The 56,404-nt window shown below is 42.4% G+C and carries 61 protein-coding genes (1 of these 61 cut by a window edge); 46 read left to right on the top strand and 15 right to left on the bottom strand.

What is annotated here, in order from left to right:
• From rpsN to rplQ, 15 genes are all read left to right on the top strand, one after another.
• Window positions 1-199: the 3' portion of a 30S ribosomal protein S14 gene (rpsN, locus tag ACP7AA_RS10700; protein WP_011279798.1), read on the top strand. 107 nt of this gene lie to the left of the window's left edge; only the last 199 of its 306 coding nucleotides appear in the window; its start codon lies beyond the left edge, outside the window; the stop codon is at window positions 197-199.
• Between the two features lie 11 nt (window positions 200-210).
• Window positions 211-609, top strand: coding sequence for a 30S ribosomal protein S8 (rpsH, locus tag ACP7AA_RS10695; protein WP_201562649.1), 399 nt, complete (start codon window positions 211-213; stop codon window positions 607-609).
• Between the two features lie 224 nt (window positions 610-833).
• The gene (gene rplF, locus ACP7AA_RS10690; RefSeq protein WP_183621140.1) at window positions 834-1,367 is read left to right on the top strand and encodes a 50S ribosomal protein L6; all 534 of its coding nucleotides are present in this window, start codon (window positions 834-836) and stop codon (window positions 1,365-1,367) included.
• Between the two features lie 11 nt (window positions 1,368-1,378).
• Window positions 1,379-1,729 carry a 50S ribosomal protein L18 gene (gene rplR, locus ACP7AA_RS10685; RefSeq protein ID WP_149490924.1) on the top strand — a complete coding sequence of 117 codons (351 nt, stop codon included), beginning with the start codon at window positions 1,379-1,381 and terminating at the stop codon, window positions 1,727-1,729.
• 2 nt (window positions 1,730-1,731) lie between these two features.
• A complete protein-coding gene (gene rpsE, locus ACP7AA_RS10680) occupies window positions 1,732-2,247 on the top strand; it encodes a 30S ribosomal protein S5 (protein WP_010196711.1) in 516 nt (171 codons plus the stop codon).
• 20 nt (window positions 2,248-2,267) lie between these two features.
• Window positions 2,268-2,447 (top strand): 50S ribosomal protein L30, encoded by a 180-nt coding sequence (rpmD, locus tag ACP7AA_RS10675; RefSeq protein WP_068408453.1) that lies wholly within the window; start codon window positions 2,268-2,270, stop codon window positions 2,445-2,447.
• Window positions 2,447-2,887: a 50S ribosomal protein L15 gene (gene rplO, locus ACP7AA_RS10670; RefSeq protein WP_068034621.1), complete on the top strand. Its 441-nt coding sequence runs from the start codon at window positions 2,447-2,449 to the stop codon at window positions 2,885-2,887. The genes rpmD and rplO overlap by 1 nt, the downstream gene beginning before the upstream one ends.
• 19 nt (window positions 2,888-2,906) lie before the next feature.
• Window positions 2,907-4,238, top strand: a complete 1,332-nt coding sequence (gene secY / locus ACP7AA_RS10665; protein WP_183621185.1) for a preprotein translocase subunit SecY — start codon at window positions 2,907-2,909, stop codon at window positions 4,236-4,238.
• A gap of 32 nt (window positions 4,239-4,270) precedes the next feature.
• The gene (gene rpmJ / locus ACP7AA_RS10660; protein WP_010196721.1) at window positions 4,271-4,387 is read left to right on the top strand and encodes a 50S ribosomal protein L36; all 117 of its coding nucleotides are present in this window, start codon (window positions 4,271-4,273) and stop codon (window positions 4,385-4,387) included.
• 66 nt (window positions 4,388-4,453) lie between these two features.
• Window positions 4,454-4,663: a hypothetical protein gene (locus ACP7AA_RS10655; protein WP_201624038.1), complete on the top strand. Its 210-nt coding sequence runs from the start codon at window positions 4,454-4,456 to the stop codon at window positions 4,661-4,663.
• Window positions 4,642-4,998, top strand: a complete 357-nt coding sequence (gene rpsM / locus ACP7AA_RS10650; RefSeq protein ID WP_021813384.1) for a 30S ribosomal protein S13 — start codon at window positions 4,642-4,644, stop codon at window positions 4,996-4,998. The genes ACP7AA_RS10655 and rpsM overlap by 22 nt, the downstream gene beginning before the upstream one ends.
• 20 nt (window positions 4,999-5,018) lie before the next feature.
• On the top strand, window positions 5,019-5,408 hold the full coding sequence (gene rpsK / locus ACP7AA_RS10645; protein WP_010196728.1) for a 30S ribosomal protein S11: 390 nt from the start codon (window positions 5,019-5,021) through the stop codon (window positions 5,406-5,408).
• A gap of 48 nt (window positions 5,409-5,456) precedes the next feature.
• Window positions 5,457-6,098, top strand: coding sequence for a 30S ribosomal protein S4 (gene rpsD / locus ACP7AA_RS10640; protein WP_011279807.1), 642 nt, complete (start codon window positions 5,457-5,459; stop codon window positions 6,096-6,098).
• An 81-nt stretch (window positions 6,099-6,179) separates the two neighbouring features.
• Window positions 6,180-7,187, top strand: coding sequence for a DNA-directed RNA polymerase subunit alpha (locus tag ACP7AA_RS10635; RefSeq protein ID WP_068408445.1), 1,008 nt, complete (start codon window positions 6,180-6,182; stop codon window positions 7,185-7,187).
• A gap of 19 nt (window positions 7,188-7,206) precedes the next feature.
• The gene (gene rplQ, locus ACP7AA_RS10630; RefSeq protein ID WP_183621142.1) at window positions 7,207-7,566 is read left to right on the top strand and encodes a 50S ribosomal protein L17; all 360 of its coding nucleotides are present in this window, start codon (window positions 7,207-7,209) and stop codon (window positions 7,564-7,566) included.
• Between the two features lie 84 nt (window positions 7,567-7,650).
• Here rplQ and ACP7AA_RS10625 read toward each other — a convergent pair whose 3' ends face one another.
• Together ACP7AA_RS10625 and ACP7AA_RS10620 are read right to left on the bottom strand one after the other, a co-directional pair.
• Window positions 7,651-8,271, bottom strand: coding sequence for an L-threonylcarbamoyladenylate synthase (locus ACP7AA_RS10625; RefSeq protein WP_426223555.1), 621 nt, complete (start codon window positions 8,269-8,271; stop codon window positions 7,651-7,653).
• 285 nt (window positions 8,272-8,556) lie between these two features.
• A complete protein-coding gene (locus ACP7AA_RS10620) occupies window positions 8,557-9,300 on the bottom strand; it encodes an elongation factor P hydroxylase (RefSeq protein ID WP_426223554.1) in 744 nt (247 codons plus the stop codon).
• A 251-nt stretch (window positions 9,301-9,551) separates the two neighbouring features.
• Here ACP7AA_RS10620 and ACP7AA_RS10615 point away from each other — a divergent pair, with 251 nt between their 5' ends.
• The 6 genes from ACP7AA_RS10615 to lysM all read left to right on the top strand — a co-directional run bounded on the left by ACP7AA_RS10615 (window position 9,552) and on the right by lysM (window position 14,141).
• Entirely contained in the window at window positions 9,552-10,145 is a 594-nt protein-coding gene (locus ACP7AA_RS10615; RefSeq protein ID WP_271134374.1) for a YceD family protein, read from the top strand.
• Between the two features lie 328 nt (window positions 10,146-10,473).
• Window positions 10,474-10,656 (top strand): 50S ribosomal protein L32, encoded by a 183-nt coding sequence (rpmF, locus tag ACP7AA_RS10610; RefSeq protein ID WP_079691010.1) that lies wholly within the window; start codon window positions 10,474-10,476, stop codon window positions 10,654-10,656.
• Window positions 10,657-11,075: 419 nt separating this feature from the next.
• A complete protein-coding gene (gene fabD / locus ACP7AA_RS10605; protein ID WP_426223553.1) occupies window positions 11,076-12,044 on the top strand; it encodes an ACP S-malonyltransferase in 969 nt (322 codons plus the stop codon).
• A complete protein-coding gene (gene fabG, locus ACP7AA_RS10600; protein WP_265088596.1) occupies window positions 12,035-12,769 on the top strand; it encodes a 3-oxoacyl-ACP reductase FabG in 735 nt (244 codons plus the stop codon). Before fabD ends, fabG begins: the two co-directional genes overlap by 10 nt.
• 283 nt (window positions 12,770-13,052) lie before the next feature.
• Window positions 13,053-13,289 carry an acyl carrier protein gene (gene acpP, locus ACP7AA_RS10595; protein ID WP_025652201.1) on the top strand — a complete coding sequence of 79 codons (237 nt, stop codon included), beginning with the start codon at window positions 13,053-13,055 and terminating at the stop codon, window positions 13,287-13,289.
• A 342-nt stretch (window positions 13,290-13,631) separates the two neighbouring features.
• Window positions 13,632-14,141 carry a peptidoglycan-binding protein LysM gene (gene lysM / locus ACP7AA_RS10590; protein ID WP_201562638.1) on the top strand — a complete coding sequence of 170 codons (510 nt, stop codon included), beginning with the start codon at window positions 13,632-13,634 and terminating at the stop codon, window positions 14,139-14,141.
• Between the two features lie 120 nt (window positions 14,142-14,261).
• On the opposite strand, the gene queG is transcribed toward lysM, so the two are convergent.
• Window positions 14,262-15,503, bottom strand: coding sequence for a tRNA epoxyqueuosine(34) reductase QueG (queG, locus tag ACP7AA_RS10585; RefSeq protein ID WP_426223552.1), 1,242 nt, complete (start codon window positions 15,501-15,503; stop codon window positions 14,262-14,264).
• Window positions 15,504-15,696: 193 nt separating this feature from the next.
• Here queG and ACP7AA_RS10580 point away from each other — a divergent pair, with 193 nt between their 5' ends.
• A complete protein-coding gene (locus ACP7AA_RS10580) occupies window positions 15,697-17,484 on the top strand; it encodes an NAD(P)H-hydrate dehydratase (RefSeq protein WP_426223551.1) in 1,788 nt (595 codons plus the stop codon).
• Window positions 17,485-17,541: 57 nt separating this feature from the next.
• Here ACP7AA_RS10580 and ACP7AA_RS10575 read toward each other — a convergent pair whose 3' ends face one another.
• Entirely contained in the window at window positions 17,542-18,042 is a 501-nt protein-coding gene (locus ACP7AA_RS10575) for a DUF4124 domain-containing protein (RefSeq protein ID WP_201562632.1), read from the bottom strand.
• 845 nt (window positions 18,043-18,887) lie between these two features.
• Here ACP7AA_RS10575 and ACP7AA_RS10570 point away from each other — a divergent pair.
• The 8 genes from ACP7AA_RS10570 (at window position 18,888) to ACP7AA_RS10535 (ending at window position 27,976) form a co-directional block, all read left to right on the top strand.
• Entirely contained in the window at window positions 18,888-20,720 is a 1,833-nt protein-coding gene (locus ACP7AA_RS10570; RefSeq protein ID WP_201562782.1) for an acetolactate synthase 3 large subunit, read from the top strand.
• Window positions 20,720-21,217 (top strand): acetolactate synthase small subunit, encoded by a 498-nt coding sequence (ilvN, locus tag ACP7AA_RS10565; RefSeq protein WP_183621152.1) that lies wholly within the window; start codon window positions 20,720-20,722, stop codon window positions 21,215-21,217. The genes ACP7AA_RS10570 and ilvN overlap by 1 nt, the downstream gene beginning before the upstream one ends.
• A gap of 163 nt (window positions 21,218-21,380) precedes the next feature.
• Window positions 21,381-22,397, top strand: coding sequence for a ketol-acid reductoisomerase (gene ilvC, locus ACP7AA_RS10560; RefSeq protein WP_201562628.1), 1,017 nt, complete (start codon window positions 21,381-21,383; stop codon window positions 22,395-22,397).
• A 266-nt stretch (window positions 22,398-22,663) separates the two neighbouring features.
• On the top strand, window positions 22,664-23,107 hold the full coding sequence (locus ACP7AA_RS10555; protein ID WP_426223550.1) for a hypothetical protein: 444 nt from the start codon (window positions 22,664-22,666) through the stop codon (window positions 23,105-23,107).
• Between the two features lie 368 nt (window positions 23,108-23,475).
• The gene (locus ACP7AA_RS10550) at window positions 23,476-23,688 is read left to right on the top strand and encodes a cold-shock protein (RefSeq protein WP_057758834.1); all 213 of its coding nucleotides are present in this window, start codon (window positions 23,476-23,478) and stop codon (window positions 23,686-23,688) included.
• Window positions 23,689-24,534: 846 nt separating this feature from the next.
• Window positions 24,535-25,284, top strand: a complete 750-nt coding sequence (locus tag ACP7AA_RS10545) for an electron transfer flavoprotein subunit beta/FixA family protein (protein WP_201562624.1) — start codon at window positions 24,535-24,537, stop codon at window positions 25,282-25,284.
• A gap of 219 nt (window positions 25,285-25,503) precedes the next feature.
• Window positions 25,504-26,436 carry an electron transfer flavoprotein subunit alpha/FixB family protein gene (locus tag ACP7AA_RS10540; protein WP_426223549.1) on the top strand — a complete coding sequence of 311 codons (933 nt, stop codon included), beginning with the start codon at window positions 25,504-25,506 and terminating at the stop codon, window positions 26,434-26,436.
• 331 nt (window positions 26,437-26,767) lie between these two features.
• Window positions 26,768-27,976, top strand: a complete 1,209-nt coding sequence (locus ACP7AA_RS10535) for a cupin-like domain-containing protein (protein ID WP_426223548.1) — start codon at window positions 26,768-26,770, stop codon at window positions 27,974-27,976.
• A 112-nt stretch (window positions 27,977-28,088) separates the two neighbouring features.
• Here the strand turns inward: ACP7AA_RS10535 and ACP7AA_RS10530 are convergent, their stop codons facing one another.
• Both ACP7AA_RS10530 and ACP7AA_RS10525 read right to left on the bottom strand, forming a co-directional pair.
• Window positions 28,089-28,883, bottom strand: coding sequence for a TrmH family RNA methyltransferase (locus ACP7AA_RS10530; protein WP_426223547.1), 795 nt, complete (start codon window positions 28,881-28,883; stop codon window positions 28,089-28,091).
• 114 nt (window positions 28,884-28,997) lie between these two features.
• Window positions 28,998-29,981: a class 1 fructose-bisphosphatase gene (locus tag ACP7AA_RS10525; protein ID WP_426223546.1), complete on the bottom strand. Its 984-nt coding sequence runs from the start codon at window positions 29,979-29,981 to the stop codon at window positions 28,998-29,000.
• Between the two features lie 428 nt (window positions 29,982-30,409).
• Here ACP7AA_RS10525 and ACP7AA_RS10520 point away from each other — a divergent pair, with 428 nt between their 5' ends.
• The 3 genes from ACP7AA_RS10520 to ACP7AA_RS10510 are packed head-to-tail and all read left to right on the top strand — an operon-like array spanning window position 30,410 to window position 33,305.
• Window positions 30,410-31,483 (top strand): aspartate carbamoyltransferase catalytic subunit, encoded by a 1,074-nt coding sequence (locus ACP7AA_RS10520; RefSeq protein WP_426223545.1) that lies wholly within the window; start codon window positions 30,410-30,412, stop codon window positions 31,481-31,483.
• Window positions 31,484-31,543: 60 nt separating this feature from the next.
• On the top strand, window positions 31,544-32,755 hold the full coding sequence (locus tag ACP7AA_RS10515) for a dihydroorotase (protein WP_426223544.1): 1,212 nt from the start codon (window positions 31,544-31,546) through the stop codon (window positions 32,753-32,755).
• Complete coding sequence (locus tag ACP7AA_RS10510) at window positions 32,748-33,305, top strand: DUF2127 domain-containing protein (RefSeq protein WP_426223543.1); 558 nt, start codon at window positions 32,748-32,750, stop codon at window positions 33,303-33,305. Before ACP7AA_RS10515 ends, ACP7AA_RS10510 begins: the two co-directional genes overlap by 8 nt.
• Before the next feature lie 118 nt (window positions 33,306-33,423).
• Here the strand turns inward: ACP7AA_RS10510 and ACP7AA_RS10505 are convergent, their stop codons facing one another.
• From ACP7AA_RS10505 to ACP7AA_RS10495, 3 genes are all read right to left on the bottom strand, one after another.
• A complete protein-coding gene (locus ACP7AA_RS10505) occupies window positions 33,424-34,698 on the bottom strand; it encodes a cation:proton antiporter (protein WP_201562608.1) in 1,275 nt (424 codons plus the stop codon).
• Between the two features lie 145 nt (window positions 34,699-34,843).
• On the bottom strand, window positions 34,844-36,466 hold the full coding sequence (locus ACP7AA_RS10500; protein WP_426223542.1) for a DUF2254 domain-containing protein: 1,623 nt from the start codon (window positions 36,464-36,466) through the stop codon (window positions 34,844-34,846).
• Between the two features lie 263 nt (window positions 36,467-36,729).
• Entirely contained in the window at window positions 36,730-38,289 is a 1,560-nt protein-coding gene (locus tag ACP7AA_RS10495; RefSeq protein WP_426223541.1) for a YihY family inner membrane protein, read from the bottom strand.
• Window positions 38,290-38,721: 432 nt separating this feature from the next.
• Between ACP7AA_RS10495 and wrbA the strand changes: the two genes are divergently transcribed.
• Window positions 38,722-39,339, top strand: coding sequence for an NAD(P)H:quinone oxidoreductase (gene wrbA / locus ACP7AA_RS10490; protein ID WP_426223540.1), 618 nt, complete (start codon window positions 38,722-38,724; stop codon window positions 39,337-39,339).
• Window positions 39,340-39,408: 69 nt separating this feature from the next.
• On the top strand, window positions 39,409-39,906 hold the full coding sequence (locus ACP7AA_RS10485) for a hypothetical protein (protein ID WP_426223539.1): 498 nt from the start codon (window positions 39,409-39,411) through the stop codon (window positions 39,904-39,906).
• A gap of 121 nt (window positions 39,907-40,027) precedes the next feature.
• On the opposite strand, the gene ACP7AA_RS10480 is transcribed toward ACP7AA_RS10485, so the two are convergent.
• The gene (locus tag ACP7AA_RS10480; protein WP_296175176.1) at window positions 40,028-40,798 is read right to left on the bottom strand and encodes a DUF3108 domain-containing protein; all 771 of its coding nucleotides are present in this window, start codon (window positions 40,796-40,798) and stop codon (window positions 40,028-40,030) included.
• Window positions 40,799-41,401: 603 nt separating this feature from the next.
• Here ACP7AA_RS10480 and ACP7AA_RS10475 point away from each other — a divergent pair.
• Window positions 41,402-41,692 carry a co-chaperone GroES gene (locus ACP7AA_RS10475; RefSeq protein WP_010196840.1) on the top strand — a complete coding sequence of 97 codons (291 nt, stop codon included), beginning with the start codon at window positions 41,402-41,404 and terminating at the stop codon, window positions 41,690-41,692.
• Between the two features lie 127 nt (window positions 41,693-41,819).
• Window positions 41,820-43,469, top strand: a complete 1,650-nt coding sequence (gene groL, locus ACP7AA_RS10470) for a chaperonin GroEL (protein ID WP_201619970.1) — start codon at window positions 41,820-41,822, stop codon at window positions 43,467-43,469.
• Between the two features lie 126 nt (window positions 43,470-43,595).
• Here groL and yaaA read toward each other — a convergent pair whose 3' ends face one another.
• Window positions 43,596-44,396 carry a peroxide stress protein YaaA gene (yaaA, locus tag ACP7AA_RS10465; RefSeq protein WP_426223538.1) on the bottom strand — a complete coding sequence of 267 codons (801 nt, stop codon included), beginning with the start codon at window positions 44,394-44,396 and terminating at the stop codon, window positions 43,596-43,598.
• A gap of 501 nt (window positions 44,397-44,897) precedes the next feature.
• Between yaaA and ACP7AA_RS10460 the strand changes: the two genes are divergently transcribed.
• From ACP7AA_RS10460 to ACP7AA_RS10435, 6 genes are all read left to right on the top strand, one after another.
• Entirely contained in the window at window positions 44,898-46,055 is a 1,158-nt protein-coding gene (locus tag ACP7AA_RS10460; protein WP_426223537.1) for an NAD(P) transhydrogenase subunit alpha, read from the top strand.
• Window positions 46,056-46,170: 115 nt separating this feature from the next.
• Window positions 46,171-46,509 (top strand): proton-translocating transhydrogenase family protein, encoded by a 339-nt coding sequence (locus ACP7AA_RS10455; protein ID WP_290189785.1) that lies wholly within the window; start codon window positions 46,171-46,173, stop codon window positions 46,507-46,509.
• A complete protein-coding gene (locus tag ACP7AA_RS10450) occupies window positions 46,506-47,906 on the top strand; it encodes an NAD(P)(+) transhydrogenase (Re/Si-specific) subunit beta (RefSeq protein WP_288727214.1) in 1,401 nt (466 codons plus the stop codon). Before ACP7AA_RS10455 ends, ACP7AA_RS10450 begins: the two co-directional genes overlap by 4 nt.
• A 135-nt stretch (window positions 47,907-48,041) precedes the next feature.
• Entirely contained in the window at window positions 48,042-48,581 is a 540-nt protein-coding gene (locus tag ACP7AA_RS10445; protein WP_426223536.1) for an acyl-CoA thioesterase, read from the top strand.
• A gap of 174 nt (window positions 48,582-48,755) precedes the next feature.
• Window positions 48,756-48,965 carry a Fe-S cluster assembly protein IscX gene (iscX, locus tag ACP7AA_RS10440; RefSeq protein WP_011279849.1) on the top strand — a complete coding sequence of 70 codons (210 nt, stop codon included), beginning with the start codon at window positions 48,756-48,758 and terminating at the stop codon, window positions 48,963-48,965.
• Window positions 48,966-49,042: 77 nt separating this feature from the next.
• The gene (locus ACP7AA_RS10435; protein ID WP_426223535.1) at window positions 49,043-49,543 is read left to right on the top strand and encodes a GyrI-like domain-containing protein; all 501 of its coding nucleotides are present in this window, start codon (window positions 49,043-49,045) and stop codon (window positions 49,541-49,543) included.
• A gap of 91 nt (window positions 49,544-49,634) precedes the next feature.
• On the opposite strand, the gene ACP7AA_RS10430 is transcribed toward ACP7AA_RS10435, so the two are convergent.
• From ACP7AA_RS10430 to ACP7AA_RS10415, 4 genes are all read right to left on the bottom strand, one after another.
• Window positions 49,635-50,066, bottom strand: a complete 432-nt coding sequence (locus ACP7AA_RS10430) for a hypothetical protein (RefSeq protein ID WP_426223534.1) — start codon at window positions 50,064-50,066, stop codon at window positions 49,635-49,637.
• A 335-nt stretch (window positions 50,067-50,401) separates the two neighbouring features.
• Window positions 50,402-51,601, bottom strand: coding sequence for a succinyl-diaminopimelate desuccinylase (gene dapE, locus ACP7AA_RS10425; RefSeq protein ID WP_426223533.1), 1,200 nt, complete (start codon window positions 51,599-51,601; stop codon window positions 50,402-50,404).
• Between the two features lie 107 nt (window positions 51,602-51,708).
• Window positions 51,709-52,173 (bottom strand): hypothetical protein, encoded by a 465-nt coding sequence (locus ACP7AA_RS10420; protein WP_426223532.1) that lies wholly within the window; start codon window positions 52,171-52,173, stop codon window positions 51,709-51,711.
• 57 nt (window positions 52,174-52,230) lie between these two features.
• Entirely contained in the window at window positions 52,231-52,986 is a 756-nt protein-coding gene (locus tag ACP7AA_RS10415) for a 2OG-Fe(II) oxygenase (RefSeq protein WP_426223531.1), read from the bottom strand.
• Window positions 52,987-53,126: 140 nt separating this feature from the next.
• On the opposite strand from ACP7AA_RS10415, the gene ACP7AA_RS10410 reads away from it, so the two are divergent.
• From ACP7AA_RS10410 to ACP7AA_RS10400, 3 genes are all read left to right on the top strand, one after another.
• Entirely contained in the window at window positions 53,127-54,002 is an 876-nt protein-coding gene (locus ACP7AA_RS10410) for a 23S rRNA (adenine(2030)-N(6))-methyltransferase RlmJ (RefSeq protein ID WP_201562574.1), read from the top strand.
• A gap of 10 nt (window positions 54,003-54,012) precedes the next feature.
• On the top strand, window positions 54,013-54,960 hold the full coding sequence (gene pssA, locus ACP7AA_RS10405; protein WP_227671075.1) for a CDP-diacylglycerol--serine O-phosphatidyltransferase: 948 nt from the start codon (window positions 54,013-54,015) through the stop codon (window positions 54,958-54,960).
• Between the two features lie 500 nt (window positions 54,961-55,460).
• On the top strand, window positions 55,461-55,802 hold the full coding sequence (locus tag ACP7AA_RS10400; protein ID WP_426223530.1) for a hypothetical protein: 342 nt from the start codon (window positions 55,461-55,463) through the stop codon (window positions 55,800-55,802).
• Window positions 55,803-56,404 lie beyond the last annotated feature (602 nt).

Genomic DNA, 56,404 nt, shown 5'->3' with positions numbered 1-56,404 from the left:
AAGTGACGAAACTCGTATGGAAGCGATGTTAGAGCTACAAGCTCTACCACGTAACGCATCACCAGTACGTCTGCGCAATCGTTGTGCTATCACAGGTCGTCCTCACGGTTACTTCCGCAAGTTTGGCTTATCACGCAATATGCTGCGTGAGCGTGTCATGCAAGGCGATGTGCCTGGTGTTCGTAAAGCAAGCTGGTAAGGAGTAACTATATGAGTATGCAAGATACCGTTGGGGATATGCTAACCCGTATTCGTAACGCACAAATGGCCAATAAAGTATCGGTAGCAATGCCGAGCTCTAAACTACGTAAATCAATCGCTGACTTATTGGTTAGTGAAGGTTATGTAGCTAGCGCTGTTGTTACTGAAGAAGACAACAACAAAGCAACTTTATCTATCGAATTGAAATACTTCGAAGGTAAAGCTGTTATCGAAACGATTCAACGTTTTAGCCGTCCTGGTTTACGCCAGCATCGCGGTAAAGACGCTATCCCTACTGTTAAACAAGGTATGGGTGTTGCTATCGTATCAACTAGCCAAGGTATCATGAGCGATCGTGCTGCACGCGCTGCTGGTATCGGTGGTGAAGTCGTTGCATTCGTTGCCTAATTAGCAATTGTTGCTATGGGTAATGAGACGATAAAGTCTACTTGAACCCCTTTGAGCTGATGATAACTCTGTATAGAATTAACGAAGCTCAAAGAACGCTAAGCATTTGATATTGATAAAATTGAATGATGTTTATTGGGAACAATTATGCTAAACTAGCAGGCTTTTTAGCCTGTTAGTTTTTTCGCTAATATAAAGAAGTTAATTTTTTAAGGAATATTCCTATGTCTCGTGTGGCTAAAGCCCCAGTGACGCTGCCAAACGGCGTAAGCGTTACTTTGAACGATCGGCAGGTCGAAGTTAAAGGCAAGAACGGCAATTTGTCTTTACGCCTGCATGATTTGGTCGAGCTGAAACAGGAAGATGATGCAATCATTTTCTCACCTACAGTCGATTCAAAAGAAGCCATGATGCACACTGGCACCATGCGCGCGCTGCTTAACAACTATGTTACAGGCGTTAATGAAGGCTTCGAAAGACGTCTTCAGCTAATTGGTGTTGGTTATCGTGCTCAAGCTACTGGTAATAAAGTAACGCTAAACGTTGGTTACTCACATCCAGTAGAATATACGTTACCTGAAGGTGTATCGGCTGAAACACCAACGCAAACTGAAATTGTTTTGAAATCAAACAATAAGCAGCAGCTTGGTCAAGCAGCGGCTAATATCCGCGCTTTCCGCCCACCAGAGCCTTACAAAGGTAAAGGTATTCGTTATAGTGACGAGCATGTGATTCGAAAAGAAGCCAAGAAAAAATAAGGTGAGTTGAAATGTTTGATAAAAAAGCAGCTCGTCTACGTCGAGCTAAGAAAACCCGCGCACATATCCGTTTCTTGGGCGTTCATCGTCTAACGGTTAACCGTACGCCGAAACACATTTATGCCCAGATTATCTCTCCGAACGGTGGTGAAGTGATTGCTCAGGCATCTACCTTAGACAGCAGTTTGCGTTCAGGCGCGACTGGTAACGCTGATGCAGCGACGTCTGTGGGCCAATTGATCGCAGAACGCGCAAAAGCAGCTGGTATCACTAAAGTTGCCTTTGACCGTAGTGGTTTTAAATATCATGGTCGAGTTAAAGCTTTAGCTGAAGCTGCTCGCGAAAACGGATTGGAGTTTTAATCATGGCTAGAAATGATAAAAATGATAAAAATGAACAGACTGACGGTCTAGTAGAACGCTTAGTTACCGTTGATCGCGTTGCAAAAGTTGTTAAAGGTGGTCGTATTTTCTCTTTCACCGCGCTAACTGTAGTTGGTGATGGCAATGGTCGTGTTGGTTTTGGTCGCGGTAAAGCACGTGAAGTGCCAGCTGCTATTCAAAAAGCACTAGAAGCCGCCAAACGTAATATGATTACTGTTGAGCTAAATGATGCAACTTTGTATCATCCAATCAAAGCACGTCATGGTGCTAGTAAAGTTTATATGCAACCTGCATCTGAAGGTACTGGCGTAATCGCTGGTGGCGCAATGCGTGCTGTATTAGAAGTTGCTGGTGTCAAAGATGTTTTGACTAAATGTTATGGTTCTACCAATACCGCTAACGTTGTTCGCGCAACGTTCAATGGTTTACGTGATATGTCAACTCCAGAAAAGATGGCAGCGAAACGTGGTAAATCTGTAGACGAAATCTTGGGTTAACTTAGACTAGGTGAGTTACGATGAAAAAAATGAAAGTCACTCAATTTAAATCGGGTGCCCATCGCCTCAAGAGCCACAAAGCGAGCTTGAAAGGATTGGGTTTACGCCGTATTGGTCATACTGTTGAAGTAGAAGATACTCCTTCAACACGTGGTATGGTCAATCGCGTCAACTACATGGTAAAAGTGGAGGAAGCGTAATGGGACTTAGATTAAATGAATTATCACCAGGTGTTGGCGCAAAGAAAACTGCCCAACGTCGTGGTCGCGGTATCGGTTCAGGTCTTGGTAAGACTGGTGGTCGTGGTGTAAAAGGTCAGAAATCTCGTTCAGGTTCTAGCATTCGCTCAGGATTTGAAGGTGGTCAAATGCCTTTATATCGCCGTCTACCAAAATTTGGTTTTACCAGTAAAATGGCCATGACGACTGCTGAAGTTCGTCTGTCTGAACTGAACAAAATCGAAGGCGATGTGGTTAGCATTGAAACATTAAAAGCTGCTAACCTTATCCGTCATGACATGAAGCGCGCTCGTATTATGTTGTCAGGCGAAGTTACTAAAGCTTATACCTTTAAAGGTATCAAAGTGACTAAAGGCGCCAAGCAAGCAATCGAAGCTGCTGGTGGTAGCATCGAGGAGTAGTAACGTGTCAAAACAATCAATGTCATCGGCTGGTATACCGCTCAATCCATTTGCCTTTATACGTAAGTATGATGAGCTATGGACGCGTTTATTATTCTTAATCGGCGCATTGATTGTTTATCGTTTAGGGTCACATATTCCAGTGCCGGGTATCAATCCGGTTAACTTGGCTGATCTGTTTTCGCGCAACGAAAATACCATTCTGAGTATGTTTAACATGTTCTCAGGTGGTGCACTAGAGCGTATGTCCATCATGGCGCTTGGCATCATGCCATATATTTCAGCATCGATTATTGTACAGATGATGTCTGCAGTACTGCCATCGCTTGAAGCCCTCAAAAAAGAAGGTGAAGCGGGACGACGTAAGCTAAACAAGTACACCCGTCAGGGCACACTTGCGTTAGCGCTAGTACAGTCATTAGGAATGTGTGCTGGCTTAATCAGTCAAAATCTTACCTTATCTTCTGGTCTGACCTTTTATATTCCAGCGGTTACCTCATTGGTAGCTGGCGCTATGTTCTTAATGTGGCTTGGTGAGCAGATTACAGAGCGCGGCGTAGGTAATGGTATCTCAATGCTCATTTTTGCGAGTATTGTGGCTGGTACGCCAGGTATGATTTCGCAGTCTATCGAACAGGTCAATCAAGGGCAGATGAACTTGATTGTACTCTTTATCTTTGTATTGCTAGGCATCGCGGTGACTGCTGGTATCGTTTATATTGAACGTGCTCAGCGCCGTGTACCAGTGAACTATGCACAGAAGCAACAACAAGGCCGCAAGATATATGCTCAGCAGCAGTCACATTTGCCGTTGAAGCTGAACATGGCAGGGGTTATCCCAGCCATTTTTGCCAGCTCGTTATTGTTGTTTCCGGCAAGTTTGGGGCAGTGGGTGGGTCAATCGGCTGATCCTACCTTGACGCAAAAGATATTGCAGAATATGGCATTGGTGTTGTCTCCAGGGCAACCGCTATATTTGGTTCTGTTTGGCGCAATGATTATTTTCTTCTGTTACTTCTATACGGCATTGGTATTTAGTCCGCGTGAAGTCGCTGAGAACCTTAAACGTAGTGGTGCGTATATCCCAGGTATTCGCCCCGGACAACAAACTCAGCGTTACCTCGATCATGTATTAAACCGACTGACCTTTATTGGCGCGATGTATATGACGGTTATTTGTTTAATGCCAATGGTCGTCCAGTCATCGTTTGGTGTACCGTTTCAACTTGGTGGTACGTCGTTACTGATTATGGTGGTTGTGGTGATGGACTTCATCTCGCAAATCCAAGCGCATTTGATGACCCATCAATATCATGATCAGACGTTAATTCAATCGCCCACTCAACCTTAAATGAGCGGTACGATATCTCAAAGGAGTATGCTATGAAAGTTCAAGCATCAGTTAAGAAGATTTGTGGTAGCTGTAAAGTTGTGCGCCGTAAAGGCCGTGTACATATTATTTGTACCGCAGAACCTCGCCACAAGCAACGTCAAGGTTAATATTTAGTATCCTAAAGTGTTAAGCTTTAGTTACTAATTAAATTAATACTTGAAAAATGACGGCGGATGGGATATCATCCGCCACTTGCCGTAGTTTATGCAAAATCTTTTATAACATGGTCAATGAATGGGCTTGGTTACCAAGTCAAAACAGCGATAATAATTATAAAAGCTTTAGTATTGACAGCAACAAATCTGAAAAATAACGCCTTATCTATAGATAAAGCTTATTTTTCTTTAATGGAGAGAAATCAATGGCTCGTATTGCCGGCGTAAACATTCCGGATAATAAGCATGCTGTTATTTCACTAACTTACATCTTTGGTGTAGGTCGTACCACTGCTCAGAAAATCTTAGAAGCAGTTGGCATTGCCCCTACTACTAAAGTTAGTCAGTTAGATGATACACAGTTAGATGCTATCCGTGCACAAGTTGCAAATTACATGACTGAAGGTGATCTTCGTCGTGAAGTGTCAATGAATATCAAGCGTTTGGTTGATCTTGGTTGTTACCGTGGCATCCGCCATCGCCGTAACCTACCAGTTAGAGGTCAGAACACCAAGAACAACGCTCGTACTCGTAAGGGTCCGACACGCCCTCTCAAAAGATAATTAACTTAGGAAGCTAAAAGATGGCAAAAGACACTCGCAGTCGCAAAAAGGTGGCTCGTCGTTCAGTATCGGAGGGCATTGCCCATATCCATGCGTCTTTTAATAACACCATTGTTACGATTACCGATCGTCAGGGTAATGCATTGGCTTGGGCCACTTCAGGTGGACAAGGCTTCCGTGGTTCACGTAAATCTACACCATTTGCAGCTCAGGTTGCAGCTGAAGTCGCTGGTAAAGCGGCTCAAGAATATGGTGTTAAGAATATCGACGTTTTGGTCAAAGGACCAGGACCGGGTCGTGAGTCTGCGGTAAGAGCACTAGGTGCATTGGGTTATAAAGTCAACAGCATCTCTGATGTAACCCCAATCCCACACAATGGTTGCCGTGCGCCGAAAAAGCGCCGCGTCTAATATTAAAGACGAAGCTTTTTATCATAAGAGCTTATAGGAGACATAACAATGGCCCGTTATATTGGACCAAAACTCAAATTATCACGTCGTGAAGGTACAGACTTAGGCCTTAAGTCTGGTGTTAAACCATACGACGTAAAAACGAAAAAATCGGCTCGTCCACCTGGTCAACATGGTGTTAGCCGTAATAAAAGTTCAGAATACTCTCTACAGTTACGTGAAAAACAAAAAGTTAAGCGTATCTATGGTGTATTAGAGCGTCAGTTTGCAAACTACTACAAAGAAGCTGCTCGTAAGCGTGGTGCTACTGGTGAAAACTTGTTAGCAATGCTTGAGAGCCGTCTTGATAACGTAGTATATCGCATGGGCTTCGGCTCAACTCGCGCTGAAGCACGTCAGCTAGTTAGCCATCGCACTGTGATGGTAAAAAAAGCTGGCCGTGATGAGTTTGTTCGTGTGAACATTCCATCAATTCAGTTGCAAGATGGTGATGTCATCGCTATCCAAGAGAAGTCTCGCGAACAACTACGTATTAAAAACGCTATCGAACTAGCGACACAACGTGGTATTCCAGAATGGCTAGATGTTGACCACAGCAAACTACAAGGCACGTTTAAGAAAGCGCCTGATCGTATTGATCTACCTGCTGAAATCAACGAAAGCTTGATCGTTGAGCTATACTCTAAGTAAGTAACGTGATGCTCGATGTTATGAAAATAGCATTGAGCAATTGACGTTAATTAAACCAGTTTAATAAATCGAGGTGACATCATGATGCTAAGTGCAACTGAGTTTCTAACGCCGAATGCCATTAACGTGGATACGGTTAATGAAACGATTGCGAAAGTCACGCTCGAACCGTTAGAACGCGGCTTTGGGCATACCTTAGGTAATGCCTTACGTCGCATCTTGTTATCTTCATTACCTGGTGCTGCAGTCATTGAAGCTGAGATTGATGGTGTTGACCATGAATACTCAACGCTTGAAGGGCTACAAGAAGACGTGCTTGACTTGCTTTTGAACTTAAAAGGCTTGGCAATCACCCTTCATGACCAAAATGAAGTATTTTTGACCTTGGATAAACAAGGTCCAGGCACTATTACTGCTGCAGACATCACCTTGCCGCATAATGTTGACATTATCAATCCAGAATTGGTATTAGGCACATTAAGCGACCGTGGTCATCTTAAGATGCGTTTGCGCGTAGTAATGGGTCGTGGATATGAGCCAGCAAACCAGCGCCGTGAAGATGGTGACACTAAAGCGATTGGACGCTTAAAGCTTGATGCAAGTTTTAGTCCAGTACTTCGTGTTGCTTATCAGGTTGAGAACGCACGTGTAGAACAACGTACCGATCTTGATCGTCTTATCATTGAGCTTGAAACTAATGGCACTATAGATCCAGAAGAAGCAATTCGTAAAGCAGCCACTATTTTACAACAACAGATTTCTATCTTTGTTGACCTAGAAGCTGAAGAAGCGCCTGAGCCTGTGAAAGAAAAAGAAGAGGTTGATCCGGTGCTATTACGCCCTGTGGACGATCTTGAACTAACGGTTCGCTCAGCCAACTGCTTGAAAGCTGAAAACATTTACTATATCGGTGATTTGGTACAGCGTTCAGAGACTGAACTACTAAAAACCCCAAATCTTGGTAAGAAATCATTAACGGAAATCAAAGACGTATTAGCGTCTAAAGATTTGGAGCTTGGTATGCGCCTAGATAACTGGCCGCCAGCTGACCTTCGTGTTGATGATCGCTTTTCTTATCGTAGCCGTTAAACTTTAAGGATTTTTGACTATGCGCCATCGTAAGAGTGGAGTCAAGCTGGGTCGTACCGGCAGTCATCGTAAGGCAATGTTTCAGAACATGACCAACTCATTATTTGAGCATGAACTGATCAAAACAACTTTACCAAAAGCAAAAGAGTTACGTCGCGTTGCTGAGCCATTAATCACTATGGCTAAAGAAGACAACGTTGCTAACCGTCGTTTGGCATTCAGCCGTATGCGTAGCAAAGCTATGGTAGGCAAACTATTTGGTACTCTTGGTCCTCGTTACCAAGCTCGTCCAGGTGGCTATTTGCGTATCGTAAAATGCGGTTACCGTGATGGTGACAATGCGCCAATGGCTTATGTAGAACTGGTTGATCGTGACTAATTTTACACGCTAATTGTAAGATAAAAAAAGCTCCAATTAATTGGAGCTTTTTTTTATGCGTTTTTTATTGATAAAAGTTTTTATTTATAACAATAGCGAGCTGACATCAGCCGCACCTTGTCTGATAACCTCGGGCTGACCACTGGTCATATCAATAATGGTGGTTAGCTTGGTGGTTTTAATGCCGGCATTTATCAAACCATCTATTTGATTACCCAATAAGTCTTCGATCTCAAAGGGATCGTCCAATATATTATCGCGATTGGGTAGTATTAAGGAGCTGGTCAGGATAGGTTCGTCCATGGCTTCTAACAGCGCCTGCGCAATAGGGTTGCTCGGTACTCGAATGCCGATGGTTTTTTTCTTAGGATGCGCCAATTTCTTAGGCACATCTTTGGTAGCGTTTAAGATAAATGTAATCGGTGCGGGTGTATGGGCTTTTAGCTGTTTAAATTGTACATTGTCTACGCTTGCATAATTGGCAATTTCACTCAAGTCGCGACATAGCAGCGTAAATTGATGCTTATCATCAAGCGCGCGTATTTGCTTGAGCTTTTCTAGCGCATCTTTGGCACCTAGCCGGCAACCAAAGGCATAACTGGTATCGGTAGGGTAGATAAGCAGCTGATCACTGCGTAATAAATCCGCCGCTTGTTCAATAAGTCGCGGCTGTGGATTCTCTGGATGAATGTAGAATACTTGCATAATCGTTCCTTATTTTATAATTATAGATTATTTGATATGGGGTTTTTTAATATAAAAGATTTAATCCATCATGATTGAATCGAACAATTTTAATATCAGACTTTTTTCTGACTAACTATGCTAATAAATTATTAAGCATAGAAAAAATTAAAACTACCTATGCAGTATAGCGCAAAGCAAATATAAGTTTATTGGCACGGCGTTACTATGAGTAGGGAAACGTTAACGCTATAAAATGGATTATTTTTGATAAGTAGCAAATATGAGGTCAGCAGTATTGTGCAACTAAGCAGCGCTACAGATAGTCAATAATGCCTGCAATAACGTTTTGGCATCACGCGGTAGCGTATGAGGCTCAGCAATATAGGCTTTGGCTTGTTGATAGACGTCCTGCGCAAAGGTGCTAGTGCTGGTATCAAAGTCTGCAAATAGATTGTCCTGTGAGACTTGAAAATTACGCCCGCAAGCCAAGCTAAACAAACACTCCAGTGCCTGTGGTTTAATCTCTACACGCTCAAATGCCTGCTGCTGCGCTGCCGTGCGTCCATCAGGCGCATACCAGTAGCCAAAGTCGCTCAAGCTTCTACGCTCGCTACCAGTGAGACTCCAGTGACTACATTCATGCAACGCACTTTGAAAGAAACCATGGGCAAATTCAATACGTGCTGGCTGATTGTCTTTGGCAGGAAAATACTCTGGTTCGCCCGCGCCGCGCACCAAGATAACTTCTTGATCCGCAAACAAGGTATTGAATAAACTTATCAGCCAATCGGTCGCTGCTTTTTCATTCTCATCATTAGAAGTATTTGTACTTTGTGCATCTATATTTGGCTTGTTAGGAAAGGGTTTTGTATGCTGAGCATGGATAATTTGCTGCCATTGTTTTGACAGGGCGTCTAACTGCGGCTTTACTTTGACCCTATCATTGGGTTTTTTATTGTCCAATGCCTGAAGACGTTTTAGTAAACGTTTGGCGTCAGGCGCAGAGAGCAAGTGAGAAAAATCAGGATCAACCACAGGCGATATCATATTAAAATAGTAACCAAGTAAGAGATTTATGGCGCTTTATACAGGCACAATAGAGTCACGCCGATAAAACAAAGTAAGAGGCAAACCTTTTGCGAAAATTAGTGTATAACAATTAGCATCAAAACCAGTACTATAACTATTACTAAAGTTAGTGCCAAAAAATCTTAACATACTAGCGCTAGCGCTAATCAGTGCTTTCCGTTAGTATGGCAGGCAATATTATACACCGTTTTTGATGAATGAGGCCGCGCATGTCAAGCACCCCAACAAACAAGCCCTCAGCGCTTCAGGCTGATAAAGCATCAGCCCCTACGTCAGCGAATCTGCCAGAACATATCTCCTTAAGTAAATGGGAAGACAGTGGTTTTGAATGGGTAGGGCAAGTCGCACCGCGCTCTTTTGAGCGTCTTAATGCCTTACTGACGACCGAGCATCTACAGTCAGACCTTCAGATCAAAGCCAATCTTTATCGCCGTAATAATGTTTTGCATCTCTCTTTTACCTTAACCGGTGAGATATGGTTAACTTGCCAGCGTTGTTTGCAACCGATTGCGATTGATTTGACCGATGATTATGATATCGCATTGCTCGATAATGAAAGCCAAGTGCGCTTGGTCGGTGAAGAGCAGGATTACTTATTGCTTGATGAAATTATCACTGAGCCGGCTCCTGAGCGTTTATTACCGCTTAAAAAACTGGTCGAAGATGAAATTTTATTGAAAACACCGATGGCACCAAAGCATGATGATTGTGAGATGAGTGTTGAGCAGTTTGGTGAAATACCAGAAGAAGAAGAAAATGAAAATCCTTTTGCGGCGTTAGCTTCGTTAAAAGGTAAGTTGTAGTCGTATAATTTGCAGTATGGGCAAAATTAATAGCAGCTTTATACCTTTTATCAGCTTTCTGCAGAAGAGTGGAAAGCAGGGCTTTATTAATTCGCGAAACATGCGTATAATGTCCCGTTTATTGCATTCTAGCAACCTGCCGCTGGCAGAGAGAAGCTGACCTTGCAAACGAACTATAGATTTTAGACGTAGTCAGCACTTTAATACGTGTGGCAATCTATTTAACTAATGATGCGTAAGACTTAGGTTGTTGTGATTATATAGCCTCTGTCAGTATCGATTAAAGCTGAATTTCAAGCTTATCCCTTTTAAGTATAGGAGCTATATCATGGCTGTTCAAAAAAGTCGTAAAAGTCGTTCTCGTCGTGACATGCGCCGTTCACATCATCGTATGGAAATCGCTGAGTTAAGCATCGACGCCACCACTGGTGAAAAACATCGCCGTCATCACATGACTAAAGATGGTTTCTATCGTGGTCGCCAGTTGTTTAAAGTTAGTCAAGACGCTTAAGTTATTTGCTAATTGATGGTTGATGCAAAATGATGATAGTTCCGATAACTATCTATGATTTTACACAGTTATTATTGGGCAAGCAGTTTGAGCAAACGAAAGCCAAGTTATTTCGCTATCATATATTATGTAGCTAGATAACTTGGCTTTTTGTTATTCGTTTTTTAACAGTAATTCATTTTAAGCAGTAAATATTATAAATTTAAGCAGTAAGTATTATAAATAAACCGTTTTACGCCATTGGCTTGTTGGCAGCTATGCTAATTGCCTGCGTCAGTGTATAGTTTAACCACCGTTAGCTGTCTTAAAGGAATAATGATAGCCATCACTTTATATCATAAATCTTCTAATTATTTTCTAATTCTATAATGCACCCCATTAATTTAGGGGTATTTCCAATTAAATAAGGAATATTGGTTATGGCCTCTGTACCCGATATGATAAAGAAACAACCCACTCGCATCGCAGTCATGTTCCCAGGACAAGGCTCGCAAGTCGTCGGAATGCTGAGTGAGCTTGCTGAAACCTATCCTGAAATTCGTGATACCTTTGCTGAGGCGAGTACGGCGCTTGGTGAAGATTTATGGGAAATTTGTCAGGACGAAGACAAGCTTAATCAAACCCAATACACACAGCCGGCTTTATTGACTGCTAGTATCGCTGTGTGGCGCATTTTACAACAAAAAATAAAAGACAAGCCTTGTTACCTAGCGGGTCATTCTTTAGGGGAATATAGCGCCCTGTGTGCCGCGGGTGTGATAACGCTTGCTGATGCCGTCAAGCTGGTGCATAAACGTGGCCGATTGATGCAAGAGGCGGTGGTTGGTATTGATACCGCAATGGCAGCCGTACTAGGTCTAGAAGACCACCGGGTTGAGAACTTGTGTGAACAAGCTACCGAGCATGTTGATGATGCCATTGTCGGGGCAGCAAACTTTAACAGTCCCGGACAAGTGGTGGTTTCAGGTAATGCCGCAGGCGTCAACGCCGTCATTGATAAAGTCCAAAATACTGGCAAAAAAGCCATTCCATTAAAGGTCAGTGTGCCATCGCATTGTGCCCTTATGGAACCTGCAAGCAGTGCCTTGGCAGAAGAGCTAGCGGCTATTCAGTTTGATCAAGCGACTATTCCTGTGATTCAAAACCGTCATGCACGGGTCGAAACTAGCGCCACAGGCATCAAGCAGGCATTGACCGAGCAGTTAAGTGAACCTGTCCTATGGTCAAAAACCATGCAAGAGCTGTCGGATAAACAAATTAATATTTTAATCGAGTGTGGCAGTGGAAATGTCCTGAGCAATTTGGCCAAGCGTCAAGCGCATCCTATTGCCAGCTATCCTACCGACAAGCCCGCCCGTCTAGATAAGTTAATGGAGGTATTATCATGAGCCGTACGATTACATTAGTGACCGGTGCTAGCCGCGGTATTGGCAAAGCCGTTGCCAAACGTTTTGCCAAAGAAGGCCATTTTGTCATTGGCACAGCGACCACAGAAAAAGGTGCGGCGCTTATTGATGATTATTTACACGATAGCGGCGGTATTGGTCGAGTATTAGACGTACGTGATACCGCACAGATTGATAAGCTGTTTGAAGAGATTGAAAGCGTCTATGGCGCGGTACAAGTATTGGTCAATAACGCCGGTATTACCCAAGATGGCTTATTGATGCGCATGAAAGATGAAGATTGGGACAATGTGCTTGATACCAATTTAACCTCAGTTTATCGTATGAGTAAACGTGCGGTACGCGGTATGATGAAAGCGCGCCGTGGTCGTATCATCAATATCACCTCTGTCGTCGCCCAAATGGGCAATGCGGGCCAATCTAACTATGCTGCGACCAAAGCTGGTGTAGAAGGTTTTAGCCGTACGCTGGCGCGCGAGATTGGCTCAAGACAGGTGACCATTAACTGTGTCGCTCCAGGTTTGATTGAAACAGACATGACCGATGAGCTCGATGAGCGCTTACTCAATTCAATGCTCGATGCGGTGCCGATTAGCCGCCTTGGTCAGCCAGAAGATATCGCCGCGGCGGTCTCATTCTTAGCAAGTGATGAAGCCAGCTATATCACCGGTGCGATTATTCCGGTTAATGGTGGCATGTATATGTAGCATTAGAATTTATTATTCTAATTAAGCGTTACATACTTATAATAAAAAACTGTGTGAACGAGTGTAAACTATAATAAAGGGTGCTATAATGACGGATACTTTTTTGTCAAAGCCCTGTATGATAGCAAGGCTTTACCAGACATTAGTCAAAACGTATAATTGGTTATAGTGCACTCAGACAGCCATATTAATCTGAACATCCCATTTTATATATAATGCTATAGTGCCCAATACGGGATTATAGCAATTTGTCAAAATAATAGATCAAAAAGGAGAAATCTACATGAGTAATGATACCGAGCTAAGAGTTAAAGCTGCAGTAGCAGAACAATTGGGTATGAATGTTGAAGACATCAACAATGATGCATCATTTATGGAAGACTTAGGCGCTGATTCATTAGACCTAGTTGAATTGGTTATGTCATTTGAAAGCGATTTTGGCATCACTATTCCTGATGAAGATTCAGCAGAGCTAACCACGGTTCAAAAAGCGATTGATTACGTGCAAGCGCAGCTATAATTAGCGATTAGCTTAAACCGTTTGATATGACCGTTTATCTTGATAGATAAGCGGTTTTTTTTGCTTATTTTTTCTTGCCTATTTTTTATAGATATCGTCTAGCTATCTATTATCGTCTTTCTTAATTTGGCGTAATAGCTTTTATACATTATTCGTTACCATTAACGATTACGTTAACATAAGCTACGCCAAATCAACATTACTCAACATACTATTACTATTCATCGCTGATACCTTTGCTTATACTCATAATGGTAAGCAAAAAAGGATGGTAACCGCTAGGCGTTATCATCGTAAAAATAACCATGCATAATAATTAATAATATTTTAAGGAGCAGTTATATGGGTATGTTCAGTTTTGCAAAAGATATCGGTGATAAAATCTTTAACCGTGATGATGCCAAGCATGACGCTAAAGCAGAAACCAAAGCGGATGCCAACACCCCAGTACAAAGCAGTGAGCCATCAGCTCAGTCTGTTGCCAATATTTTACTGCGTCGTATTCAGCAACAAAACCTGAATATCAGCGATTTAAAAATCAAATACAACGGCTCAACCGATACTGCTGAAATCAGTGGTAAAGCGAAAACGCAAGCAGACCGTGAAAAAGCCATTATTGCTATCGGTAACGTGCAAAACGTTGCTAAAGTCATCGATAATATCGATATCGAAGAAGATGCGCCTGAATCTACTATGTATACGGTAAAATCTGGTGATAGCTTATCTAAAATTGCAAAAGACGTTTATGGTTCAGCGAATGATTATATGAAAATCTTCGAAGCCAATAAGCCAATGCTTTCTGAGCCAGATAAGATTTATCCTGGTCAAGTACTACGTATCCCTAAGCCATAAGATGATTTTGAATATTAAAAGATAGACTTTTAAACATAAATATTTAAAGTTATATGCTAAGAAAAATGCCTCTTACTAAAATAAGAGGCATTTTTTTGTTTGATATATTTGATATATAAGTTATGGCTTAAAGCTTTCTAACTTTTCCTGCTGCTCTTTGATAGCCCAAGTAATATGCTCATCGAGCATGGCATTATGGATGCCCAGTTTTTGCTGAAGTTGAAAGGTTATTTCTTTATTTCCATCCGCATTGCCAAGAGCAATGGCAATATTACGTAAAAAATTCACGTAACCCGTGCGTCTAAGTGGGCTACCTTCGGTCTTTTTCATAAACTCTGCTTCCTGCCATTGCCATAGCTCAAGTAAACTGCTGCTATCAAGATTGTGCCTCGGCGCAAAGTCCTCTACCGATGTCAGGTTGGCGTAGCGATTCCATGGGCAAATGAGCTGACAGTCATCACAGCCAAAGATACGATTACCAATGGCGCGGCGGTATTTGGTGTCTATAATGCCATCGTGCTCAATGGTGAGATAAGAGATACAGGCAGAAGCATTAAGCTCGTAGGGTGCGATAATCGCTTGGGTAGGGCAGATGTCGATACAAGCGCTGCAGCTGCCACAATGCTCTTTAACTGGCTCATCATCGGGCAGCTCGAGGCTCATAAACAGCTCACCCAACACGAAGAATGAGCCAGCTTGTTTGTTAATGAGTAGGGTATGTTTGCCCGTCCAACCAAGACCTGCTGCCTCGGCAATAGGGCGCTCAAAGATAGGAGCAGAATCACTAAAAGGTCTAAAGATAAAATCTTGCTCTGAGCCAATATTAAGATGCTGCCATTCAGGAAGCATGGCTTCGATTTTTAATGCCAATTGCTTAAGGCGACTACGCATTGTTTTATGATAATCGCGACCTCGAGCATAACGGGCGATGATACCTTGATTCGGATAAGCATTATCAGTGACCGCTCGCGGGATTGGAGTTTGGGTTAAATAATCCATGCGTACGCTGATGATGGTTTTCGCGCCTTCTACTAGCTGTTCGGGATGGGCACGCAAATGATGGTTATTATGCATAAACTGCAATTGCCCCTCATAACCTTTAGCTAGCCATTGCTGTAGTCGCTCAGTCTGCTGAACAAATAAAGGATGATGCACCGATACAAAACCACAGTCAGCAAAGCCTAATGCTTGGGCTTGGGCTTTAATCCATTGCTTAACCTCGGCTGGCGTTGCAAAGGTTGGCGCATTATTAACATCAATTTTTGTTTGTCGTACATGATTGGGTGTAGTCGTCTGCGCTGCTAACGCCTGTGTGTCTGGCTGTATTAACTGAGACTGAGTAGGTTGGGATTTGCTATTCATAGTGAGCTATAAATGATAATGTGAATAGCTGTATGATAAGCCAGTGAGCTAAGAGCGCAAGTAGCAAAATAAATAAATCTGGATTTATACTGATATCTAATCGAACCTAACATTTGAATAAGCTCATAGGGATGATACGTCATCCTATTATTAAAATAACAAAGCTATTAAATAAAATAAGCGAGAATCAGCCATGCCATTACCAGTCAGTTTATTAGCAAATAGCACTATGCCTATTGCGCTGTATAACAGTAAACAACTTTATGCTATGGAGCAGGCATGGTTTACAGACGGTCATGATAGTTTTGGACTGATGAAACAAGCGGCATGGCAAATGGCGCAGTATATTGCGGCGCTGTATGAGCAAAAATCCCTAAATATTCATGCATCAGATAATATTAATTTTTACAATCGTCCTGCTTATTCGCATCGAGTCAGCATTTGGGTGGGCAAGGGGAATAACGGTGGCGACGGTTGGATGATTGCTTATTATTTGCAGCAAATGGGCTGGCAAGTAGAGGTCATAGCTGTTGGTTTTGATAGTCATGAGTTTGAGATAGCTAATACAACGCAATATCTTAATAAGGAAAGTGGGCTATCGGATGCAGAAAAGGCGTTACAAATAGCGTTGTCTGCTAACTGTTCTTATCAGTGCTTTGAAGACAGTAATTATAATGATAATAACAATAACAATGAGAAAGTAAATAAGCAGTGGCAAGCGGATGTTTATATCGATGCGCTATTCGGTATTGGTTTAGATCGTGCGCCTACAGGTATTTATAAGCAGGCAATTTGCGCTTTTAATGCTGCTATTCAGGATGATAGTGCTTTGGCGATTGCGGTTGATATTCCCAGCGGATTGGTTGCTTCTACGGGTCAAGTATTCGACCAAATAGCGGTGCAGGCTGATGTGACGCTATGCTTAATTGCGCGTAAATTTGGTTTGCATACTAAAGATGGTATGGATTATAGCGGAGAAGTGATGGATATACCGCTGATACCGTATCAAATGGATAGTGAGGCATTTAAGCCAGTTACCAAATTAATGACGACTGCACATGCTTTAAATCCTCGTCGGAAAAACAGCTATAAAGGCAGCTATGGACATGTATTAATCATTGGTGGTAATCGTATTGATGGCTCCCAAGGGATGGGCGGTGCCGCTATCCTTTCGGCCTCGAGTGCGATGGCAACAGGGGCTGGTAAAATTACTGTCGCCTGTCACGAGGCATTTCATGGGGCGCTATTAACCTCACTGCCAGATGCAATGACGATGAATTTACATGATACAGATGGGGTAAAAAACCTTATCAAGGAAGCCAGTGTGGTTGCTATCGGTATGGGACTGGGCCGTGATGAAAAAGCAAAAGCAGTGTTTATCACTTATATTGAAGCTGCGATAAGAGAAGGTAAGCCGATAATCATTGATGCGGACGGTCTTTATCATTTGGCAGCATTACATCTCGATGAGCATCAATTAATCACACAGCTAAAAGAGCATAGTGCTAAGCATCAGGTTTGTTTCACCCCGCATAGTGGTGAAGCCGCTAAGTTATTAAATAAAAAGATTAGTGAACTAGAAGCTGATAGGTTAGCAGCGATAAAACAGTGTGCCAAGATATATGGTGGAGATTGGGTATTAAAAGGCGCAGGGTCGTTAATTTTGGAACAGAATAAAGCAGAGCATCATGTTTATGTTTGCGGCGTCGGTAACGCTGGCATGGCAAGCGCTGGCATGGGCGATGTGCTATCAGGTGTGATTGCAGGTCTACTAGCTCAAGAAGATTTAAACCAAGCAGCGCGTAGTTTGCACCAAGCGGTGCTTCTTCATGGATTGGCAGGAGACTGCTTAGTCAAACAAACGGGGAAATTAAACAGTATGACCAATAATGATAGGTCATTATTGGTCGGTCAACGAGGCTTACAAGCGCAAGATATGCCCGCTGCTATTCGTCATGTTATGCAATTGCTGACTGAATAATTAATAACGGATAAGCATTAAATAGAGCGGTGCTAACATTGTTAAAAATAATTAAAATTAGGTCTTGGCCCCATTACAATATTGGTTGATGGCTTGCTGTACGCGCTCACGCTTTAGCTCAATTTCACGGCCATCTAAATATTGACGCTTACCGTTGGCATCCATCTCATAAATACGTCCGCCAACATTGAGGTTGGTCAAATTGTTACGTAATGACTGGCAACGCTGGGCATTGGCCTGCGCCTCTTGCTCTTTGATACGCGCCTCTAACTGCGCAACCCGCTGTTCTTCTGCGCTTTGTGGTGCCGCTTGGTTGGCTTCAGTTTTACCGGCCAATTGCCCAGCGTTACTTTGTCTACCATCACTGCGAAATTCAATCACTTCGATATTTCTACCATCTTGCGGGGCATGTTGGCTATATTTCACCTCACCATGCGCGCCGATAGACTTATAAACCTGAATGGCATGACTGGCATTGATTGGTAGCATGAGCATACACGCCGTGCTGATACTCATAAGCAGTTTGGCAGCGGTATTTATCGTAGACGCATATGCCATGGTAACAATCCTCTTAATAGGTAAAAAACGGATATATTTATCAGTTAAGGATAATATTTAAACGTCTTAATAACAATATAAATACATTAGCGTTTGATTCTAGCAAATAATACTTATAAATGTACATTATTTAATAACTAATAGTTAGGGTTAGGGTTTAGAAGTTTTTCTTGACAATGGTGCCCAAACCACCGAATATAATAGCAGTTGATTGGTCAGTGAGCGGCTTTTATGATATTGCCGTGGCACTTGAAAATAAGGACTAGCGGTTGCTTATCAGCAGCTCGCTTAGCTTTATTTTCTTTGTGACAAGAATATAAAATAGATGGTCATTATCGCAATGGTTATCAGATGCTATATTTATTGTCTCCGGACTTATCCGTCTACAATGACTAAGATAAACTTATTATTAGTGTGTTTGCTAAGATTTGGCTGTAGTAAAAATAGGGCATAATGTGTGGTTATAACAATTACTCATCAAACAGGTTATAAGATTTAGCAATCCTATAACGTGTCACCATTTTGAGATTTGTTTTTTCATGCGGTATCGATTTATTTATTACTAGCGTAAGCTCGTATTCATCACAAATAATAAGCTTCTTTTATAGGTGCATTCGCATCTTGTCACTTGTCTATCGATAAACTCCTGTCACAATACTGACCTTACATATATTGCTGTGTTTGAGTGGCTTGCTGTCTTATAAAACAGCGTTACTTAGATATGGTGGGCACACATTCTTGATATGGACAAGGATTCGTATTTATTTTAAGAGCCAGACAACCCTATGTAAATATCGTGGTTTTCTCTTATAAATGAACGCTAATACTTGCCACAAAAAAAGGTGATGACAGTGACGCAAACCACGCAAAGTCCAAATATGACTGGACATACCCAAACGGGTAATGCCGCCAAAAATTTTGAAGAGAAGCAACAACGCCTTGCTGAAGGTAGCGATCAGCCCGTGATGCTATCTGGTGCTGAGATGTTGGTGCAATCACTCACCGATGAAGGGGTCAAATATATTTTTGGCTACCCAGGCGGTGCTGTTCTGCATATTTATGATGCCTTGTTTCAACAAGAGAATATCGAGCATATTTTAGTACGTCATGAGCAAGCAGCCGGTCATATGGCAGATGCTTATTCGCGAGTCACAGGTCAGACAGGGGTGGTCTTAGCGACTTCAGGTCCGGGCGCTACCAACACGGTGACGGCTATTGCCACCGCCTTTATGGATTCTGTGCCGATGGTGGTCATCGCAGGTCAGGTACCTAGTAGCCTAATCGGTGAAGATGCCTTCCAAGAAACCGATATGGTTGGTGTATCGCGTCCTATCGTGAAGCATAGCTTTCAAGTGCGCCATGCTAGCGAAATTCCTATGATTGTCAAAAAAGCCTTTTATATTGCCCAGTCTGGACGCCCCGGTCCTGTGGTCATCGATGTGCCAAAAGACATGACCGCGCCTAGCGAGAAATTTGCTTATGAATATCCGAAAGAGGTATTTATACGCTCATATCAGCCGTCATTAAAAGGTCATAGTGGTCAGATTAAAAAAGCGGTTGAAACGCTGCTTGCTGCTAAGCGCCCGATCATTTACTCTGGTGGCGGTGTTGTTTTAGGTAATGCACATAAAGAGCTGACTCATCTTGCGCATCGCTTGAATTTACCAGTAACCAATACCCTAATGGGCTTGGGTGCCTTTCCTGGCTCTGATAGTCAGTTCTTAGGGATGCTTGGTATGCATGGCACGTATGAAGCCAACATGACCATGCATCATGCTGACGTCATTTTGGCAATTGGGGCGCGTTTTGATGACCGCGTAACCAATAATGTCAAAAAATTCTGTCCGAATGCGACGATTATTCATATTGATATTGATCCTACGTCTATTTCAAAAACGATTAATGCGCATATTCCGATCGTGGGCGATGTCAAATCTGTCCTTACCGATATCATAGAGATTGTCGGTGATGATAAAGAGCTAGAACAACATGCATTGTTAGATTGGTGGTCACAAATTAACGAGTGGCGTAAGCGTCATGGCCTGCGTTATGACACCAGCACTGACAATGGCATTAAGCCACAAGCGGTCGTGCAAGCTTTAGATAAAGTGACTAATAGTAACGCGATTATCACCAGTGACGTCGGTCAGCATCAGATGTTTGCGGCGCTTTACTATACCTACAATGAGCCGCGTCAATGGCTAAACTCAGGTGGTCTTGGTACCATGGGCGTTGGCCTGCCATACGCAATGGCGGCGAAGCTTGCTAACCCTGAGCGCGACGTGGTTTGTATTACCGGTGAAGGCTCTATTCAAATGAATATCCAAGAGCTCTCAACCTGCCTACAGTATAATTTGCCAGTTAAAATCTTAAACCTAAATAACGCCCAGTTAGGTATGGTAAAACAGTGGCAAGACATGCTGTATGAAGGTCGTCACGCACAGTCTTATATGAATTCATTACCGGATTTTGTCAAATTGGCCGAAAGCTATGGTCATGTCGGTATTAAGATTACTGATCCTGCGACTATGGAAGCACAGTTGGCGGAAGCCATGGCCATGACAGATAAATTGGTATTTATCGACGTTTATGTCGATCGTAACGAGCATGTATATCCGATGCAAATCGCTGGGCAAGCGATGCGTGATATGTGGTTAACAAAAGGGGAGCGTACCTAATGCAACAACAACATCTCATTTCGGTATTGATGGAAAACGAAGCGGGTTCGTTGTCGCGAGTGGTTGGTTTGTTCTCTCAACGTGGCTACAACATCGAAACTTTGAACGTTGCGCCAACAGACGATCCGAGTATTTCTCGCTTAACGTTAACCACTATTACGTCACCTGAAAAAATTGAACAAATCACCAAGCAATTGCATAAATTGATTGAAGTGGTTAAAGTGCTTAATCTATCAGATAATGTACACGTTGAACGCGAGCTTATGCTAATCAAAGTACGAGCGACAGGCGGTGTACGTGAAGAGATTAAACGCAGTGCCGATATTTTCCGCGCACAAATCGTTGATGTAAATTCAAACCTTTATACCATTCAAATCGTCGGTGACAAAGCCAAGCTTGACGGCTTTATCGATGTGATTGGCCGCGAACGTATCATGGAAGTCGTGCGTTCGGGTGTGATTGGTATTGCACGCGGCGAAAAAACGCTAAGCTTATAATCAGCGTTTATTGCAAAATATACGGTTTTAAGCTTGGTATTTTAAACTTATTTATTCAACACTTAACATAGCGCTTATATGGCAAATCACTTTACGATGGTGACTGTAATCTAGGCGTTTATTTATCCATGGCCCGCCATGATTGAGGAAAAGGACTCTACTTATGAACGTTTATTATGACAAAGACTGTGATCTATCGATTATTCAAGGCAAAAAAGTTGCTATTATCGGTTACGGTTCACAAGGCCATGCACACGCACTTAACCTACAAGATTCAGACGTCGATGTGACCGTTGGTCTACGTGCCAACTCTGGCTCATGGAAAAAAGCGGAAAACGCTGGTCTAAAAGTTGCGGAAGTAGAAGAAGCGGTAAAAGCTGCTGACGTAATCATGATTTTGACACCTGATGAGTTCCAAAAAGAGCTCTATCAAAATGAGATTGAACCAAATATCAAAGAAGGTGCAACATTGGCTTTCGCTCATGGTTTTGCGATTCATTACAACCAAGTCGTTCCACGTAGCGATCTTGACGTTATTATGGTTGCGCCTAAAGCACCAGGCCATACTGTACGCTCAGAATTTACCAAAGGCGGCGGTATCCCAGATTTAATCGCTATCTACCAAGATGCATCAGGTCAAGCTAAGCAGTTAGCCTTGTCTTATGCTGCTGGTGTTGGTGGTGGTCGTTCAGGTATCATCGAAACCACGTTTAAAGATGAAACTGAAACTGACTTATTTGGTGAGCAAGCGGTACTTTGTGGCGGCGCTGTTGAGCTAGTAAAAATGGGCTTTGAAACCCTAACAGAAGCAGGCTACGCACCAGAAATGGCTTACTTTGAGTGCTTACATGAGCTAAAGCTTATCGTAGACCTCATGTATGAAGGCGGCATCGCTGACATGAACTACTCAATCAGTAACAACGCTGAATACGGCGAATATGTGACTGGTCCTGAAGTCATCAATGAGCAATCACGTGAAGCCATGCGTAATGCGCTAAAACGTATCCAATCTGGCGAATACGCAAAAATGTTCATCAGTGAAGGCGCAACCAACTACCCATCAATGACGGCACGTCGTCGTAACAACGCTGAGCATCAAATCGAAGTGACTGGTGCTAAATTGCGCGGTATGATGCCTTGGATTGGCGGCAACAAAATCATCGATAAAGACAAAAACTAATTGGCTAGTGAGCGATTAGGTAATTAATCGCTCATCTAGAATTTAAAACCCGTGTTATCACTTGATGGCACGGGTTTTTTAATGGCTATTATTTCAATAAGCTAAGTAAGGTTTTCATGTCAATTGCTTTAATATTGGTTGAAAACGCAGCATCTCTGCCTCATATAGACAGCCTTCATCATTTTTATCAATGACTTTGTCTTACTTAAAGCGTTATTTCATATCGCTTCTTATTCTTATTTTTTCTTGATTACAGGTTGTCTGTTGTGCAAATACCAAATCCTAACTGGCTAACGCCGCAATTCGCATATATTACTCTGAGCGCTATCGTGGCTGTTTTGATATGGATAGAAGGGGAGATGCTCAAAAGCAATCAGGGTAAGCTGCCAAAGTCCAAATTTTTCCAAATCAGCTCCTTGATTGATACCGCTTGGTTTTTTGTCTCGACAGTTGCCTTATATGTTATCGATCTAGCGCCATTAGCGCTCGCAGTTCCGGTTGCTTATAGTATCTATACTATCTATGGTTGGATATACGGCACACGGCTACTCAAACGCAAAGGCATACCAGATTCACCGAAAGACTTGGTGGTTCCAGCTAAGTACATCGCTTATAGCCAATCGTTTTCCTTGATATTTTTTGCCCTATGTCTACTGGTATTATCGTCACCATGGCTACCGCTACCGCTACCGCTACCGCTACCGCAATAGATATCGAGTTAAATAGTTAATTTATTAATTTTATCATTAAGAAAAACGTGATGAGTGTTAGTTATAGTTTGCTAAATAACGACAAATAGTCATGAAAATCAATAGCTTGGATAGATTAACGTCATCCTACCCATTCCCTTTACATAAGAAGTGAATTATTTACAAAAAAAAGTAATTTAACCTGTTGCAGTTGAGAAAAGCTGTTATAATCAGCTTGTACTCAAAGGATTTGAGGCGAGAACAGATAGTATATCTTCTAGATATATCAAGGGTTTAAGCCGTCGCATTCAGCAGAAAATACTTGAGTATATATCAATTAATCGGTGATGACACACGTCTCGCCAACAGTTAAAGAGTTAGGAAAATTTATGTCAGATAAAGTTGAAGGCACTGTAAAGTGGTTTAATGAAGCTAAAGGTTTTGGTTTTATCGCTCAAGACAATGGCGGACAAGACGTATTCGCTCACTACAGCGCTATCCAAGGTAACGGTTTCAAAACTCTAGCCGAAGGCCAAAAAGTGTCTTTCATCTTAGGTGATGGCAAAAAAGGCCCACAAGCTGAGCAAATCGAAGCTATCTAATCTTACTGATTATTGAGTCATACTGATTTATCAGTTTACTTAATAGCAAAAGATTATTAATAAGCATTGATTCCTTTGTTTGTTAAAACAATAAAAATACTGTTTAGACTTTAAAAAAAAGCAACCTCTCATCAGGTTGCTTTTTTTATGCAATTTTCTAAGAAAATAGACTACATATTTAATATCACTAAGCTTGTTCTCATTGATTGTAAATAGAATATAGGCGATCCGCTGTAAAATGAACACAGAGCTACTGGTATTCATTTTGCGCAGCCTCTGTCTGCGTAGGCACAGCAAGCAAGGAAAATGAATACCAGTAGCGCATTATAATACTTGTACTTATTTTATTTAGGACTGACTATAGTAGGTTTTAAATGTGATAGAAGCTTAAATCAAGAGATAATTATTCAGTAATTGATTCGTAAAGCATAGAAAGCATGATAAATATTGTACTACTAACGGTTTTTAATAAGATAAATGGTTCATTTATGCGCTTATAGACGCTTTTTGCAACAGTGGTGACAAATTTATGACGCATTATTCACGGCGTTGTCTTGACCTTAGCACTGTGCTCACGCAAGATAGATGGGTCTGATAATTACGGTTGGCTTAGCTTTAACAGGTTTTAATATTTTACTTTTAAATTTTGATTATTGGTAAAAAGCAAGTATTATGCCAATACACTTTTGGTGATTGGCTTATGAGTGTTTAGTTAAAATTTCTGTTACTGTAGTAATAACCTTTAGTGATATTTTGAACGACGATTTGAACAACAGTTTGAAAAAGATGAACCTCTGGTTCTTAACTGGCAATTTTTAATTCATAACATTAATAAACGAGGAACGTATGAAAGCATTAGTAGCGGTCAAGCGTGTCATTGATTACAACGTAAAAGTTCGTGTAAAAGCTGATAATTCTGGCGTAGATTTATCTAACACTAAAATGTCAATCAACCCTTTTGATGAAATTGCTGTTGAAGAAGCGGTTCGTCTAAAAGAAGCGGGCGTGATCGATGAAATCATTGTGGCATCAATTGGTCCAAAAGAGTCACAAGAGCAGATTCGTGCAGCTTTGGCATTGGGTGCTGACCGTGGTGTCTTGGTAGTGACTGACGCAAAACCTTATCCACTACAAATCGCTAAAATCCTAAAAAGTATCGCAGAGGCTGAATCTACCGATATTATCCTGTTGGGTAAACAAGCTATTGATGATGATAATAACCAAACCGGTCAGATGCTAGCGGCATTGATGGGTATCGGTCAGGGTACGTTTGCGTCAGAAGTGAAAGTTGATGGCGGTAAAGTAAATGTCACTCGTGAAATCGACGGTGGTTTACAGACTCTAGCGCTTGATCTACCAGCGGTTATTACCACTGACTTACGTTTGAATGAGCCACGTTATGCTAAATTGCCTAACATCATGAAAGCGAAGAAAAAGCCCCTTGATGAGAAAACGCCTGCTGATTTCGGTGTTGATATGGCATCTAAGCAAGAAATTATCAAAGTCGTGCCACCTGCTGAGCGTAAAGCTGGTATCAAAGTGGGTTCAGTTGACGAGTTGGTCGATAAGCTAAGAAATGAAGCAAAAGTTATTTAATTGTTAATACTTTGCTACGGCATATCCTGTGCAACGTTATGAGGTCTGAGCAGTTTAATATTTAAGCTATTTAATATTTAAGCTATTTAATATTTAAGCTATTTAATATTTAAGCTATTTAATATTTAAGCTATTTAATATTTAAGCTAAATGGATAAATAACGCTGTACACAAACAACCGCATGAATAGATGATACGAATAAATAAAGGACAAAAACAATGGCAATTTTGGTATATGCAGAACATGACAATGCCAGTCTAAAAAAGGCAACTTTAAACACGATCGCTGCTGCTGAACAAATGGGTGATGATGTCCATGTATTGGTGGCGGGTAGTGGCGCACAAGCGGTAGCTGATGAAGCCGCTAAAGCCGCAGGCGTGACTAAAGTATTATTAGCAGATAATGCCGCTTATGAGCATCAATTGGCTGGTAACGTTGCGCTATTGGTTGCTGATATTGCTGGTGATTATAGCCATATCCTTGCACCTGCTACCACCACTGGTAAGAACTTTATGCCACGTGTGGCAGCTTTACTTGACGTGAGCATGTTGTCAGAAATCTCAGCTGTAGTAGACGCGCAAACGTTTGAGCGTCCTATCTATGCAGGTAACGCCACGGCAACGGTTAAGACCACAGAAGATAAAGTCGTCATGACAGTACGTACGACAGCGTTTGATCCAGTAGCAAGTGAAGGTGGTTCAGCGACTGTTGAAACTATCGACAACGTACAAGAGACTGGTAAAGCAAGCTTTGTTAATGAAGAGATGGCCAAATCTGACCGTCCTGAATTAACTTCAGCAGGCATCGTTGTTTCTGGTGGTCGTGCCTTAGCAAATGGTGAAAACTTCACTAAATACATTGAGCCATTAGCTGACAAGCTTGGTGCTGCTGTTGGTGCATCACGTGCTGCTGTTGACGCAGGCTATGTACCAAACGATATGCAGGTCGGCCAAACGGGTAAAATCGTGGCACCGCAGCTTTATATCGCGGCTGGTATCTCAGGCGCTATTCAGCATTTGGCTGGTATGAAAGATTCTAAAGTCATCGTTGCTATCAATAATGACCCAGAAGCGCCTATCGCTAGCGTTGCTGATTACTTCTTAGAAGCTGATTTGTTCGAAGCGTTACCTGAGCTGACTAGCAAGATTTAGTTCTTAACGGTTTAGTGCTTTATATCGCTTAATCTATGATAGTTTTGAAGGCCTTCGGTTCAATGAATCGGAGGCTTTTTTTATGTAAAAATTCAAATCCTAATAACGGTCTATACTTCGACATTTAATTTTGATTCTATTAGCCTATCCACTATGATAGACTAAAATTTAGTCTATTAATTTAGCAGGATTTTGGATAAATAGCTTTATCATAGCGCCCGCGGGCTAAGTGATAGTCAGGTGATTGTTATGAATATATTCTCGTGAGAGGCTACTCATAACTGAATGCTATGGACCAATGAATTAGTACATAAGGGATTAGGAGATACTAATGAGTGCAGGATTAAACGCAGCAGTACGCTTACCTCAAGAATGGCATGAGTGGGTAGCGACGAATATAATACGCGGTGTCCAAACAGAGACAATCATTGAGACATTAAAGAGCAATCGCTTTTCAGATGCTCAGATCAAAGCCGCTCTCAATGATGAGTTAGAGCCAGTGGCAAATGACAGCAAGCAACCCATTCGTAGGCTGCCGAATAATTGGAAAGAATGGGTCGCTACTAATTTACTTGAGGGAACGAGTAAAAGCAGTATCGCGAACGTATTGGTGCAGCAGGGATTTAGTGAGGCAGAGATTGCCCTAGAGGTACAGACGGCTTTAAAAAGTCCCTATTTGCGAGCGGGTATAAAGGCTGCTAAAACGCTAAAAAAGCGAGAATGGCTACTTGAAACCTGTGATCACTTGGCTAGATTGGATGCCGGTTACAACCAACAGCTTGATGTCATTGATACGCCAGCGTTTGAGACCTTTATTAGAGATTATTATAGTAAGCACAAGCCTGTGGTACTTAAAAAAGGCATTGATCATTGGCCTGCTCTTAAAAAGTGGAGTCCACAATACTTTGCTGAGGTTTTAGGGGATGCAGAAATTGAGGTGCAGTTCGATCGCGAAAATGATGCGCTTTTTGAGCGGCATTCTGATAAGTATCGCAAATCGATGCTGATGTCTGAATTTGTCAATATGATAGAAAATGACGGTGAAAGTAATAACTATTATATGACTGCCAATAACACGCAACAAAACGTTGAAGCCATCAGACCAGCACTTGATGATATAGGTGATTTTGGTGAAGGCTACCGTCAGCTTTTAGACAGTGATGCAGCCTTTAGTACGTATTTTTGGATGGGACCCAAAGGTACTTTTACGCCGCTACATCATGATTTGACTAACAATATGTTGGTTCAAGTGTATGGCTCTAAAAAGGTTACTTTGATTCCAGCTTGGCAAGTGCCTTGGCTCTATAATGATTTGCACGTGTATAGTGAAGTAGATTTTCCCAGTTTTGATTTGAAAAAACATCCATTGATGCAGCATGTGACCCCAGTTGAAGTTACTATTGATGCAGGCGATGCGTTATTTATTCCTATTGGGTGGTGGCATTGCGTAGAAGGGCTGGATAAATCTATTAGCATCAGTTTCACCAACTTTAATGCACCAAATAACTATGCTGAAAGCTTTAAAAAAGCGCAGAGTTGAGAGGCAGGATTAAAAAACCGAGCTTGCTCTTAAACTAAAAATGACTGATAACGCAAAATAGTGCTATCAGTCATTTTTTAATAAGTACTTATCGATATATCCAACACTAATGCTAAGTATATTTTCTCTGGCGCAGCGTCTCATATAAGCATAATGAGCCTGCAATGGCGACATTAAGACTTTCTTGCCCATTAGGCTGCGGTAGAGCGATAGGGGTGGCGCACTGCATCAGCTCATCACATACGCCTTGGCCTTCATGTCCCATAATCCAAGCAATAGGTTGCTTTAAGTCGTGTTGATAAATGACGGTATCAGTATGTGAGCTGGTCGCAAATAGCGGCGTTTGCACATAATCCAAAATATCTTGCACACTTAGATCTTCATAAATGCTTAGGGCAAACTGTGCGCCCATACCTGCTCTGAGCGTCTTTGGTGACCATGCTTGCGCGGTACCACTGGTACATAGGATATTGCGTATGCCAACTGCGGCGGCAGTGCGCAACAGCGTGCCCACATTACCGTTATCTTGTACATCATTAAGAATAAGACAATCGTCACTAATGGCCGCTAAGTTGGGCGTTGGTATAGTAATCAGCGCCATAATGTCGATACCGGTACCTAAGCTACGAATACTCTCATACAGGGCATCTGACAAAGTCAAAATAGGTGTGTAGGTTGGCAGTCGCGTTAAAATCTGCTGAACCTCAGGATGCTGATGCGCTGAGTCTGCAAGGAGTATTTGCACGAACGGATAATCGCTACGCAGCGCCGCATCGATTAGATGCACACCCTCAATGACGGTTTGACCTTGCTTTTTGCGTTGGCGCGCTTGCGTTAATAACCCTTTGACAAGCTTGACAGTCGTATTTTTATCTGAGGTAATAAGCTCGGTGGGATTTGCTACCATAATGGATCGCTTAGAAAAAATAAAAAGTTTAAACCGTCATTATAAGGACTATCAATATAAGGTATATCGATTATATCGCTTTATAATGACGGTTAGCAGATTGGCGCGGCTGACTTATTTATCAGTATAATTTACATGTAGATTCTTAACATACTCGACTTCGTTTTTGCTGCCAAGTACCACAGGGACACGTTGGTGAATATCGGTTGGTGTTATATCCAAGATACGATTGACAGCGTCAGTAGCAGCGCCGCCAGCACGCTCAATCAATAAGCTCATCGGATTGGCTTCATACATGAGGCGTAGCTTGCCCGCCTTATTGGCATCTTTAGTATCAAAAGGATAAGTGAAAAGCCCGCCGCGACATAAAATACGATGCACATCACCGACCATCGCCGCTACCCAACGGGTATTGAAATCGCGACCACGAACACCAGTTTTGCCAGCGATGAGCTCGTCGATATATTGTTGCATCGGCGCGCGCCAGTAACGATAGTTTGAAGCATTGATAGCGTATTCGCTGGTATAAGCATCGATGGTGACATTTTCTTCTATCAGCACATAGTCATTGGTATCAGGGTCTAAGCTAAACATCACAACATTATCAGTAATAGTCAGCGCCAATACCGTAGAGGTACCATATAGCAAATAACCGGCGGCTAGCTGTTGGTTGCCCGCTTGTAAAAAGTCGCTATTTTCACTGGTTTGACCTTGGCGTTGGTACGGTAGGATAGAGAAGATGGTACCGACAGCCATATTAATATCGATATTTGATGAACCATCAAGCGGGTCGAACAATACCAATAAACTGCCATCGGCATTGGCAGGGGTGGCATCGTCGAGCTCTTCTGAAGCGACGCCCGCACAATGGCTGTTTTTTGCCAACGCGTCTAATAATAAATCATTAGCCAACACATCGAGTTTTTTCTGATCTTCACCTTGGACGTTTTGATTGCCCGCTTCACCTAAGATATCTGCAAGCGCCCCTTTTCTTAATAACTGTGAGATGGTCTTACCGACATCAGTCACGGTAGTAATCACGTCATTGAGTGCAGAGTTGCTTGCATGAGCGTTTAGATAGTTTGCTAAGGTTGTCATAATGCTTCCTGATAAAGGCTATTGAAATGAATATTATTTAAAATAAAGGCTGGTAAATTTAAAGCAAAAATGAGCGTTTGAGAAATATTTTAGCTCGTACTTAATGCCCTTAAATCTGGTAAATTTTTAAATACCCCACACGGCATCTTTGTCCTGACCACAAAATCAGCTACACTAGCGCTATTATTATTTATTTATCGTTTGGATAAGCGGATTTTAATGATGGTTATGACAGGTCTATGGCTATTACCCAAGAAGATGACAAATGCTGTTTTTTGCGGTGTTATGTCTATCACTGCCACTGGGGTAAATTGTAGCAAATAAGTGCCAAAATGTCCTTGTCTCTGTGCTTATCGACCGTAAATCGCCAAAAAATGCATCAATGATGCTTAGCAAATCATATAAACCAACAATAAAGACCTGCCATTATGTCAAATTCTATCGATAGTCGCTCAACCCAGACCGTCTCGCCAACGGATTACGCTAAATTCGACCCTGATACCATTCATCAAAAGCTTAATAGCTCGTTAAGTCGTCCGCAGCTTAATAACGATGGTAGTATTCGCCATTTCTTAGGGGTAGAAGGTCTTAATAAGGCGCAGTTGCAGGCAATTATTGCCAAAGCTGAGACCTTTTTTGATGAAGATGGGCAACTGATTAACCGTCCTGAGCTCGAAGGCTATACGGTGATGAATTTATTTTTTGAACCGTCAACGCGTACCCGTACAACCTTTGAAGTCGCTGAAAAGCGTCTTGGTGCCAATGTGCTAAACATCGATATCGAACGCTCTAGTACCAAAAAAGGTGAAAGCTTGCGCGATACGCTGTGGAATCTGCAAGCCATGACGGCAGATATATTTGTGGTACGACATTCAGCGTCAGGCGCGGCCCATTTTATGGCAACCGAAGTGACGCCGGATATTGCTATTATCAATGGCGGTGATGGTTGGCATGCGCATCCAACCCAAGGGATGCTTGATATGCTGACCATTCACCGTGAAGCGCCGCGCCCATTTGAAGAATTATCAGTGGCTATCGTTGGTGATATTAAGCATTCACGGGTCGCACGCTCTGATATCAGTGCCCTGCAAACGTTAGGCGTGAAAGACATTCGCGTCTGCGCGCCGCGTACCTTGTTACCTAAAGGTATTGAGCGTTTTGGCGTACAAGTGTATGAAAATATGAATGACTGTGTCACGGACTGTGATGTCATTATGGGATTAAGAATACAAAATGAGCGTATCGGCTCGCCGCTATTAGCGTCGTCGAGTGAATATTATAAACACTATGGTATTACACCAGAGCGGCTGGCGCTGGCTAAACCTGACGCCTTGGTGATGCACCCAGGGCCGATGAACCGTGGTGTTGAGATTGCCTCAAGCGTCGCCGATGGAGCGCAGTCTGTGATTTTAAAGCAGGTAAATAACGGTATCGCTATTCGTATGGCGGTCTTGTCACTGGCAATGGAAGGTCAGCGCGCCCATCAAGCCGCAAGTAAATAATCCTCTGCCACACTGTTTTATATTTATTTATCCCATTTTATTGATACGGTAATAACGCTCATGACCACTATGTTAAATACGGATGCACCGATAATTAACCATCTTCCTCAAGCATTTAAAGACTCACTACCAAGCGGGGCAACAGACAAATTAGCTGCAGTTGCAGCGGGCGGTGAAATGTGGCTACTACCTCCTTTGGTTGATTTGTGCGCGCGCCTACGTGAACCGGGACAACAACAACACGGTACGTTAGAGTCAGAAGGACGCGCTGCCCGTGGCAATGGTTTTTTACATGTGGTGATTCCGCCTGATACCAATCCTATTTTAGAAAACGGCTCGCTGTTAAAAGGCTTGCGTGAGCGGGCGCTTGGTGATGGCGGTATTTATTTGCATATTTTAGGTGCGTTGACCGCAGGCTTAGAAGGCGAGCGCCCATCAAATATCGCTGGGCTTAAAAAGGGCGGCTGTATCGCGGTATCTAATGCGCGCCGACCTTTTCGCAATGACTTAGTATTACTGCGTACCTTGGAATATGCGGCTACTTTTAATATGAAAGTATTCTTTTATCCTGATGAGCCAAGTTTGTCTGGTGATGGCGTGGCACATGAAGGTTATATCGCCTCATATCATGGTCTGCAAGGGATTCCTTGGATTGCTGAAACCGTCGCTTTATCAACACAGTTATTGATGGTGGAAGAAACGGGTATTGCAGCACATTTTAGCCAGTTATCTTGTAAGTCTTCGATTGAGCTGATGCGCTGGGCAAAAGACAAAGGTCTGCCGGTGACTTGTGATGTGGCGATGCATCAGCTGTATTTAACCGATGATAATCTAAAAGGCTTTAATGCCCAAGCTTATGTGCTACCACCGCTGCGTAGTAATACCGATCAGCAAGCCATTCGCCGCGGGCTAAAAGATGGCACCATTGATGCGATTTGCAGCCATCATGAGCCATTAAATAGTACCGCTAAAAAAGCACCTTTTGCTGAGAGTACGCCCGGTATTTCAAACTTTGATACGTTTATGGCGCTGGCGTGTCAGTTGGTACGTGATGAAGTATTAACTTTAGAACAGCTGGTCGATAAAATCTGTCTTAATCCAGCAAAAATCGCTGGTATTAATGATCAGTATGAAAGTATCGGCGGCGCAGTATTGGTCGATCCCAATATCGAATGGCAAGTGACCACAGAATCCATGCTGTCAAATGGTAAAAATACGCCATTCTTTAATCAGCAGTTGCAAGGCCGCGTTTTGGAGACTTTCTTTGGCTAACTTGCCCCGACAGGATGATAATCTGCAACCATCCTCGAAGGATAACGACCGAAATTTAACCAGCCAGCAGCATAAACCGCACAGTAGTGCTAGTACCTCTAGCGAATCTATTAAAGCGGTCGCAATATATGAGGTGGTCAAAGGTGTTGGTGCGCTATTAGGGGCGGGAGCTTTATGGTCATGGCATACTGACCTTGAGCATTGGCTTACGACAGCGACCGCTTCTTGGCAACAGAGCTTTGGACAGCTACTGGCACCGCAGGTTGATAGTGCGGTACGCATTGCTCAGCAGGCAAGCAAAAATTGGCCAGTATTCTTATTGTTGATTTTTGCTTATGCCAGTCTACGCTTTCTTGAAGCCTATGGTCTATGGCAAGACAGAACGTGGGCGTATTGGTTTGGGGTATTAGGCTATGGGATATTTATCCCTATTGAGATTTACTATCTGTTTGCAAGCCCGTTTGATTGGTTTAAGCTTGCTATCTTGGTATCGAATATTATTATTGTGATCGTGGTTTATCGCAATATGAAGCGCAAGGGTTTGATATAACTAGGCTGCTATAAAAACGAATAAACGCGTTCAATAGACCTAAAAAAGCCAGTATAAGCGATGATACTTATACTGGCTTTTATTTTACTGAAACGACTAAATCAATACTCTTTAAAGCCTATATTTCTGCTACTGGCTCATCAGTGCGAATACTTTTGGCGACTTTACCGACGCTCAAACCTTGCACCAAGATAGAAAATATCACCACCGCATAAGTCAGCGCCAATAAAATATCACGCTCGCTGCCTGCCGGCAGCTGCAAGACCAGAGCAACCGAAATGCCGCCACGTAATCCGCCCCATGTCAGCACTTTCCATGCGCCTGTCGGTAAATCAAGCTGACGGTGAAAGGTTTTGGTGGTCATACCTACCACGATAAAGCGCGCAAGTAGAGCAATAACAATGGTCAAACCAGCGGCGATAAACAAATTGCCCGAATAAGCTATCATCACCACCTCTAAACCAATTAACACAAATAAAATAGCATTGAGAATCTCATCAATTAATTCCCAAAATAGGTCGATATAATGGCGCGTTTTATCGCTCATTGCCAGTGCCCGTCCGCGATTACCAACCATTAACCCCATCATTACCATCGCAAGTGGACCTGATAAATGCCAATGGCTGGCGAGTGCATAACCACCTATTACGCCTGCCAGCGTCAATAATACTTCCTCTTGATAACTATCGATGCTTTTTATTAAATAATATAATATGCCGCCGAGTATCAAACCAAAGACAATGCCGCCACCAGCTTCAACGGCTAAGGTATGGGCGACATAATTGGCCGTTGGGATATCGCCGCTCGATAAAATACCGAGCAGCAGCACGAAAATAACCACGCCGATACCATCATTGAATAATGACTCACCAGCAATGACGGTTTCAATACTTTTTGGTGCGCCTGCCGATGCCAAAATACCCATGACGGCGATCGGATCGGTCGGCGATATCAAGGCACCAAACAATAAGCACCACAAAAACGGCAGCCCAAAACCAAATAGCGGCAGCATAAAGTATAGGGCGGCGGCAATTAGTAGCGCCGATACGATCGTGCCAATACAAGCAAGGATACCAATGGGCAATTTATAACGTTTTAAATCGCCAATATTGACATGTAGCGCCCCGGCAAATAACAACATAGACAGCATGCCGTCTAATAAGACTTCGGTGAAATCAAGCTGCTCTAATAAGCTCACTTCGTAATCAATCAGCTCATCAAAACCTAAAAAGCCCAAAAATATCGCACCGATAGATAATAAAATGGAGATAACCATCACGCCAATAGTCGTTGGCAGACCGATAAATCGATGATTTACGTAAGTCAGTAAGGCGGTAATCGATAAAAAAATAGCGCTGATTTCTAGTATGGTCAAGCTGCTGGTAGGAGCCATAAAAAAGGTCTCAAATAATGATAAAAAATCGTCCTAAGATTAGAACTTATAAAGATTGACTGGGTTTTTATTTTAGTTATTTTCGCGCTTGCATGCCAGTTATGAATAGCAAACTTATTTTTAGTTATGCAACTTGCTTTAGGGATTACCTTGATTGCGCTTGTAGCGTTTGACGAATATGAGCATCAAACTTAGGGACATAAGCAAAGTATTGATGCTGGGCATCCTTATTAAGAATAAATAGTTTGGCTTGTTGGCACATGGCGCTTAAGTCATCGACCAATTCTTGATAGCTGAGATTGTCTTGTCCCGCACGTTCAATCAATGTCAGCTCATGTAGTAGCGTTTGCTGCTGGGCGTTATTAACTTTAGCATAATTGAGATCCACCAATGCCTGACAAAGCGCCTTTAATACCATCAAATCTGCGGTCGCGTAACGGCGTATCTCGCCAAGCGATGCATCGATAAAGTCGGATATTTTAGGGGTATGAGTCACGACGGCCAATATGGCGACGCGTGGTTTATTGTTTATGCTTTCAATATTGCTGTTGTCTGAGTTTGTTTTATCTGGCGCAGGTTGCTTTGACGTTAATTGCTTTGAGGTTGGCTTATCTGGGCTTGATGTATAAAAGTGATAGGGGCTCGGTGGCTGACGACGCATCATAATGCTTAAACAAGCGGTCAAAGACTGCACACAGTTGACCGCTGTTTTTGGATCATTAATCCCTGGTGAGAGGGCGCGTACAGCGATTTCAGTCATTTGTCCTAAGCTATAAGCGATATCGTTGGGGTGGCTTAAGCGTTGCTCAATACGTATACAGCCAGCAAAGCGTTGCCAGAACAGCCCATCAGGCGCACGCGGGACGATAGCCAGATTTGGCGTGTTGGTTTGATGGCGATTGTCTGAGTGGTCGGCTGGACGCTGATAAAAATAGCCAATAATATTTCTATCAGTGACAAAATCACCAAGATTGGTGTTCATGTGCACCACGCCGCCATAATCTTGGGTCAAGGTGATCAGTGACTCTAGATAAATTTGCTGCAAATAGCCTGAGCACGGTGGATAAATCGGCGTGGCAGGCCAAGTATGAAATTGTTCAACGTCATGATGTTTAACGTCACGTTGATGCTCAATATCGCAGCGGTCTTTATACCAGTAGTGAATATTTTTAATCGCCTCATTACTTGCGCCTTGAATCACATGTGATGCCTGAATCGCATGCACCATATGCTGCACGAAATACACCAATAATAACGCGCAAATAATCGCCATGATAATGGCAAAGGTCACCGCCAATTGCGGCACCCCAAAACCAACATCATATTTATGAATGGCTTTTAACACCAATAAACTATAGCTAAAAGTGCCAATAAACGCACCTAAGACAAACTGATTGGGGGTATCTGTCAAAAAATTACGCAGCAATCTGGGGCCAAATTGCGAAGACGCCATCGATAACACGGCAATCGTAATCGAAAAAGTGGTCCCAGCGACACCGAGTACGGCACCGGCAATGGTGGTCATAATAGCGCGGGCGGCATCATCATCACCTGTAAAGGCAAAGGTGATTTCTCTAACCGTCTCGCGGTCGAAATGTTCATCAATCGTGACCAATACAGGCGCCAATAGAATACCTAGCACCACACAAGCAGTTGGAATAAACCAATAAGAGCCAATAAGCTGCTGCCATATATTTCTTAGGCGATCAGGCAAATCGGTCAGCGTCTGTAGCGACCAGAGCTGGGTAAATTGCTTTAACCTGTGCATGATTGTAAGCCATGCAGATTTAAGCCAGCCATTCTCAGGGTGTTTATCCAATGTTTTGCGCTCCACAAGTGACCTAAAAACTAACCTAAGAAATAATCCCATTTTTATTAACAATTAAGGATTCTATTTGGCTGATAAAATCTCTTAAAAGTAAATTACCTTACCATATAAGCCATAAAGATTAAAAATTTAGTAAAAAAATAAGCCCCTGCAGTAGGGGCTTATTTATGTATCATCATAGTTATAAATAAAGTTATATTGAGCTAATTTGCTGTAGGATTATCTGCCTCAGTAATGATGTCGCCTCTACTGGTAGCGTGCGTGCTATCAGCATTCACTTTGTCACTATCAATATCAACATCTTTAGGTAGGATAATTTCATTATTATGCTCGTCATACTCTATGTCGCTGTCTTTATCATAAGCGACCGGCTCAAAACGTGGCGTGACGTCATCACTATCTTTATCTTCCTTAATTAAGTGATTAGGAGTCGCAGCGCTAGATTTTCGAAATAGTTTAGAGCGCTCTTTTTTAGCTAAATCGGCTTCATTTTCTGCTGATTTTTTTCGCGGTTCACTATGAGCAAAAATAGCATTTAACGGCATATTCAATTGCTGTTTGGCATAGGCTTCTGTATTTTCAAAGCGATTGACCAACAAGCTTAGCCACGGTTTTTGGTCTTCTGGACTCATCTCATCCAGCTCATCTTTGATAGGCAAGGGATAAGGTAGGGTGCGATAAAAGTCCCACAAAGTCATTTTGCTCAAATCTTTTTTCAGCACATAATCTTCTTCTTCCGTCATGGTAATCAAGTTGCTGTCTTGTAGATAATTAAGGTAGGTATACCATTTTGGCAGCTCTTTACGTCCCAAGACATTGCGCAATGCTTGTTCGCTCACCGCTTCGCCTTTTAGATGGTGGGTATAAACAAGGTTTAACATATCGAGCAAACTTAAGAGCGGATGACGCGGATAGACTTCTTCGGTTTCAAAAATAGTCAAGGTGTAGCTAATCTCAACACCCAATAAAATCAAATTCCACGACAGATATATCCATAATAAGAAAATTGGCAGCGCCGCAAACGCACCATAAATGACTTCGTAGCTGGTAAAGTTTGCCATCACCGTACCAAAAAGATTCTTCATTAGCTCAAAGATAATCGCGACAAACACACCGGCAATGGCAGCATTTTTTGCAGGGACACGTGCTTTTGGAATGAACCAGTACATACTGATAAAACCAGCTACCGTGATGGTAAAGGAAACGACTTGTACCCAAAATGACCAGTCGATACCATAACCAGCAATTTGTCTATTTAAAAAACTTAGGCTTTGTACTGCGCTTGAAGCAAGAAATGCTGTGCCTAATACTAACGGTCCTAACGTGACGATGGTCCAATAGCGCAGCATACTTTTCATACCGCCAGAGCGGTTTTCTACCCGCCAGATTTGATTAAAAGCGCGCTCAATAGTTGTCAAGGTCATGATGGTGGTAAAGAATAAAACCATCGCGCCGATAATGGTTAGATTTGACGATTGCTCAGCAAAGGTATTGATATATTTACTGACCTGTAAGCTCGATTGTGGCAGCAAATTGCTATAAATAACTTCATAAATCTGCGCTCTGACGGAAGCTAAGGCTGGAACAGAGGATAAAATCATCAAGAGTACCGTTAGGATAGGTACAATGGATAATAAGGTCGTATAGGTCAGTGACGCGGCTTTTTGTTGGCAGTTGTCTTCAAAGAAATGCCGCGTCAAAAAACGCAGAAATTGAAACCAGCTTTGGTGTAAAAAGGGGATTTTTTTTAATAAGTTTTCCATGACGACCATTTAACGCGGATAAGAGTGCGAATAGTGTAGCAAAAATGGGCATTGAGAATCTGCCGCTTAATTGTGTCGAAATGCATTTAAGCGACTTTCATATCATTCTATAGTGGATTAAATATAAAAACGATGTAGCGGAACAGGGATGAATGTTTTGCAGCCTCTGTCTGCGTAGGCACAGCAAGCCAGAAAAATTCATCACTGTTTTGCGTCATAACCATAATCGATTCAATTAGTATGGATTATATATAACAGCACTTAAACTACACGGCTAAGTGCGCTTTGTTTGCATGTCAGTGAATGACTCGGGCATAATGTGCACATCTATTTATAATGCCTGTTGCCCGCTATAAGTTGCCCGCTATATATGATGCAAATAACACATATATCAAATAACAACGTCAATGATTTTAGAAGGAAGTTTTGCTAATGAGTCAGACCGCCCCTTATGTTTTGGTGCTTTATTATTCAAATTATGGTACGACTAAGACATTAGCATATGCCATCGCCCAAGGTATTGAAGACGCTGGCATGACGGCGCGTATTCGTACGGTGCCGACAGTCGCGCCTGAAACCACGGCAAGTAAGCCTGCCATTCCTGATGAAGGTGACCTTTATTGCACCATGGATGATTTAAAAGATTGTAGCGGTCTGGCGCTTGGTAGTCCGACGCACTTTGGTAATATGGCCGCACCCATGAAGTATTTTTGGGACAATACCGTGACGCTTTGGCTGGCTGGTAACTTACAAAATAAACCAGCAGCGGTATTTACCGCCACCGGTTCGATGCATGGTGGGCAAGAGACGACCTTGCTGACCATGATGATGCCGCTATTGCACCATGGCATGATGATTGTGGGCGTCCCTTATGCTGAGCCTGCCCTAAATCGTACCCGTGGTGGTGGCTCACCTTATGGCGCAAGCCATGTCAGCGGCGCCTTACATGATCAGCCTGTATCGGCAGATGAGCGCGAACTGGCGATTGCTCAAGGGCGTCGTTTGGCGATTACGGCGTCTGCCTTAGCACAAGCGAAATGGAATCGTTAATTGCTGTCTAGTTAATTGACCTTAATCTACTGCTGCTTGCCGCTATCAATTAGGAAATAAATATCTCTCATGGCTACTAACCGCTCCAATCAGGACAATAACACTCAAACGCCAACAAAAAAAACACCTCAGGCTGCCAATGCTATGAAGGCGCAAAAACCGATAACGCCTATTCGTCAGCGTTTGATGGTGACGTGGTTGGTATGGCTGGTTTTTAGATTATTGGCGCTGCCGATTTTAATCAGTGTCTTTAATCCCAGTAATCCAGATATTATCGGCGGTATTGCTTGGCAAGCGCTATGGTTGGTGCCGGCGTTTGTCTTGACGCCATCGATATTACGTGGACGTTCGCCGTATGCGCTATTGATAGGCAGTATGTTTACCTTGGTTTATCTTGGGGCGAGCGGTGTGGTGCTGTTTACGCGCATCTATGGCAGTAGTTGGGCTGAGATAGTGGTATATTTGCTTGATTTTATTCTGTTATTTGCAATCAACGTTTGGTTATTTATCCTACTAAAACGCCTACCGTCAATGAATAATATCGTTAAGCAGCCACGTCCTCGCTAGATGAATCTTGGTATCCCGTGTTGTTGTAACCTATATTGATAGCAAGATTGATAGCAAAAAAGCGGCGCTCTAAAGTAGAGTGCCGCTTTTTTATGTTAGTCATTCATGCAGAAATAATGGCTTAATTAACCTTGGTTAATTCTAAATCCATCTTTTTACCATCGTTAATCTGACTGACTTTAACCGGTAGATAATCTAAGCTTGGTGCCAACCAAAAACTGGTCGAGCGGCTGTTGTCATCATGGACACGGTCGACACGCACGGTGTCAAAGGTACCTGCTGGCACGGTAATCTTAGTATTACCTGATTTTTTAAACGGCGTTTTTTCTACTTTGTCTTTTTTCGCCATGTAATAGTTGCCAGAGAATTTACCATTTAACAAGTCTTGGCGAATTTGCACCTCGAGGCTCAAATCATCAAAGGCTTGCTGCGCCATATTCATGGTCGTTGATTTACCGCGATAGTTACTCACTACCTTTTTACTGCTTGGATTAAAGTCCAGTTTATGGGTACGACCAACGCCTAATAGCTTGTAAGTGGTGCTAGCTTGGGTCGGAACGACATTATTACCGTTAATGCTAAAGGTACTGTTTTGCGCGGCACTTGCGACACCGGCTACCCGCGCATTGACGTTATATTTCCACGTATTACCGGCTTTATTTAACGTACGCGTAGCCGTCCCTTTGTATTTGTCTTCAACAGTAAAGCTGTAATTGGCGCTTGATGGTTCAATGTTTTTGGCGCTGGCAAGGGTAGGTGCGGTCATACTTAAAGCTCCAATCGCAGCAATGCTCGCCCCAGTGCTTAAGGCGGTGAAAAATTTAGATGGGCTGCGTTTCGGGTTATTAGAATCGGTTGCTAGGGATTGTTTATTGTTTAATAAAAAACTCATGGATATTCCTTAATTTGGTTTCAGGCTGTGTTATCAGCTTTTATTTATAAATATTGTCTTTTGTTTGACTGTTAGCTTTTATTTATAGGTCTTGTTATGTGCTCAGTCTTATATATGGTCATACTCTGTTACATTTTCAAGGGCAGCGACAGAGTCAAGCGTTTGGCTAATGTAGTTAATGTTGCTGGTTTTGCTAAATAAAGCAGGCGCAGTAACTTGCTGTAATCTTAGTAAGACGGCGTAAATGAAATAGATAGCAATAACTAAAGTGCATTCAGGTCTTACCGCTTGCATTTACAGCCACTATTCGATAGTAAATCTGTTGTTTTTGAGCAATGCTCAGGCCTTTAATAGCATGCAATTCAATCAAATGATTTTTTTAAAACATCATTACTGACTGAATAAGCGACAATGTGCAAAATTCTTGTAAATTTTTGGTCTTTACACTTGAACCGAACTCACCTTGCCCCCACTTTTTGATACAAGCTCAAAGCTTATCTAAAGAATGCTGTTTTTAAGCAGACATTCTGCTAGATCTTGGTATTGAGATCATTAATTCAAATAAACCCTTACTTTTAATAACCAAATTTTGGAGTCATATCGATGAACATTCGTCCTTTACATGACCGTATTGTCGTCCGCCGTATAGAAGAAGAAACAAAAACTGCGGGTGGTATCTTACTTCCTGGTTCTGCTCAAGAAAAACCTTCACAAGGTGAAGTGCTAGCAACCGGTAACGGTCAGATTCGTGACAACGGTGAAACTCGCGCGTTAGATGTAAAAGCTGGCGATAAAGTTTTGTTCGGTCAATATGCTGGTCAAACGGTAAAAGTTGACGGCGAAGAGCTATTGATTATGAAAGAATCTGATGTATTGGGTGTGCTAGAAGGCTAATTGTCCACGAGGCAATTTTAGCTAATTATTCTTAGCTAACACCATTTATACCTCAAGAGCATTTATAAAAAAATTCTTTGAAACATTTAATTGCATTCTCATACTTATAATAGTGGAGTAATTTAACATGGCAAAAGACGTAAAATTCGGCATTGATGCCCGTAAACAAATGATGGACGGCGTAAACGTTCTAGCAAATGCGGTAAAAGTAACCTTAGGCCCTAAAGGTCGTAACGTGGTTATCGATAAATCATTTGGCGCACCTACCATCACTAAAGATGGTGTTTCGGTTGCCAAAGAGATCGAGCTTGAAAACAAATTTGAAAACATGGGCGCGCAATTGGTGCGTGAAGTGGCTAGCCGTACCAACGATGTTGCTGGTGATGGTACAACGACTGCGACTGTATTGGCTCAGTCAATCTTGCAAGAAGGCATGAAATCAGTTGCCGCTGGCATGAACCCAATGGATCTAAAACGCGGTATCGATAAAGCGGTTCGCGCTGCTGTTGAGCAAATCCATTTGCTATCAACGCCAGCTGATGATTCAAAAGCGATTGCTCAAGTTGGTTCTATCTCTGCGAACTCAGACACCAAAATTGGCGAGCTGATTGCACAAGCGATGGAAAGAGTTGGTAAGCAAGGCGTTATCACCGTTGAAGAAGGTTCAAGCTTTGAAGATACCTTGGAAGTTGTTGAAGGTATGCAGTTTGACCGTGGTTATATCAGCCCGTACTTTGCTAATAAGCAAGACAGCTTAACCGCAGAATTTGAAAACCCATATATCTTACTTGTTGATAAAAAAATCAGCAACATCCGTGAAATTGTGCCATTACTTGAGCAAGTGATGCAGCAAAGCAAACCGTTGCTAATCATTGCTGAAGACGTAGAAAACGAAGCGTTGGCTACTTTAGTTGTGAACAACATGCGTGGCGGCTTAAAAACTTGTGCCGTTAAAGCACCAGGTTTTGGCGATCGTCGTAAAGCCATGCTAGAAGATATCGCAACACTAACTGGCGGTACGGTTATCTCTGAAGAGATTGGTCTAAGCCTTGAGACTGCTACTCTAGAGCAACTTGGTACCGCCAAGAAAGTCACTGTCGGTAAAGAAAACACTGTTATCGTTGATGGCGCTGGTAACAAAGCTGACATCGAAAACCGTGTTGAATCTATCAAACGTCAAGCTGAAGAATCAACGTCTGACTACGATAAAGAGAAGCTTCAAGAGCGTATGGCGAAACTTGCTGGCGGCGTTGCCGTTATCAAAGTTGGCGCTGCGACTGAAACTGAAATGAAAGAGAAGAAAGACCGTGTTGATGATGCGCTACATGCGACTCGTGCAGCGGTTGAAGAAGGCGTTGTCCCTGGTGGCGGTGTTGCCCTAGTTCGTGCGATGAATGCATTGTCTGAGCTACGTGGCGATAACGATGACCAAAACGCTGGTATCAATATCTTACGCCGCGCAATGGAAGCCCCATTACGTCAAATCGTCACCAACTCTGGCGAAGAAGCCTCAGTTGTGGTTAACGAAGTGAAGAGCGGTAGCGGTAACTACGGTTACAACGCAGCTTCTGGCGAATACGGCGACATGCTAGAAATGGGTATCCTTGATCCAGCGAAAGTTGCTCGTTCAGCACTAGAAAACGCCGCCTCTGTAGCAGGCCTCATGCTTACTACTGAAGTCATGATTACTGATTTACCGCAAGGTGATGATGGTATGGCTGGCATGGGCGGTGCTGGTGGAATGGGCGGTATGGGTGGAATGGGCGGCATGATGTAATTTATGCCTCTTAACCTGTAATGCTTAATACTATAATTTTTACTTTATAGTAATTGGTAAAACAAAACCCCGATAGGCTTTGGCTTATCGGGGTTTTTTTATGCAAATTAGATATTGTTTTAAAAACTACTGACTTGCTTCATCCCGACGAAAAACCCAAGTCTTATCATCAGACGCTCCATCAACATAATAATATCCTGACAAATCAAATTGCTTAAGCTGTTCAGCGTTGGTCAGCTTGTTATCAGCGGCATACTTTACCATAAGGCCACGGGCTTTTTTGGCATAAAAGCTAATCACTTTATATTGGCCATTTTTCTCATCTTCAAATCGTGGTGTGATAATTTCAGCATTTAGCGCTTTCTTTTTTATTACCTTAAAATACTCATTAGAAGCAAGGTTAACCAAAACCTTGTCATCACTATCCGCCATGCGTGCATTGATAGCGTCAGTCACTGCTTCGCCCCAAAACTCGTATAAGTTATCCCCGCGCTCATTTTTTAGCTTGGTGCCCATCTCTAGGCGATAGGGTTGGATTAAATCGAGCGGTTTTAGCACGCCATAAAGCCCTGACAAAATACCCAAATGTTCATTGACATAAATAGCGGTGTCCTTGTCCATGTGATACATATCAAGACCGCTATAAACATCACCATCGAATAAATAGCCCGCCGGTTTGGCGTTGTTATCCGTAAAGGGTTCATTCTCACTCCAAGCCCAGTCTTGATTACGCTTAGCATTCAGCTGCGCCAAATCGTCAGAGATGCTCATCAGCTCTTGCAAATCAATCGGCTCTTTTGCTTTTAGATTTTTCATTAGCACTTGCGAGTGCTCAATCAGCCCGGGCTGACTATAGTAATTGCCAAGATTGACTGGCACAGCATCTTTCTCATTAAGAGATTTGGCAGGGGAAAGTAAAAAATACATGGTTATTCCTTGTTTATAATGAGTTAAAGGGCGTTCTAATTAAGTGTCAAGTTTTCTTATTATACGGTAGACAGTATTTTATCTTGACTTAGTCGTAGCTGTTTTGTATTTTTAAGCGTCATCGTAGACATATGTCAAATATCAAAACAATTTGTGCGTTGGCTCAGAGCTAATAGCTTACAGGCTTTGCGCGCTTTTGGAAAAAATAAAAGTTTTTAATATAACAATAAAAGTTATGATGATGGTGTAAATGCCTAACTTTTTATTTTACTTGTGGGTCATCATTAGACAATGAAAGTTAGCAGACGATATCTCTATAATAAAAAGGCATGATGGCAAAGGCGTCATCATTTATTAAATTGATAATCTTTGGTCTTAAGTGTTAAACCAACCATGACCAAAGATTTTTTTGTCCCCTGTGCTTTTTAAATGTGCGTTGAGGGTGTTAAAAGGTAGTCATTAGACGTGAGTATAGTCATTAGACGTAAGTAAGGAGACGGTATGAGAATCGGTGTTATTAGTGCAGATAGCGCAAGTGAAAGTCGGGTAGCGCTAACCCCTGACGCGGTAAAAAAATTACGTAAGCTAGGGTTTGAAGTCATCATTCAGTCAGGTGCAGGTCAAGCAGCATATTATGCTGATGAGCTGTATCAAGCGGCGGGTGCTGACATTGCCAACAGTAGTACCGAGGTCGTCACCCAGTCTCAAATTATTACCACGGTCAACGACTTGCCAGCGGCGGTAACTGAGCATTTAACGGCCGGTCAAGTGGTTATCGGGATGCTGGACCCATATCGCAATAGCCAGCTAGATACTTACGCGGCAAAAGGCGCTACCGCTTTTGCAATGGAGTTATTGCCACGTACCTTGTCACGCGCACAAAATATGGACGTTTTGTCCTCGCAAGCCAACCTTGCCGGTTATAAAGCAGTATTGCTAGCCGCCAACGAATATTCGCGTCCGTTCCCAATGTTTATGACCTCAGCTGGTACGGTTAAGCCTGCCAAAGTGGTCATCTTAGGTGTCGGCGTTGCAGGCTTGCAAGCGATTGCAACGGCTAAGCGTTTAGGCGCTGTCGTTGAAGCAAGTGATTTACGTCCGACCGCTCGTGAGCAAGTAGAATCCTTAGGTGGTAAGTGGCTTGATGTGCCGATGAGTGCAGAGGAAGCAGAAACAGCTAAGTCTACAGGTGGCTATGCGTGGACACCATCAGAGCAATATGTCAAAGACCAAGCGGCAGTGGTTGACAAGGCATTAAGCAATGCTGATATCGTTATCACTACAGCACAAATTCCTGGTCGTAACGCACCGCGTTTGGTGCACGGGGCGACGCTTGCCAAAATGAAAGCAGGTTCAGTGCTCATCGATATGGCAGCTGGTACCGGTGGTAACGTCGAAGGCAGTGTGCCAGATGAAACCATTACCACGGCAAATGGCGTGCGTATTGTTGGTGCGGCTAATATTCCATCGCAACTGGCAGCGCAGTCTTCAGACTTATATGCCAATAATCTTGTCAATTTTATCACCACTTTAATTGCTCCTGCAGCTACAGATGACGCTTCAGCAAACAAACTGGCACTGAACTTAGATATGGAAGATGAGATTCAGGGCGCACTGGCAGTGACGCATGAGAGTCAGGTACGACTAGCCAAACGCTAGTTTTGACTGCCTATCACTACACACTTTGTCACCATACATTTGCCAGACACGAATAAATTTTTAGGAGGATAAGATGATTGCCACTGTTTTAGCTGCAGCGCCAGCCGGTGCAGCCATGAGTAGCACACCATTTGTAGCGATTTTCACTGTATTTGTACTCGCTATTTTTGTGGGATATTACGTCGTTTGGGGAGTGACCCCAGCGCTACATACGCCATTGATGGCTGTGACCAACGCCTTATCAAGTATTGTCATCGTCGGTGCGATGCTACAGACGGTTACCATTGACGGCTCTGTGTTCACGCCGACCAGTTTGCTTGGTGCCTTTGCCGTATTTTTGGCCAGTATCAATATTTTCGGTGGTTTTGCCGTGACTGAGCGCATGCTTTCCATGTTTAAGCCCAAGGTGAAAAAAGCGCCTGTTGTTGATGCTGATAATGGAGGTGACGCATGAGCGACTTAACGAACTTCATTGCCACCAATGCTGATTGGTTTTATTTGGTTGGCGCCATTCTTTTCGTATTAACGTTACGTGGTTTATCGAGTCCAAAAACAGCCATTCGTGGTAACCGCTTCGGTATGGCGGCGATGGCTATTGCTGTTATTACCACATTCTTCCTAGCCGAAGGTCCTATTTTATGGATGATTGTCGGCGCTATGGTTTTAGGTGCAGTGGTCGGTATGTGGAAGGCCAGAACGGTCGCCATGACCCAAATGCCAGAAACCGTCGCTTTGATGCATTCATTTGTTGGTTTGGCAGCGGTGGCCATTGCATTGGCAACCGTACTACACACTGAAGAAGCCTATAGCACAATTACTCGTCTAGAGCTGTTCATCGGTTGCTTTATCGGTGCGATTACCTTTTCAGCATCATTCTTCGCTTTTGGTAAGTTAGCAGCAAAAAGCTGGGCGAAAACGCTGGTTGGTGGTTGGGTTAAACCGGTACAAGCGATTCTATTTATCGCGATGATTGGTTTTGGTGCGGTCTATTTTATGACTGATTCGCTACCAGCATTCTATGCGATGACTGTACTAGCCATTATCTTTGGTTGGATGTGGATTGCGCCAATCGGTGGCGGTGATATGCCAGTGGTTGTCTCACTATTGAACTCATTCTCAGGTTGGGCAGCAGCAGGTATTGGTTTTACCCTTGGCAACTCGATGCTGATTATTGCAGGTTCACTCGTCGGTTCATCAGGTGCCATTTTGTCTTACATCATGTGTAAAGCCATGAACCGCTCATTACTCAACGTATTGTTTGGTGGTATGGGTACGACAGCTGCTGCTGCAGGCGGTGATGATGGTGCACCAAAGAACTACAAAGCAGGCTCTGCAGAAGATGCTGGCTTCTTGATGTCCAATGCCAGTAACGTTGTGATTGTACCCGGTTATGGTATGGCGCAAGGTCGTGCACAGAATGCGGTCAAAGAGTTATATGAGCTATTGAAAGAAGAAGGCGTCAATGTGCGCTTTGCTATTCATCCAGTGGCAGGTCGTATGCCAGGACACATGAACGTACTATTGGCGGAAGCGGATGTGCCTTATGATGACATCCTAGAGATGGATGAAATCAACTCTGACTTTGCTAGTACGGATGTAGTCTTGGTCATTGGTGCTAACGACGTGGTAAACCCATCAGCAAAAGAGGATCCAACGTCGCCAATCTTTGGTATGCCAATTTTAGAAGTTACCAAAGCGCAAACGGTCATGGTCATCAAGCGTTCAATGAGCACAGGTTATGCAGGACTTGATAACAGCTTGTTCTACATGGACAAGACCATGATGATCTTTGGCGATGCTAAGAAAATGGTCGAAGAAATGGTTCGTAGTATCAATGGCGGCGGTCATTAATTGCTAATCATCTACTAATAATATTTTCACGAAAAAAGTCACTGAGGTGGCTTTTTTTGCGTTAAGGTAGGCAGCATTTACATTCAACTATATCCAATTATCATTAATAAATAATAACAGTGAAGAGATTTCCTTATGAACATGTTGATACGTTTTTTTATTATGGTCAGCTTATTAAAGCAGCAGCTTAAACAGCAAGCGGTTAGCGAACACCTAAATGTCGAAACCTTGTCCGCACCAATTGTGCGCCACTATCGAGTATTGCCACATGATATGGGCTTTCGTGATCATCTGCCCAATTATCGCTACTTATCTTTTATAGAATTAAACATTACTAAATGGCTGATGGCGTGCTGTCATCAAAAGGATATTAAAAATCTCGGCTGGATTATCGCCATGCAAGAAATGGTTTATCTCAAAGAGATTAAGTTTCTGAGTAAGATGACGGTAAATAGTACGCTTGTCGGTTGGGATAAAAAATACGTCTATTTTGAAACGCGCTTCTTTGTCAAAAATCAGTTGATGGGTGTTGGTATGACCAAGTTTGTATTGACCAATAAAAAAGGTAAGTGTGCGCCAGAGGTATTGGATATGAAAGGTGAGCAGACAAATGAGGTCATTGATTCTTGGAATCAGCATCAAGTAGCGATTAAATCTTCTGAATCTGCTAAATAGAGAAAATAAGCTAAATCAACAAAGGCTCTATAACGAACTTGTCTATAATCAGCGGGCGAATTTTGCTACGATAGGGCTTATGAAATGGTCAAGAAAATCGTCAAGCAAATAACCAGCTTAAATGACCATCAATTCGATGACAATTATAAAATGATGACAAGTTAAGGAGCTACCATGACCCCGCAGAAATTAAAATGGACAGACAGCTTAGATATCGCTATTGAGCTTTACGAGAAATTCCCCGAGACCGATCCGCAATACATTCGCTTTACGGATTTGCATCGCTGGGTGACTGAGCTTGAAGGCTTTGATGATGACCCGCAGCGCTCAAATGAAGGTATCTTAGAAGCCATTCAGATGAACTGGATTGATGAAGCAGATTAGAGTAATCCTTCAACGTTAATCTTATTAAATATTTTTTTAAACACAAAATAGCATCAATATATAGGATAGGCCGCATTATGACATCAGAAATCAAGGAGCTACCCGAAGCGATAGCGTGCAAAGGCATCAGCGTTCGCACCACCAATAATGCTGAAATTAGCCAAGAAACAGCCAAGTTAGGTCGCTTATGGCAAAAGTTTTATCAAAATCATGCGGGCAATCTTCCTGAAGGTGAAGACATTTACGGCATCTATCATAACTATGAGAGCGATGACTTGGTCGGTGCTTTCGATGTTGTGGCAGGCTGGAAAGTAGATAGCGAGCAAGAACAGTCAGATAATAGCGCTAATGCTAAGAATGGCACTCTAGTCAGCGTAGATATTCCTGCAGGTAAGTATTTGGTCTTTTCTGAAGAAGGTAGAATGCCCAATACTGTGATGAACGCTTGGGAGAAGGCGTGGACGTATTTTAATAATCGAAGCTGTGAGCATGTACGAACGTACAATGTTGATTTTGAGCATTATATCGGTGGCAACTTAGAGTATGGGCAAGTAGATCTCTATATTGGTATTGAGTAGAAATTTTAGAATATAGCTATGATATTTGAAGGTGTTGTAGGGTGGGTTAGCTCAAGTGTAACCCACCAATCTGATAATTTTAAAAATAAATTTAGAACATCAACCTGCCCGTTTGCCTAACTTCTACATTCACACCTGTTAACTGTTTTAGCTCATTTTCTACTTGTTTATGGCGTATAGGCGTTAAAGATTTTTGAAAATAAGTATCGATAACAATTTTAAATCCCATAGGCGTAAAGCCTATGCCTTGCATCTCGCCGCCGTACTTTTTGATGATTTTATCAATTTTTTCCATATCTTCTTGGCTATTATAAACATCTAGCATCTGAGCGCGACTTCTATCCGCTATTGGTAATATTTCAATAGCTATGCTAAAGCCGCGTAGCTCGCCTTTCTTAATGACATATTCGTAACTGTCAGCGACTACATTTGGTCGCGTGACGATAAAATATTTCGGCACACCATCCGCATTACCATAAATGTCAACATAGCTATCACCAAGTTGTGCTTTTACTTGATCCACGAACTGTTGCACCTCTGCTGAACCATATACCATTTCATGACGATAAATATCGGCGACAGGTCTATTAACGGCATTTGCTAAACTAACAATATGGTCTGGGTAGTCAACATCTCGTGGTGTATTGTCGATAGAAACATCAGATTTAGTATCAACTTTTGTCCAATCAATATGAATTTTTTTTGCCCAACTATCGTACCTGTAGGTTCAGATTTTACTGGTTCGTATGATGTGGCGTTACAGCCATTTAATAGCGCAATCATGACAACAGTAAAGGCGAGCGTCATAGGGTTAAATTGAATCATTGCAGCATATCCTCAAATATTTGATAAAAATTTTCAATCCAACAACAAATTCTCTAAAATCCCCTCATAAATCTGTGCCAATTTCCCCAAGTCATCTATTTCTACTTTTTCATCGACCTGATGAATCGTGGCATTACGCACGCCAAGCTCAACCACTTGCGCACCTGTTGGCGCGATAAAGCGTCCATCTGAGGTACCGCCTGATGTAGATAACGTGGTATCAACATCGGTCACAGATTTAATCGCTTGCTGGCAGGCTGATACGAGTTTGCCTTCAGGAGTTAAAAATGGCTGACCGGATAATTTCCAATGAATATCATAACTGGCTTTGCTGTTCTCAAAATATTTATCAAAGATAGCATGGGTTTTTGCTTTTAGCTCATCTGCGTTTGTTTCTGTAGAAAAGCGGAAATTAAAGACAACCTTTAGCGTTTCAGGAATGACGTTGGTCGCGCCCGTACCGCCATTGATATTAGAGATTTGCAGGGAAGTCGCAGGGAAATACTCATTGCCGTTATCCCAAGTGGCTGCTGTCAGATCCGCTAAAGCTGCCATCGTTGCATGTATCGGATTGCAAGCCAAATGCGGGTAGGCAACATGACCTTGTTTGCCAGTGACGGTAAGCTCTGCACCCAATGAGCCGCGGCGACCATTTTTAATGATATCGCCAAGCGTGTCGGTACTTGATGGCTCACCAACGAGGCAATAGGTAATTTTCTCATTTCGTGCCTCCAAGGTTTCAATGACTTTGACTGTGCCATTGATGGACGGACCTTCTTCATCTGAGGTGATTAAAAAAGCAATAGAGCCATTGTGCTCAGGATGGTTAGCGACAAAACGCTCGGCGGCAACGGTAAAGGCTGCAATACCGGTTTTCATATCAGCTGCACCGCGCGCCCATAAATAACCATCGGCAATGGTTGGCGTAAATGGCGGATAAGTCCAATTTTTTTCATCGCCCGTTGGTACAACGTCGGTATGACCAGCAAAACAAATAACGGGATCAGTGGTGCCACGGCGCGCCCAAAGGTTTTTGACTTCCGCTTGTTCGCCTTTTGCCTGTCTATCACCGTAATACATAAACTCACAGTTAAACCCTGCTTGTTGCAGGCGCTCTGATAGTATATCTTGGCAGCCATCGTCATCGGGTGTGACCGAAGGACGCTCAAGTAGGGCGATACTTAATTCTAAGGTTTGTTGTTGATGGGTTTTACTATTATTTTCTAAACTCATGACAGTCCTAGATAAGTTGATTTACTATTTCTTGTGATAACATTTGGCTTATTTTTATAAGATTTATCTAATGCTGATGCTTATCAACTCTGATGCTCAAAATAACTTTAGTTTTTATCCAAATAAATTTTCTCATAATCGCCGTAATATATTGCTAGATACTCTGTAATGCACTTTTCGGCTGGCGTATTACTATAATTCTTAACTTGGTCACTGTTGTAAGCACGCACATAGCCACCTGCAGAAATGATATCGCCCATTTTATAACTTGTTCCTAATAGTTTTAAAGTCTTATTCTGACTATCAAAAGCTGCATGTCCTTCGGGAAATACAGGTGTCATCCATCTGCTTCCATCAAATGCAAGTAGACACCCATCTTCATATTTGAATTCAGTAGTAAGAGCGGTCGGATTAATTATTAGAGGTTTTTCAGGAGTGGATTTTGGCAAATAATAGGTAAAAAAGAACTCATTGTGTTGTTGAGTAGGGGCTTGAGGATTAAGCGTCTCGCAGCTAACAATCAGAGGGAGCATAACAAGTAAGAGAAAGTTTCTAAATAAAGTTTTATGCATTGTCATTATCCCTAAGTAACAAGGCTTATTTAAAGTAAAAGTAATAGCTGATGAATATTAAATATTGTCTTCAACAAAAGGCACCAGACCATCACGGCGCATCCAAGTCGCGATAGAATAACGCTGACGATGAGCGATTTGCACCTGATGTTGTAGGTCGCTATCAAATATGACCAGTCTATTGGCGACAGGCATGACATTATAATGAATGCCATGCTTATCGACAATTTCTAAAGCCCCGCCGTCATTATCGCTCCAATCATCATTAAGATAAAACACCGCCGAAATAACGCGCTCATCACGCCCAGCCGGATTGTCGCTATGCCATTGATAGCCAAAACCCACCGGATAACAAGCGTAATGTGCTTCACTATGGCGAATACCGGCAAACAAGCTTTGATTGAATAAAGCAGCAAGCGCATTGATACTTTGCAGATAATAAAACCCTGCAAAGAAGTTTTCCGTAATCCAGCGGATGCGGTCACCGCGAATATCGCTAACCCGAATACCAGCCGTCAACTCTGCGTCACGATACTCAATAAAACCGCTCTCGGACTGCAAGGCTAATAGTGCTTTATTCTCAAACACTTCATCAATAACCATCCAACCATCATCTACAAACTTATCCAACTGTTCATCGGTCAGCTTATTTTGCCAATCGACATCAAAATCGGATAACGCTAATACGTGCTGAGTTGGCGGCTTTTGGTTATCGTCGCCATTATGCGGAAACAGTAATGGTGGATTATCCTGTCCAATCGGATTATGGACGACTAACTTTGTCACCTCAAGATTGCTAATAATCTGCGTCATTTTGTCTCGCCGTTATCAATAAACATGCCATTCGCTGTCAATACACAGCCAATCCATGCCTTTTTACCAAAACCATCGTTATCTTTTACCCTGTCTATGCTACCATAGATGCAATTTTTCTTATTTAAACTTTTGATCTTATGAATTATAAACACGCCTATCACGCTGGTAACTTTGCCGATGTCGTTAAACACATTTTATTGGTACAACTACTGAATCAATTGGGGCAAAAAAACAAACCTTTTTATGTGCTAGATGCTTATGGCGGTCGTGGACTGTATTCGCTCGGCAGTGAAGAGGCGCGCAAAACAGGGGAAGCCAAAGGCGGTATTCAAGCTTTGGTAAAAGCTGACGTCGAAAAAGCACCGACGGCAGTCAAAGATTATATGGAAGGCATTAAGCAAGCCCGTTTCACTTATGACAAAAAAGTCTATCCCGGCTCGCCGTGGTGGATTGCTCATCATGTTGAAAAAAATCCTGACGCTGGCGTACGCGGTGAAGCGTTTGAAGCCAAAGCCAGCGAATATGATGCACTGAATTATCAGCTGCATAAATTGCCGATTGGTATTCATCATCGCAATGCCTTTGAAGGTATCGCTGCCGTTATTCCACCAAAAGAGAAGCGCGGTCTGATTTTCCTTGACCCTCCTTACGAGCAAGAGCATAAAGACTTTACCCGCCTGATTAATCTATTGGTTGCCTCTTATGAAAAATGGCCACAAGGTACTTATGCCTTATGGTATCCGATTAAAAACATCGAAGCGGTTGAGCTGTTTTATAAAAAGCTTAAACGTACCGAGATGAGACGTCAATTGGTCTGTGAGCTCAATATCTATCCTAATGATATCGCTGTCGGTCTGAACGGTACAGGTCTACTGGTTATCAATCCGCCTTGGCAGTTTGACAATCATGCGCGTGAGATATTGCGTTTCTTACAGCCGGTGTTAAAAGTTGAAGATGCGCCAGACTTGTCTGCAGATAGTGCCACCAATGTGCGCTGGCTGGTTGGCGAATAAGGATATCGTTATGACGACTGATCAATCATCAAGTAGCATTGCAAAGGATGGCCTTGCCAAGAGCAGTCTAGTAACTGATAAAGTTATGAATGACGGTTTGGTAAAAGAGCCACTATTACAAGATAGCGCCGCCACTCAGCCGCCTTTTGTCGATGAACATGAGTTCAATATTCGCCTCGCGGATAATGATAATTATGATGGCCTAACCTTTGAGGTGATTGAAGCAGAAGTTGCAGAAGGCAAGCGCGTGGTCAGTCGCGGTGTGTATTTAGCGCCCAATCTCATCACAACCTTATCGTTACTATCGGGTTTTTATTCTATTTTAGCCAGTACCCAAGGCGAGTTTTATAAAGCATCACTGGCGATTTTCTTATCCGCCATTCTTGATGGCGCTGATGGGCGAGTAGCGCGTATGCTCAATGCACAAAGCCCTTTTGGCGAGCAGTATGATTCACTTGCCGATATGCTGGCCTTTGGCGTTGCACCTGCCATTTTGATTTATAGCTTTGCTTTAGAACCTTTAGGTCGTGTCGGGTTAGGGTGTGCGTTTGTCTTTACTGCCTGTGCCGCTTTCCGCCTTGCGCGTTTTAACGTTCAAGTTGGCATTGTCGATAAAAAATACTTTGTCGGTTTGGCAAGTCCGCTTGCCGCTATCTTAGTTACGGCAGCTGTGATGGTTGCGGTCGATCATAACGAATGGATCGGACAATACGATACTGCCGTCATGTTCTTATTCGCTGCGTGGGTCGTTATCTGTGGTTTATTGATGGTCAGTAACGTCAAATACTATAGCTTTAAAGAGTTCGATAAAAAGAAAGTACCTTTTGTGGTGCTTATCATTGGCGTATTGGTCATGAGTATCATCTTATATGATATCCCTGTGGGCATCTTAGCCATTGGTATCATCTATGCGTTATCAGGTATCTTTACCACGCTAAAAAGCAAAGCCACTAGTTAACGCTATGATTGCTTTATAGTAGATGTTGGCTTAAGACATGCACATACGAACCGCTTATTTTTTAATAGGCGGTTTTTATTTGCATGCTAGGGTGGTGAGTTGCATACTAATATGCGGCTCTGATAGCGATAATTATACAACTGAGATGGTTATAATAAAAAGACACAAATAACACTGGGTTGGAGTTATTATTAAAATAATTTAAATATGTTATTGTATGATATAGCTATATAAACATTATATGACTAGCCTTTTTATAACGCTATTTGATAATAAACGTCGAGGTTATTATGCTGAACTTAAATAGTTTTAATCATCTATTGCCGGTCTCAAATACCTCAACACACTTGATAAGAGGTTTGATAGCGAGTGCTTTATTTTCATTATCATTGGTTCCAGCATCTTCATATGCCGATGCTAGCAACTCAATAAGTCCCATATCTCGGGCTGAAGCTGCAAATCCAGCCAATTTTAAGCGTTTAAGCGTTAATGGCCGCGCAGTGACTTATGCATCAGCACCGTGTCCTATTAAAACAGGGCTGATCTCTTGTGGTCTTGAAAAGCTCAAACTCATCAATAGCAGTATTAATGAGGTGTCCGCGGATTATGATTTGGCGCAAACTTTCTTCTTCCCATCAAAAGCCCAGCCCAAGACAGCCGTTGTTGTCATTACCCGTTCAGGTCTCATGGATGATAGTGTTAGCGCAGAACGTTATCGTATTAGCTTTACCTTAAAAGGTACGCCATCGGAATTGAGTTGGCATTGGGTTCAGTATGGTGTGCAATATCAATGTGTTCGCGGTAACAAAGCAGGGATATGGACGAAGAATCTTTGCCCTTAATAGCGTCTTAAATAGCGTCTTGGATTGATACACAGATTTAGCATTATCAAAAAATAAGAAATAAACCTTCAAACCCCCTTGACCCCCACCTGAAACCGCGTATAATGCCACCCAGTCGGAAGGGAAGGCGGATTGGCGTGGATTACCACTGATTAACAATAGCTAGTTTTAACCAAGCTACTACTTAATCATCCAGTCCAGAAAATTCATTTTAGATTAACCTAGTTTAAAATAAAATAATTTACCTCTTGACTTACTGATTTAAACGTCTATAATACGCACCTCATTAAGACGAACTGAACGACTTATATGTGAATTACATATAACAAACCCAGATAACTTATTGAAACAAATTATAAAAAAGCTTGACAAACCAAATCATTATGATATGATAGTCGGCTCGCTAGATAGGATAAGTTATTAACTTAGACTGAATAGCGAAGAGAAATACCCTATATAATCATCTACTGGACGACAGTAGCGTGACACTATTTAAAAGCATAACTAAAGAACAACTTGTGTGGATTTTTGCTGATTCAGAATGCTAAAAAATAAAGTTGACTATCTTTTCTTTTCGGAAAGATTATTAACTATAAAAATTA

The sequence above is a fragment of the Psychrobacter sp. DWR1-2-3 genome (assembly GCF_049896465.1).
GTDB classification, from domain to species: domain Bacteria; phylum Pseudomonadota; class Gammaproteobacteria; order Pseudomonadales; family Moraxellaceae; genus Psychrobacter; species Psychrobacter maritimus.
Note: the sequence above shows the minus strand (reverse complement) of the source record. Positions and strands in the feature narration are given on the sequence as shown.

Bases quoted from the DNA above. Each gene is read 5' to 3' on its own strand.
- rpsH (WP_201562649.1), top strand. From the start codon at position 211: ATGAGTATGCAAGATACCGTTGGGGATATGCTAACCCGTATTCGTAAC.
- rplF (WP_183621140.1), top strand. From the start codon at position 834: ATGTCTCGTGTGGCTAAAGCCCCAGTGACGCTGCCAAACGGCGTAAGC.
- rplR (WP_149490924.1), top strand. From the start codon at position 1,379: ATGTTTGATAAAAAAGCAGCTCGTCTACGTCGAGCTAAGAAAACCCGC.
- rpsE (WP_010196711.1), top strand. From the start codon at position 1,732: ATGGCTAGAAATGATAAAAATGATAAAAATGAACAGACTGACGGTCTA.
- rpmD (WP_068408453.1), top strand. From the start codon at position 2,268: ATGAAAAAAATGAAAGTCACTCAATTTAAATCGGGTGCCCATCGCCTC.
- rplO (WP_068034621.1), top strand. From the start codon at position 2,447: ATGGGACTTAGATTAAATGAATTATCACCAGGTGTTGGCGCAAAGAAA.
- secY (WP_183621185.1), top strand. From the start codon at position 2,907: ATGTCATCGGCTGGTATACCGCTCAATCCATTTGCCTTTATACGTAAG.
- rpmJ (WP_010196721.1), top strand. From the start codon at position 4,271: ATGAAAGTTCAAGCATCAGTTAAGAAGATTTGTGGTAGCTGTAAAGTT.
- ACP7AA_RS10655 (WP_201624038.1), top strand. From the start codon at position 4,454: ATGGGATATCATCCGCCACTTGCCGTAGTTTATGCAAAATCTTTTATA.
- rpsM (WP_021813384.1), top strand. From the start codon at position 4,642: ATGGCTCGTATTGCCGGCGTAAACATTCCGGATAATAAGCATGCTGTT.
- rpsK (WP_010196728.1), top strand. From the start codon at position 5,019: ATGGCAAAAGACACTCGCAGTCGCAAAAAGGTGGCTCGTCGTTCAGTA.
- rpsD (WP_011279807.1), top strand. From the start codon at position 5,457: ATGGCCCGTTATATTGGACCAAAACTCAAATTATCACGTCGTGAAGGT.
- ACP7AA_RS10635 (WP_068408445.1), top strand. From the start codon at position 6,180: ATGATGCTAAGTGCAACTGAGTTTCTAACGCCGAATGCCATTAACGTG.
- rplQ (WP_183621142.1), top strand. From the start codon at position 7,207: ATGCGCCATCGTAAGAGTGGAGTCAAGCTGGGTCGTACCGGCAGTCAT.
- ACP7AA_RS10625 (WP_426223555.1), bottom strand. From the start codon at position 8,271: ATGCAAGTATTCTACATTCATCCAGAGAATCCACAGCCGCGACTTATT.
- ACP7AA_RS10620 (WP_426223554.1), bottom strand. From the start codon at position 9,300: ATGATATCGCCTGTGGTTGATCCTGATTTTTCTCACTTGCTCTCTGCG.
- ACP7AA_RS10615 (WP_271134374.1), top strand. From the start codon at position 9,552: ATGTCAAGCACCCCAACAAACAAGCCCTCAGCGCTTCAGGCTGATAAA.
- rpmF (WP_079691010.1), top strand. From the start codon at position 10,474: ATGGCTGTTCAAAAAAGTCGTAAAAGTCGTTCTCGTCGTGACATGCGC.
- fabD (WP_426223553.1), top strand. From the start codon at position 11,076: ATGGCCTCTGTACCCGATATGATAAAGAAACAACCCACTCGCATCGCA.
- acpP (WP_025652201.1), top strand. From the start codon at position 13,053: ATGAGTAATGATACCGAGCTAAGAGTTAAAGCTGCAGTAGCAGAACAA.
- lysM (WP_201562638.1), top strand. From the start codon at position 13,632: ATGGGTATGTTCAGTTTTGCAAAAGATATCGGTGATAAAATCTTTAAC.
- queG (WP_426223552.1), bottom strand. From the start codon at position 15,503: ATGAATAGCAAATCCCAACCTACTCAGTCTCAGTTAATACAGCCAGAC.
- ACP7AA_RS10580 (WP_426223551.1), top strand. From the start codon at position 15,697: ATGCCATTACCAGTCAGTTTATTAGCAAATAGCACTATGCCTATTGCG.
- ACP7AA_RS10575 (WP_201562632.1), bottom strand. From the start codon at position 18,042: ATGGCATATGCGTCTACGATAAATACCGCTGCCAAACTGCTTATGAGT.
- ACP7AA_RS10570 (WP_201562782.1), top strand. From the start codon at position 18,888: ATGACAGTGACGCAAACCACGCAAAGTCCAAATATGACTGGACATACC.
- ilvN (WP_183621152.1), top strand. From the start codon at position 20,720: ATGCAACAACAACATCTCATTTCGGTATTGATGGAAAACGAAGCGGGT.
- ilvC (WP_201562628.1), top strand. From the start codon at position 21,381: ATGAACGTTTATTATGACAAAGACTGTGATCTATCGATTATTCAAGGC.
- ACP7AA_RS10550 (WP_057758834.1), top strand. From the start codon at position 23,476: ATGTCAGATAAAGTTGAAGGCACTGTAAAGTGGTTTAATGAAGCTAAA.
- ACP7AA_RS10545 (WP_201562624.1), top strand. From the start codon at position 24,535: ATGAAAGCATTAGTAGCGGTCAAGCGTGTCATTGATTACAACGTAAAA.
- ACP7AA_RS10540 (WP_426223549.1), top strand. From the start codon at position 25,504: ATGGCAATTTTGGTATATGCAGAACATGACAATGCCAGTCTAAAAAAG.
- ACP7AA_RS10535 (WP_426223548.1), top strand. From the start codon at position 26,768: ATGAGTGCAGGATTAAACGCAGCAGTACGCTTACCTCAAGAATGGCAT.
- ACP7AA_RS10530 (WP_426223547.1), bottom strand. From the start codon at position 28,883: ATGGTAGCAAATCCCACCGAGCTTATTACCTCAGATAAAAATACGACT.
- ACP7AA_RS10525 (WP_426223546.1), bottom strand. From the start codon at position 29,981: ATGACAACCTTAGCAAACTATCTAAACGCTCATGCAAGCAACTCTGCA.
- ACP7AA_RS10520 (WP_426223545.1), top strand. From the start codon at position 30,410: ATGTCAAATTCTATCGATAGTCGCTCAACCCAGACCGTCTCGCCAACG.
- ACP7AA_RS10515 (WP_426223544.1), top strand. From the start codon at position 31,544: ATGACCACTATGTTAAATACGGATGCACCGATAATTAACCATCTTCCT.
- ACP7AA_RS10505 (WP_201562608.1), bottom strand. From the start codon at position 34,698: ATGGCTCCTACCAGCAGCTTGACCATACTAGAAATCAGCGCTATTTTT.
- ACP7AA_RS10500 (WP_426223542.1), bottom strand. From the start codon at position 36,466: ATGCACAGGTTAAAGCAATTTACCCAGCTCTGGTCGCTACAGACGCTG.
- ACP7AA_RS10495 (WP_426223541.1), bottom strand. From the start codon at position 38,289: ATGGAAAACTTATTAAAAAAAATCCCCTTTTTACACCAAAGCTGGTTT.
- wrbA (WP_426223540.1), top strand. From the start codon at position 38,722: ATGAGTCAGACCGCCCCTTATGTTTTGGTGCTTTATTATTCAAATTAT.
- ACP7AA_RS10485 (WP_426223539.1), top strand. From the start codon at position 39,409: ATGGCTACTAACCGCTCCAATCAGGACAATAACACTCAAACGCCAACA.
- ACP7AA_RS10480 (WP_296175176.1), bottom strand. From the start codon at position 40,798: ATGAGTTTTTTATTAAACAATAAACAATCCCTAGCAACCGATTCTAAT.
- ACP7AA_RS10475 (WP_010196840.1), top strand. From the start codon at position 41,402: ATGAACATTCGTCCTTTACATGACCGTATTGTCGTCCGCCGTATAGAA.
- groL (WP_201619970.1), top strand. From the start codon at position 41,820: ATGGCAAAAGACGTAAAATTCGGCATTGATGCCCGTAAACAAATGATG.
- yaaA (WP_426223538.1), bottom strand. From the start codon at position 44,396: ATGTATTTTTTACTTTCCCCTGCCAAATCTCTTAATGAGAAAGATGCT.
- ACP7AA_RS10460 (WP_426223537.1), top strand. From the start codon at position 44,898: ATGAGAATCGGTGTTATTAGTGCAGATAGCGCAAGTGAAAGTCGGGTA.
- ACP7AA_RS10455 (WP_290189785.1), top strand. From the start codon at position 46,171: ATGAGTAGCACACCATTTGTAGCGATTTTCACTGTATTTGTACTCGCT.
- ACP7AA_RS10450 (WP_288727214.1), top strand. From the start codon at position 46,506: ATGAGCGACTTAACGAACTTCATTGCCACCAATGCTGATTGGTTTTAT.
- ACP7AA_RS10445 (WP_426223536.1), top strand. From the start codon at position 48,042: ATGAACATGTTGATACGTTTTTTTATTATGGTCAGCTTATTAAAGCAG.
- iscX (WP_011279849.1), top strand. From the start codon at position 48,756: ATGACCCCGCAGAAATTAAAATGGACAGACAGCTTAGATATCGCTATT.
- ACP7AA_RS10435 (WP_426223535.1), top strand. From the start codon at position 49,043: ATGACATCAGAAATCAAGGAGCTACCCGAAGCGATAGCGTGCAAAGGC.
- dapE (WP_426223533.1), bottom strand. From the start codon at position 51,601: ATGAGTTTAGAAAATAATAGTAAAACCCATCAACAACAAACCTTAGAA.
- ACP7AA_RS10420 (WP_426223532.1), bottom strand. From the start codon at position 52,173: ATGCATAAAACTTTATTTAGAAACTTTCTCTTACTTGTTATGCTCCCT.
- ACP7AA_RS10415 (WP_426223531.1), bottom strand. From the start codon at position 52,986: ATGACGCAGATTATTAGCAATCTTGAGGTGACAAAGTTAGTCGTCCAT.
- ACP7AA_RS10410 (WP_201562574.1), top strand. From the start codon at position 53,127: ATGAATTATAAACACGCCTATCACGCTGGTAACTTTGCCGATGTCGTT.
- pssA (WP_227671075.1), top strand. From the start codon at position 54,013: ATGACGACTGATCAATCATCAAGTAGCATTGCAAAGGATGGCCTTGCC.